Raw genomic sequence first — 46,115 nt, 5'->3', positions numbered from 1 at the left:
ATTGATAAAAGGTCCAGGCCCCGGTCGAGAACCACGAGTTCTCCCGGGGCCTGGACCCTTTTTCATACCCGAAACCCGTCACACCCGTGCCTGAAGCCGTGACACGCGTGCCTGAACCCGGAACACACGAGTTCCGGGTTCAGGCACGCGAGATACGGATTCAGGCACGCGAGATACGGGTTCACGCACGTGAGATACGGATTCAGGCATGTGAAGGACTGGGTTGGGCACGTGAGGGAGGGGGCAGGGCGCGTGAGAAGCGGGGCGGGCCGGACGCATTTAGAGGACTAAATGCGGGAGGGGGCGAGGGCCGGGAGGGTTTCGCTGAGTGGGCCGCGGACGACGGCAGTGGCCATGGAGTCGTAGGGCGTTTCGGAGCCGTTGCAGATCACGACGGCGGATCCGGACCGTGAAGCGACACTCACCAGCGAGGCGGCCGGCTGTACCCGTAGCGAGGACCCGGCCACCAGCAGGAGGTCGCTGTCGGAGACGGCGGTCCGCGCGGCCCGGAGCAGGTCCTGCTCCAGGTGCTGGCCGAACGAGACGGTGGCCGACTTGAGGATGCCGCCGCACACCAGACAGGTCGGATCGGTCTCGCCCGCTCGGACCCGCTCCAGTGTCGAGCGCATGTCCCGGTGGTCGTCACAGGACAGGCAGACGGACTCGAACATCGTCCCGTGAAGTTCCAGCACCCGCTCGGGCGGCGAGCCCGCCTTCTGATGGAGCCGGTCGATGTTCTGGGTGATGATCCGCGTCGGCGACAGGCGCTCGAGCGCGTAGTGCGCGGCATTCGGTGTCGCGTCCCAGCCGGGGTGCACCAGCCGCGCCTGCCAGGTCCGCTCACGGACCTCACGGCTGCCTTGGTACGCCTTGAGGTTCGACATCTTCTCCGCGGCCGGGTCGCGGGTCCACAGGCCCTGCGGGCCGCGGAAGTCGGGAATCCCCGAATCCGTGGAGATCCCGGCGCCGGTCAGTACGACGACCCGGCCGGCGCCGGCCACGAGTGAGCGGGCGGTGCTCAGGGTGCTGGCCACCGGCCCATCATGCCTCTACTTGAGCGCGCTGCCCGCCTGCCAGTCCGCCCACGACTTGGACCAGTCGCCGTAGAGGTCCCATACCGGCAGCTGCGGGCCGCCGGAGTTGGTCACCTCGACGACGTCGCCGAGCCCCATGTTCTGGTAGAACCACTGGGCGTTGGCGGCGTTGAGGTTGATGCAGCCGTGCGACACGTTGGAGCTGCCCTGCGCGCCGACACTGTTCGGGTTCTCGTGGACGAACTCGCCGTCGTTGGAGATCCGCAGCGACCACTTCTCGTTCGCCTTGTAGTACCCCGGCTGGCCCTGGCAGACGCCGTAGGTGCACGAGTCCATCACGTAATTCTCGTGTTTGTCCGAAATGACGTGTGCACCCAAATGCGTGGGTGTGGCGTCCTTGCCCATGGAAATGGGCATCGATTTCGCCAGTTGACCGTTATGGAAGACCTGCATCTGTTCGGTGTTGCCGTCGGCTTTCGCGACCCACGAATCGTGCACTTTGTACGTTTCGGTGCGATCGGTCGCACCGTAGACGCCATTGCCGAAATCGACGCCGTAGATCATCGCCGAAACCTTGAGCGTCGTCCCCGGCTGCCAGTACTCCTTGGGGCGGTAGTGGACGTTCTTGTCGTCGATCCAGTACCAGGAGCCCTCCTGCTTCGGCGTGGACTCCACGGACAGCTTCTTCTCGACCTCGGCCTTGTTCTTCACCGGCTGGCCGAAGGCGAACACGATCGGCTGCCCGACGCCGACGCCGGCGGACGCCACCGCCGAGGGGGCCGGGATGAGGTTCGGGTTCGCCTGCTGCTTCGGACTCAGCGTGGAGACCCTGCTCTGCTGCTCGACGGGCTTCCCGTCGGCGCCCTGGGCATGCGCCACGATCTTGTAGGTGCTGCCGTAGCCGAGCGGTTCGGTGGTCTTCCAGCTGAGCCCGTCGCTCGCCAGCTCGCCCTTCACCTGCTTGCCCTTGTCGGCGTTGGTGACGGTGACGTCGATCAGCTTGCCGTGCTCGGCCTTGACCGCCACCGGGGTCGCCGGATTGACGTTCGCCCCGCCTGCCGGATCGATGGTCACCGAAACCGGGCTCGTGGCCGGCTCGGCGCCGGTGCCGGGCGAATTGGTGCCGCCCGAGGGCGAGCAGGACGAGATCAGCACTACCGCGGCGAGTATTCCGGCCGTCGAAAGTAATGTCTTCTTGGGAAACATAGGGTTCTCTCTTTAAATGTAACCAGTTACGTCGCTCGATCCGCGGAATGTTCTCTCTTTCAAAACTACGCGACGAAGAAGACGTGATCGATGCCGGTCGGTTGCTCGTCACGCCACGACGAGACCAGGGGCACCATAAAGACCGGGGCCATCGACACTCAATTCGCCCAAATAGGTCTTCGCGGCCTCATAAGCCTCGGCGGTGAGTGTCGTGGTGTGGCTGAAGTCCAGCGGGCTGACCCGCACCGGCTTCGGCCCGGGCACGTACACCACGGGCACTTCGGCCGCGGCGATCGGCGCCTCCAGGACCGCCTGGTTCCGCATGCTGATCATCGCGGTGAACATCAGCACCTCGGCGAAGGTCTGCGGAGTGCCGGGCATCTTGCCGGGGAAGGCGCAGTCGAGGACGACGAGCGATTTCGCGCCCATGGCGAGCGCCTGGCGCATCGGCACGTTCGCGACCAGTCCGCCGTCGTAGAGCATGCGCTCCCCGAGCGGCACCGGCGGATAGATTCCCGGAATCGCGCAGCTGGCCAGCAGGGGTGCCAGAACGGGTCCTGTGCGGATGAGCAGCGGCTCGGCGGTGTCGACGTCCGTCGCGACGACACCCAACGGCAGCGCGAGATCCTCGAACCGGGCGCCCTCGCCGATGTGCTCGTCGACGATCGCGGCGAGACCGGTGTTGGGGAACAGGTTGGTCTTGCTGTGCCGGAGCGTCCGCACCTGGCTGAGCACGCCACCGGGGAACGCCTCGTGCCGTGTCATCCGGGACCAGATCCGGTCCAGCCGGTCACCCGATTCATCCCCGAGTGCGAGCACGGCGGCGTTCAGCGAACCCACCGAGGTGCCGACGACGAGGTCCGGGGTGATCCCGGCTTCGGTCAGGGCACGCAGCATCCCGACCTGCATGGCACCGAGACTGCCGCCGCCACCGAGGACGAAACCGATGGGCTGGGGCAGGTTCAGGGCGGCCATGCCCGGAATCTAGTCCTCCGCGCCGACCTTCGCCGGGGTGGCTTCCTCGGCTGTGACGCCGAGCGCCTTCTTCTTTTTGTAGCGCAGCAGGAAGAACACCGCGACGCCGACGAGGACGCCGACGATCACCAGGCCGCCGGTGTTGAGCGCGCCTTCGACCTTCTTGGCGGCCTCGCCGAGAGCGGCGCCGATGCCGATGTGGATGGCCGACCAGCAGGCCGCGCCCGCCGCGGCGGCGGGCAGGAACTTGCGGAAGGGCAGGCCCGACGTGCCCGACGCCGCCGGAGTCAGCGTGCGGATCACCGGGAGGAACCGCGCGAAGAACACCGCCCACGCGCCTCGCCGTTCGAGCACCCCCGTCGCCTTGTCCCAGGCGTCGAGGCCGTACTTGCGGATCAGTTTCGTCTCGCGCAGACGCGGACCGAAGCGTTTGCCGATCGCGTAGCCGAGCGAGTCGCCGAGTGCGGCGCAGACCGTCACGACGGCCCACAGGGTCAGGAAGCGGGAGACCGACGTCGCCGTCGTGGCCGCGACCAGCAGCCCCGATTCACCGGGGGCGATGAAGCCGAGCCCGATGGTGCACTCGGCGAACACCAATCCGCCGGTCGCCGCGACCAACCCCGGTTCCGGGAGACTCTGCAGCCAGTTCAGAAGATCAGTTACCAACGCCACCAGGTCACTTTACTGATTCGTGACCTGGTGGGTGGCGATGTCGCGAAGAGGGTGACCGGAGTCACCTGGCCAGCAGCGAGCTGGCTTCCTGCGCGGCCGGCCCTTCGGCGGCGAGATGGGCCAAGTTCTCCGACAGCGGCTCTCCACGGTGGGCCTTCGTCTGGGCGAACAGCCGCCCGGCGCGGTACGAGGAACGGACGAGCGGCCCGGCCATCACGCCGGCGAAGCCCATCGCCTCGGCGGCGTTCGAGTGCTCGACGAACTCTTCGGGCTTGACCCACCGGTCCACCGGGTGGTGCCGGGGCGAGGGGCGCAGGTACTGGGTGATCGTCAGGATCTCGCAGCCGGCGTCGACCAGGTCCTTCATCGCGGGCGCGACCTCTTCCGGGGTCTCGCCCATGCCGAGGATCAGGTTCGACTTCGTCACCAGACCGGCCTCACGAGCACGCGTGATCACTTCGAGCGACCGCGCGTAGCGGAAGCCCGGCCGGATCCGCTTGAAGATGCGCGGCACCGTCTCGACGTTGTGCGCGAGCACCTCGGGGCGGGAGCCGAAGACTTCGGCGAGCTGGTCCGGGTCGGCGTTGAAATCCGGGATCAGCAGCTCGACGCCCGTGCCCGGGTTCAACGCGTGGATCTGGCGAACGGTCTCCGCGTACAGCCACGCGCCGCCGTCTTCGAGATCGTCACGCGCGACGCCGGTGACAGTCGAGTACCGCAGGCCCATCGCCTGGACGCTCTCGGCGACCTTGCGCGGCTCGGTGCGGTCCAGCTCGGCGGGCTTGCCGGTGTCGATCTGGCAGAAGTCGCAACGCCGGGTGCACTGGTCCCCGCCGATCAGGAACGTGGCCTCACGGTCTTCCCAGCATTCGTAGATGTTGGGACAGCCTGCTTCTTCGCAGACGGTGTGGAGGCCTTCACGGCGCACCAGGCCTTTGAGTTCGGTGAACTCCGGACCCATCCGGGCGCGCGTCTTGATCCAAGACGGCTTCTTTTCGATGGGAGTCTGGGAATTCCGGACCTCGAGCCGCAACAGCTTGCGGCCATCTGGGGCAGCACTCACACCGCCACCCTACGCCCGCCGGAGTAGTGGCCGCCGCTCACGCGGGGTCGGGGGTGACGCCCGTCAACTTGGTGGTCACGTCCCACAACGCGGCGCCCAGCGACTCGCTCCTCGCGGCGGCCAAAGGACGCACCTTGACCGGCGCGCCGCGAAGCCCGCCGAGCCCGCGCGGGCCGATGTAATCGCCGCCTTCGGCCTCGGGGGAAGTCGCCGCGAACAGCTGCGGGAGCGTGCCCTGGCGGGCGTTCTGCGCGATGAAGATCTCGCCGATCCGGTTGCCGCCGGCGACGAGCGCGCGCACCACGGGGTTGCGGTAAGAGCGGGCCATCCCCGAACCGAGCCCGGTCCACGTGTAGCCAGGATGCGCCGCCACGCTGATGACGTCGTCGCCCGCGGCGCGCAGCCTGCGGTCCAGTTCGAGCGCGAACACCTGATTGGAGAGTTTCGACTGGCCGTAGGCCGAGCCGGGGTTGTACATCCGGCGCTCGAAGTTCGGGTCGGCGATGTCGATGCGTGCGCCCGTCGCCGCGACACTCGACAAGGTGACGACACGCGCTCCGGAGCCGTTCCGCAGGGACGGCATCAGCAGCCAGGTCAGCACCGCGTGCCCGAGATGGTTAGTGCCGAACTGGGTCTCGAAGCCGTCCTTGGTGTGGCCTCGCGGGGTCGCCATGACTCCCGCGTTGTTGACCAGGACGTCGAGCTTGCCGCCCGTGAGTTCCTGGACCTTCTTCGCGGCTTCGCGGACCGAGTCGATGTCGGCGAGGTCCAGCCGGACGAGTTCGGGCGCTTCCCCGGTCGCGGCCGTGCGCACCTGGTCCAGTGCCTTGGCGCCGCGCTCCGGTGATCGGCAGCCGAGCAGCACGCGGGCCCCCTTGCCCGCGAGCACCTCGGACATACGCAGCCCGAGCCCCGAGTTCGCCCCCGTGACGAACACGGTCCGGCCGGTCTGATCCGGGATGTCGGCCTCGGTCCAGCGCGCGTGAGCAGCCATGCCGGTCACCTAACTACATCGTCGCCTGTGCCGCTACGCCAGGTCAGGCGCTCGGCGCGAGCAACCGGAGCAGGTGACCCATGGGGCTGCGGCGGCGGGCGGGCTTCGCGTGCCGTCCGTGCCGGAGCAGGGTGGCGAACGCGCTGCCGACCTTGGTGATCTCTTCGGCCGGTTCGTTGCCGTCGGCCAGCCCCGCCGTCAGCGCGAGGGTGCGCAGTTCGGCTTCGTGCGACGGGATCAGCGCGGGGCACCGTTCGAGGGCCGCGTCGAGAACGGCGCGGAGGGTCTCGTGCTCGGCCGTGGCGCTGTTCCAGGCGCGGGTGACGGCTTCGACCCGGTCGAGCGCGAGATCCTGGTCGGCGTAGTCCGGATCGGTCATCTCGGCGCGGAGACGACCTGCGAGCACCTGGTTCCACTTGTACCGAAGCGCGACCAGAAGCTCTTCCTCGGTCGCGAAGTACTGGGTGGCGCCAGGGATTTCTTCGAGTGAGATCGCGTCGGACGGGTGGTGACCCGCCTGGCGCAGTGCGGCTTCGAGGATGTCGCGCCGCCGGTAGAAGTCGTTCCAGCTCATGATGTGGGCTCCCCTCCGTGACCCGGTTCATACCGCAGGTTTGCGGCATACTCCCGGTACGGACCTGACAGCAGTCAACATACCATGGGTATGGAGTGGGACCGGCGGCGTAAAGTTGTGAAGGTGGCGACAATGAGGTCAAGGCGGCTGGACTATTCCGAGTCCACCCGGTCGGCACTCGTCGAGAGTGCCGTGGAGCTGTTCACCAAACGCGGGTACGCCGGCACGTCTCTCGACGAGATCGCCAAACGGGCCAGGGTGACGAAGGGTGCGCTCTACCACCATTTCAGCGGGAAGCAGGCGCTGTTCGAGGCCGCCTTCGACACGGTCGAGAGCCAGGTCTTCGACCGGCTCGAGAAGATCATGAACGGCCCGGCCTCGCCGTGGGAGCGGGCGCTCGCCGGGCTGCGCGGTTTCCTGCAGAGCTGCCTCGACCCGGCATACCAGCGCATCGCGATCCACGAGGCGCCGGTGGTGATGGGCTGGGAACGCTGGCGCGAGGCCGAGGAGCGGTGCAGCTTCGGCCTGGTCCGCACCGGGATCCAGTCGCTCATCGAGGTCGGCGAGGTCGACGACGTCCCGGTGGACGTCACCGCGCGGCTGCTGTTCGGCGCGCTGTCGAGCGCCGCCATCGAGATCGCGAGCTCGCCGGAGCCGAAGAAGGTCAGCGCCCAGGTCGAGGAGGTCCTGGTGCGGCTGCTCGTCGGATTCCGCCGTGTCCCGCCCGCCGAGCACGGGAAAGCGAGCTGACCGCGCCCTGGCTAGGGTGGCGGCGTGGACCTCAGGATCTTTACCGAGCCCCAGCAGGGGGCCAGTTACGAAGACCTGCTCCGGGTGGCCAAGGCCACCGAGGACGCGGGCTACGACGCCTTCTTCCGCAGCGATCACTACCTGAAGATGGGCTCGGCGACCGGGCTGCCGGGGCCGACCGACGCGTGGATCACCCTCGCGGGTCTCGCCCGTGAGACCCGCCGCGTGCGGCTGGGAACCCTCGTCACCGCCGCCACCTTCCGGCATCCGTCGGTGCTCGCGATCTCGGTCGCGCAGGTGGACCAGATGTCGGGCGGCCGCGTCGAGCTCGGCCTCGGTTCCGGCTGGTACGACGACGAGCACACCGCGTACGGCCTCGACCTGCCGCCGATGAAGGTGCGCTTCGACCGCTACGCCGAGCAGCTCGCCGTCGTCACCGGGCTGTGGGAGACGCCGGAGGGGGAGACGTTCTCCTTCGACGGCGAGCACTACAAGCTCGTCGACTCGCCGGGCCTGCCGAAGCCGGCGCAGCGGCCCCGGCCGCCGGTGATCATCGGCGGTGGCGGCAAGAAGCGCACCCCGGCGCTCGCAGCGCGTTACGCGGACGAGTTCAACCTGCCGTTCGTGGGCCCGGACGTCGCCGCGGCGCAGTTCGGCCGCGTCGACGACGCCGCCCGCGAGATCGGCCGCGACCCCAAGGAGATCATCCGCTCGGCCGCGCTCGTCGTCGCCGTGGGCCGTGACGACGCCGAGGTCGCCAAGCGCGCCGGCGTGCTGGGCCGCGAAGTCTCCGAGCTGCGGGAGAACGGGCTCGCGGGGACGCCGTCGGAGGTCGTCGAGAAGGTCGGGCAGTGGCGGGAGAAGACCGGGATCACCCGGCTCTACCTGCAGTTGCTGGACCTCTCGGATCTGGACCAGATCGAGCTGATCGCTTCCGAGGTCGCACCTCAGCTGGACTGAAGTACATGAAGGCCCCCTTCCTTGCGCCAGGCGCAAGGAAGGGGGCCTTCATGTACTGGCGGGTCACTGAATGTCGACGCCGATGTCCAGGATCTTCGCCGGCCAGGTGATGGTGAGGCGGGACTCCGCCCCGTGGACCGCCCATTCGCCCACCGCGTTGCCGCAGACCGGGCTGCAGTTGTACGCGGTGACCCGGTACATGCGGTCGCCATACGCGGTACAGCTGGCCCAGGCGTACTTCGCCCCGTCGTGCCCGCCGGTGCAGCCGGGCGGCGGCGTGGCCGACGCCGCACCCGGCAGGCTCACCGAAGCGGCGACCGCGATACCGGCCGTCACGAGAACGCGCGAAAACTTGCGCATGACTTCCTCCAGTACGACCACCGGCGTTTCCGGCGGTCGTACCGGTGATCTTCGCAGAGGTCAGTTCTGCAGAGCGAAAGTGACGCCAGGGGCCGCGGGTGCCTCGGGGCGCGGCAGCCAGCGCTCGTCGCTCACCGGCAGGTCGCCTTCCAGTGCCGCGAGCACGGCTTCGCGCGCCATCGGCAGCACCGACGCCACGGTGACCTCGCGGTCGAGCTCGTAGGAAAGCGACGTCACGCCCGCGTCCCGGATGCCGCACGGGACGATCTTGTCGAAGGCGCCCAGGTCGGCGTTGCAGTTCAGCTCGAAACCGTGCATGGTCACGCCGCGCTGGACGCGGATGCCGATCGCGGCGATCTTCCGCTCCGGGCCGCGGTCATCGGCGGGGATCCAGACGCCGCTGCGGCCCTCGACCCGGCCGGTGTGCACGCCGAGCTGATCGCAGACGGTGATCAGTGCCTCTTCGAGACGCCGCACGTAGTGCACGACGTCGATCGGGTCGGCGAGTTTGATGATCGGGTAGCCGACCAGCTGGCCCGGCCCGTGCCAGGTGATCTTGCCGCCGCGATCGACGTCGATCACCGGGGTGCCGTCGGTCGGCCTGTCCTCGGCTTCCGTGCGCTTGCCCGCGGTGTACACCGACGGGTGCTCCAGCAGCAGCATGGTGTCCGGGCCATCACCGTCGGCACGGGCTGTCACGTGCTTTCGCTGGAGTTCCCAGGCTTCGGTGTAGTCGATCGTCCCGATCTCGCGGACGTCGACGGGCTCGGCGGAGGCGCGGCATGACGTGGTCGAAGAGCTCACGTCAGCGACACTACGCCGGGTCTTTCGGCAGGGGGAGCAGGCCCAGCCCGGCCGCCGCGATCAGGCCGACGCCACCCACCGCGAGCACGGATCCCGCGGTGTCGGTCAGCCAGTGCACGCCCAGGACGATGCGGCAGAGTGCGCCGGCCACCGTCGCCGCGGCGGCGACCGTGATCGCCAGGCGCGCGAGGTGCGGACGGGTCCAAGCGCACAGCAGTACCGCGACGAACCCGGTGCACGCGACGGCGACCACGTGCCCGCTCGGATAGCTCAGATCGGGGAATTCGCGCGGCCGCTCGCGGTAGAAGGCCGGTTTCCCGATCAGGCTGGTCATCCGGCACAGCAGCAGGACGACGGCGAGTTTGACGCACAACGCGGTCAGGTCCCGGCGGCGCCAGGCGAGTACCACCAGCACCGCGCCCAGCACGAACGGCAGGACCGGGCCGAGGACGTTCGTGACCAGGCCCGCCACCTGACCGGCGGGCCGGGTGTGCTGACCGCGGAACGCGTCGGCGAGCGCGACGTCCACCGGCGGCGGACGCTCGTCGACGGACAGCCCGAGGAGGACGAAACCGATCAGCAGGACGGACCCGGCGAGGGTGTACAGACCGCGCCGCACGGTCATGTCGCGGCGGCCAGCGCGTCCTCGAGGGTCGGATGGCGGAACGCGTAGCCCGCCTCCTCCAGTACACGCGGCAGGGCGCGCTGCCCGAACAGCGCCATCTCCTCGGCCGCCTGCCCGAGGGCGAACTTCATGGCGAAACCGGGTACCTGCCAGATCGCCGGCCGGTGCACGGCGCGGCCCAAGGCCTTCGTGAAGGCGGCGTTCGTGGCGGGCTGCGGTCCGGAGAGGTTGACCGGGCCGGACAGCGATTCGTTCTCCAGCGCGAAAACGATCGCGCCGACCTCGTCGTCGAGCGAGATCCACGGCATGTATTGCTTGCCGTCACCGAGTTTTCCGCCGAGCCCCAGGCGGAAAAGCGGTCGCAGGACATCCAGGAGCCCGCCTTCGCGCGCGAGCACCAGCCCGGTGCGGATACGCACGACCCGGGCACCGGCGGTGGCCGCGGTCTCGGTGGCGTCTTCCCACGCGGTGCAGAGCCCGGCGAGGAAACCGCGTCCGACCGGGCTCGTTTCGTCCACAAGGGACGGACCGGCGTCGCCGTAGTAGCCGACGGCGGAAGCGTTGACCAGCACGGGGATCCCGTGTTCGGCGACGGCTTCCGCGAGGACCTCCGTCGGTTCGACCCGGCTGTCGAGGAGGACCTGTTTGCGGGCCGCGCTCCAGCGCCCCGGGAGCAAGGGCGCTCCCGCGAGGTTCACGACGGCGTCGACCCCGTCGAGCGCGCCGTCCGCGATCTCGCCGGCGGGGGGATCCCAGCGGCGTTCGTCGGCCGCCCGCTCCTCCCGGCGGACGAGACGGACCACTTCGTGCCCGGAACGGCGTAACCGTGTCGTGAGGGAGGCGCCGATCAGCCCGCTCGCGCCCGCGATCAGAACTCGCATGATCCGATCGTGTCCTATCCGCGATCCGGGCGCACGCTCAGGTTCTTCAGTTGCCCGGCGACGTCGGACGCGGCGGTGAGCAGCACCAGCACCGGGATCGTCGCGGCGGGCCGGAGCCGGTAACTGCCGCGTTTGTCCTGCTCGACGATTCCGGCGCCGGTCAGCGCTTTGAGGTGGTGGTACAGCTGGCCCGGCGATCCGAGTTCGGCGGCCTCCTGAAGGGTGGGCGCGGTCTGCGCGCCCTTTTCGGCCAGCGTCCGCACCAGTGCCACCCGTGCGGTGCTGGACAGGGCCGCGAGCACTTCGACCCGCGGCCCGTCCGCGAGCGCCAGCATCGGGCCGGGCGTGACGTTGATCGCCCAGCTCAGTTCGAACGGCTCGGTCAGCTCGCCCTGATAGCCGACCAGCCCGCCAGGGCCTGTCACCGGTTCGGCCTGCTGCTCGCCTTCAAGCGCGGCGACCCGTGCTTCGAGTGCGGCGATCCGGTCGGCGAGCTCAGCGTCCATACCGGTTATCTATACCGTCGATCAGCGGAGCGCTCGTTCCAGGGCGGTGAACCGGGCCGGGTCGGACAGCGCCGCGAGTACGAGTTCGATGAGCGGCAGGGCGTTCTGCATGTCCTGGTCGCTCACGCCGGTGAGCAGGACGGCCGCCGTGCCCGAACGCCCGCCCGGCCAGCGGACGGAAAGCCCGAGGGTCAGTGAACGCGGCAGGCTTCCGCCCTTGAAGAGCACTTCGTTCGCTCCGGGCGGTACGCGGTCCGCGAGCGGCTTCGCGAGGATCTCGCGCGCGGGTGCGTACATGCCCTTCGCGATGCTGCGGTGAAGCGTGAACAGATCCGACGCCGAGCCCTGGCCGTGCCCCTTGATCCACGGCCATTGAGCGTCGGAGGTGCCCGGCATGTCGGGCCAGCGTATGAAAGCTTCGGCGCGGAACCCCGGATCGCGCACGAACCGGCGCGCGACCGCGTCACCCATCGCCCGCCGGACGGCGACCGGGCTGCCGGGTGGGGGCCCGTACTCCGGCATCATCAGCATCAGGACCTCGCCGCCGAGAGATCGGGTGTCCGGCCGGAACCAGCCGCCCCGCGCCGCCGCCCGCTGGAGGGCGGGGTCGCCGAGGCGGACACGGAGATAGTCCGTGGCGGCGTTGTCGCTGAAAAGGATCATCGCTTCGGCGAGCCTCGCCAGGGGGACACGCTGCTCGGGATCCTTGGCGATGCCGTACTCGTCGCAAGGGACGCCCAGCCAGTTGAGCGCCTGGAAATGCGCGCGGCCGTCGGCGACGAAGGGATGGTGGGCGTCCCAGTCGCCCACCCGGATCTGTTCCTTCGGGTCGAGCCTGCCCTCGGCGACCGCGACGGCGTACGCGCTGAGATGCACGACCTTGACCGACGAGGCCAGAACGCGCCGGACGTCGGCGTCGCGCGCGGCGCGGCGGCCCGCGCCGTCGTCGATCAGGACGGAGACATCGCTTCGATGGGTGGCGATCCAGTCGAGCCAACCCTGTTCGGTCTTCGTGTCCGGCTGGGCCGCGGTCGCGGTTCCCGGTAGCAGCAACGCGGCCGATCCCGCGGCGGCACCGGCCAGCAGATGGCGTCTGGTCAGCATGGGCGGCTCCCTCCTCTTGTTTTCCGTAATTCCGGAATACTAGAGTTCCGGCTGCCTGTCAAACCCTCGCGTTCAGTCCTCTGAATGCGGTGGTTCGCGATGCCAACTACCGCATCGAGAGGACTAAATGCGGGAGAAAAGAGGAAGGCCCCCGCCCCGCCGAAGCGGAGCGAGGGCCTTTCACGGACTACCGGAGGATCAGAGACCGAGCTCGTCCTCGAAGTTGCCCTCTTCCAGACGCTGCTTGATCGTGGTGACGAAGCGGCCCGCGTCGGCCCCGTCCACCAGGCGGTGGTCGTAGGTCAGCGGCAGGAACGCCATCGACCGGACGGCGATCGTGTCGTTGCCGTCGGCGTCCGCGATCACGACCGGGCGCTTCACGACCGCGCCGGTCCCGAGCATGCCGGACTGCGGCTGCACGATGATCGGCGTGTCGAACAGGGCGCCGTTGGAGCCGATGTTCGTGATCGTGAAGGTGCCGCCCGACAGCTCGTCCGGCTTGATCTGGCCCGAACGCGCGCGGCCCGCCAGGTCTGCGATGCGGTGCGCGAGACCGGCGAGGCTGAGCTCACCCGCGTCGTGGATGACCACCGACAGCAGACCCTTTTCGGTGTCCACCGCGATCCCCAGGTGCACCGCACCGTGGTAAGTGATCTCCTTCGTGTCCTCGTTGTAGGACGCGTTGACGTTCGGGTGCTGCTTGAGCGCCTCGACGGTGGCCTTCGCGAAGAACGGCAGGAACGTCAGGTTGACGCCCTCGCGCTCCTTGAAGGCCGCCTTCGCCCGCTGGCGGAGCTTGGCGATCTTCGTGACGTCCACCTCGTGGACCTGCGTGAGCTGCGCGGAAACCTGCAGCGACTCGCGGGTCTTCGTGGCGGTGATCTGGCGGATCCGGCTGGCCTTCTGGACGGTGCCGCGCAGGGCCGCGAGCTCCGGCGAAACCGCGGCCTTGCGCGGAGCCGACGGGGCGGCGGCGGGAGCCGGGGCGGCGGCAGCGGGCTGCGCGGCGGGAGCCGGGGCGGCCTTCTGCTTGGCCTCGGCGGCCGCGAGCACGTCCTGCTTGCGGATGCGGCCACCGACACCGCTGCCGGTCAGCGACGACAGATCGATGCCGTGCTCCGAAGCGAGCTTGCGGACCAGCGGCGTCACGTACGGCGCGTTGTCCGAGCCGTTGTCGCTGCTCGCCGCCGGCTTCGGGGCCTCGGCCTTGGGAGCCGGGGCGGCCTGAGGAGCCGGGGCGGGCTTCGGCGCGGGAGCCGCTTCGGCCTTGGGCTCGGGCTTCGGTTCCGGCTTCGGCTCGGGCTTGGGTTCCGGCTTGGGCTCGGGCTTGGGTTCCGGCTTGGGCTCGGCCTTCGGGGCCGGGGCGGAACCGGCGGCCCCGATCACCGCGAGCACACCGCCGACCTCGACGGTCTCGTCCTCACCGGCGCGGATCTCCAGCACGGTGCCGGCGACCGGGGACGGGACCTCGGTGTCGACCTTGTCCGTGGAGATCTCGAGCAACGGCTCGTCGACCTCGACGCTCTCGCCGACCTGCTTGAGCCACCGGGTGACCGTGCCCTCGGTGACGCTCTCGCCCAGCTCGGGCAGCTTCACCTCGGTGCCTTCGCCGCCCGAAGCCGGCGCGGTGTCCGGCTGGGACGGCGCGGAGGCCTCCTCCTTCGCGGGCTCCGGCTCCGGCTCGGGCTGCGCCTCTTCGGCGGCCGGCTCGGCGGAACCGGAGGACTCCGGCACCCCGCCGGTCCCGTCGTCGATGACGGCGAGCACACCGCCGACCTCGACGGTCTCGTCCTCCTGAGCGCTGATCTTCACGACCTTGCCGGCGACCGGGGACGGGACCTCGGTGTCGACCTTGTCCGTGGAGATCTCGAGCAACGGCTCGTCGACCTCGACGGTGTCGCCCTCCTGCTTCAACCACCGGGTGACGGTGCCCTCGGTGACGCTCTCACCGAGCTCCGGCAACGTGACGGAGTAGGCCATCGTTCGCTGACTCCCTTGATATGTCTTGCTTGGTCTGGTTCTTCGACGGTGAGACGTCAGCTGTGGACGTGCAGCGGCTTGCCCGCGAGGGCGAGGAACGCTTCACCGAGGGCCTCGGTCTGGGTGGGGTGCGCGTGGATGAGGGGAGCCACGTCCTCGGGGAACGCCTCCCAGCTGTAGATCAGCTGCGCTTCGCCGATCAGCTCGCCGACGCGGTCGCCCACCATGTGCACGCCCACGACCGGTCCTTCCGGAGCCTTGATCAGCTTGACCCCACCGGAGGTCTTGAGGATCTGGCTCTTTCCGTTGCCACCGAGGTCGTAGGTGAAGGTGGTGACGCCGGAGCCGTACTTCTCCTTCGCCTGCGACTCGGTGAGGCCGACCGAAGCGACCTCGGGGTGCGAGTAGGTGACGCGCGGGATGCCGCTCTCGTCGATCACGCGCGGCTCCTGGCCGGCGATCTCCTCCGCGACGAAGATGCCCTGCTGGAACCCGCGGTGCGCGAGCTGCAGGCCGGGGACGATGTCACCGACGGCGTAGACGTTCGGCAGGTTGGTGCGCAGGCGGTCGTCGGTGAGGACGAAGCCGCGCTCCATCTTGACGCCCGCCTCCTCGTAGCCGTGCCCGGCCGAGTTCGGGCCACGGCCCACGGCGACCAGCAGCAGGTCGGCTTCGAGCGTCTCGCCGGACTCCAGCGACACGCTGACGCCGTTGTCGTCCTGCTTGGCGCCGGTGAACCGGACGCCGGTCTTGAAGGCGATCTTGCGGCGGCGGAAAGCGCGCTCGAGCTGCTTGGACGCGTACTCGTCCTCGTTCGGAACCAGGCGGGGCAGCGCCTCCACGATGGTGACGTCGACGCCGAAGGACGCCCAGACGGACGCGAATTCGACACCGATGACACCACCGCCGAGGACGATGGCCTTCTTCGGGATGTAGTCCAGCGAAAGCGCCTGCTCGCTCGCGATGATGCGGCCGCCCAGCTCCAGGCCGGGCAGCGTCTTCGAGTACGAGCCGGTGGCGAGGATGACGTTCTTGCCGGTGTAGCGGGTGCCTTCGACCTCGACGGTCGTGCCGCCGACGAACGTCCCGGTGCCCTCGACGAGGTTCACCTTGTGCGCCTTGGCCAGACCCTGGAGGCCCTTGTACAGGCGCGAGATGATCCCGTCCTTGTACTTGTTGACGCCGGCGATGTCGATGCCTTCCAGCACGGCCTTGACACCGAAGGTCTCGGCGTCGCGGGTCTCGTCGGCGACCTCCGCCGCGTGCAGGAGGGCCTTGGTCGGGATGCAGCCTCGGTGGAGGCACGTCCCGCCAAGCTTGTCCTTTTCGATCAGGGTGACGGAAAGGCCCAGCTCGGCCGCGCGGAACGCGGCGGCGTAGCCGCCCGATCCGCCACCCAGGATCACAAGGTCGGCGGAGGTGTCGGTCACTTCAGTAACTCCTCGGCAAGCGGTAGGGGTGGTGCTCTGGCGCCGCTTCGCGCGGTATACGCGCGCGCGGACACTCGCCATCTTGTCACTACGTGCGGAGAGGCTGCGACCTAGGCCGCGTCCTGTGACCCACGGGACACGACCCGCCAGGGTCGCCACGGTGAGCACACACCCGAGTCGGGATAATGGACACTGGACGCGACTGGGAAGTGAGGTGGTCGGAGTGGGTCTGTTCGACTCGCTGCGCCGGCGCTCTAAAGGCGGGCAAAAGCCCGGCACGCTGCGGAAAGCCTCTTCAAACGACTTCAAGCATCTAGAGGAGTGGGCCTCTTCACGGACCGGCGTCGAGGCCTATGTCGAGCCGAAGACCAACGTCACGGAGACCACCGTCGTCCTCATCGCCCACGATGGTGAGTGGACCCGGCGCCGGATCGAGAGCCTGGACGCGGCGCAGCAGTTCGGTCACAAACGGTCGATCCCGGTGTACGAGGTGGCGCGGGTCGGCTACCCGAAGAGGATGCGGGAGTACACCGAGCGGAAGAAGCGCGGCGAAGCCTGAGGCGGGCCCGGCGGAGTTCACGCGGATTGCGCCAGAAGGAGTAGGTGCCGCTCCAGCAGCGCCCGGAACGTCGGATGCACCGTCGTGCCCAGCGCCGGGTCGATTTCGACCGTCCGCCACTCTTCGCCGGCGGCCGTCAGCAGCACGACGGCCGGCTCCGCGATCACGACGACACCGCCTTCGGCGCGGAGTTCCGCGGTCCCGAGCAGCCGCGGGAAGACGACGTCGGCGGGCAGGCCGTCGCAGGTCTGGAGGAACTCGCGGTAGTCGCCGGGCAGCCGGAGGCCGAGCCGCGCCTCGGCGGCGCCGATGGCGCGAAGGGAAGCGGCAGGGGGAGCGGTGCCTCCGCCGCGCAGCCGCAGGATGCCCGCGATCATCTCGCGCCAGGAGCCGGTGTCCGGCGGGTAGCGTTCGTACAGCGCCGCGACCAGTGCCCCGGCGCAGACTTCCGGCCACTCGCCGAGCCCGAGCGGGTCGGCTCCCGCGACCAGACGTGGTGCGAGCCGTCGTGTCGCGGCCGCCATGGCGACGTCCGGGCGGCCCTGGCGCGACGCGATCTCCGCCCAGGCGTCCAGATCGCCTCGCGCGACGGCTTCGCGCAACCGGTCCGGGCGCGACGGCCCGAGACGCGTGACGGCCTCGCCGATCGGAGAGCCGCCGAACAGACCGTCGAAATCGGACGCCCGCCGGGCGAGGTGCTCGTCGTGCGCGCGTTCCTCGGCGTCGAGATCGAGCGGAGTCAGCGCCTCGGCCCACTCCGGCCGCGTCCCTTGTGCCTCGAAGAGCATCGCCCACGCGCGGGCCTGCAGCCCGCCGGGCACGAGTGCGGTGACGGGCCGTTCGGTGAGCGCGTGCCAATGCGTGATCAGCCTGTCGGCCTCCGCCATCGTCCCGGACGCGGCGAACAGCAGGGCCGCGTGCGCGATCCGATCGTCGAGCGCCGCGTCGTCACCGCTCAGCACGTCCCTGATCGCGCCTTCGAGGTACGCGTCCCTGTCCACGGAAACGACCTTGCCACACCACCGGACCACGGTGGCCGTGAAGCGCGTGAAGGCCCCCTTCCCTCGGCTCAGCCGAGGGAAGGGGGCCTTCACGCGCGAAAGGGTCAGCCGTTCGCGGCGATGTCCGCGAGGACCGCGGCGATGGTGCGGACCGGGACGCCGGTGCCGCCCTTGCCGGTGTAACCCCACGGCCCGGAGGTGTTGAACGACGGGCCCGCGATGTCGATATGCGCCCAGGGCAGGCCCTCGGTGACGAACTCGCGCAGGAAGATGCCCGCGGCGAGCATGCCGCCCCAGCGGTGCCCGGTGACGTTGGCCAGGTCGGCGAGGCGCGAGTCGAGGTCGGCGCGCAGCTCCTCCGGCAGCGGCATGGCCCAGCCGCCCTCGCCGGTGGCCTGCGCGATCGAGGCGACGCGGTCGCGGAACTCGTCCGAACCCATGACGCCCGCGGTCCGGTTGCCCAGCGCGACGACCTGCGCGCCGGTCAGGGTCGAGGTCTCGATCAGGTAGTCGGGGTTCTCCTCGCCCGCGCGCACGATGGCGTCGGCCAGCACGAGACGGCCTTCGGCGTCGGTGTTGAGCACCTCGACGGTCTTGCCGCCGTACATGCTGAGCACGTCGCCCGGCCGGTACGAGGTGGCCGAGGGCAGGTTCTCCGCCAGCGGGATGTGCGCGACGACCTCGAGCGGGTACTTCAGCTTCGCGGCCAGCACCACGGAAGCGAGCACGGCGGCCGCGCCCGACATGTCCGAGGTCATGTGGTCCATGTTCGCGGCGGGCTTGATCGAGATGCCGCCCGAGTCGAAGGTGATGCCCTTGCCGACCAGCGCGACCTTCTTCGAGGCCTTCGCGGGCTTGTAGGCGATGCGCAGCAGGCGCGGCTGCCGCGACGAACCGCCGCCGACGCCGAGGATGCCGCCGAAGCCCTTGCGCTTGAGGGCCTTCTCGTCGAGGACCTCGAAGTCGAGGTTGTGCGCCTCGGCCAGCGTCTTCGCGCGGTCGGCGAAGGAGGCCGGGAACAGGTCGTTCGGCGGGGTGTTGATCAGGTCGCGGGCGATGATGACCGATTCGGCGATCAGGCCGGCGGCCTTCAGCGTCGCCTTGTGGTCCTTGGCGGTGCCCTCTTCGGGGCTCACGAAGTCGACCTTGGCGACCGGGGCGTCACCCTTCTCGGAGCGGTACTCGGTGAAGGAGTACGCGCCGAGCACGGTGCCCTCGACGGCGGCCTGGAGGTCGATCGCCGACAGCGTGACGAACGCGCGGTCGGTCCCGCTCAGCGCCCGCGCGGCGGCCCCGGCGCCCCGGCGGACCTGCTCGGCGGTGACGCCGTCCGTGCCCGCCTTGCCGAGGCCGACGGCCAGCACGACACCGGCGGTCAGCTTGCCCAGCGTCGGTACCTTGACGATCTCGTCGGCCTTGCCGGACGCGCCGAGGGTGCCGAGGACGTCGGCGAGCTTGCCGTCGAAGGCGGCGTCGGCGACGGAGGAGCCGGCGGCGAGCGCCAGGCCGTCCTCGCCCTGCAGGGTTCCGATGACGACGACGTCGGCGCGCGTCTTGGCAAGCGCCGCTTCTGCGTTCTCGGTCAGGGCAAGCTTCGGCACGGTCACTTCTGGCTCCTCGCGCGTTCGCGGTGGTACCGGGCGGCCGCCCGGTTGGATCGTGAGCCATGCTAATGACAGCGGGACCTGGGGTAACAGCGGGGCCGATCGGGTCACTCGGTGTACAGGAAGGGAGACGGCGTGCGGCTGGCGGGCGGTCTGCTCATCGCACTGGCGGCGGGCACCTCCGGAGCGGATTACTGGGTGCTCGCCGCCGCCGTGGTCGCGGCCGTGCTCGCCGTCGCGGCGGAGGCGCTGCTGCCGCCGGTGGGCGACACCCGGCCCGATCGGATCGCGGGCTCCGTTTCGCGGCTGGGCCTGGTCCTGGTCTTCGCGACGACGTTCGGCCAGTACCTCTTCCCGTCCGCGCCGGGAGCCGCCGCCGCGGTGTTCGCCGCCGTGGTGACCGTCGCCGACCTGGCCGGGGTCCGCCTCGGCGACTACGCCGCCCGCTGGGTCACCGGCCTGCTGCTGGCCGCGGCCGTGTCCCTGATCGCGATCTGCGTAGGGATCCCGCCGCTGGCGCAGTTCATCGCGCCGGACCCGCCGTCCGTGCCCGGGCTCGGCCTCGCCGTGCTGGTGCTGCTGCCGTTCCTGCTGCCCCGCCGTCCCGGCGCGGGCCGCGCCGCCGCGGTGGGCGCCGTGGCCGTCGCGATCACCGCCGTCGCCCTCTACCAGCTGGGCCCGATCCGGCTGGGGCTTTCGGCGACGTCGTTCCGTGAGCTCCTCGCCGCGGCCGACGCGGTTTCGCTGCTGCCGGTGCTGACCGTCGTGGCCGCCGTGGCGACCGTCCCCGTCGCGGTGGACGCCTTCACCGACGGCCGCGAGCGGCTTTCCCCGGAACGTCCGAAGGCGACACTCGCTTGTGGACTGATCGTGGCCGTCGCCGCGGCCTTCGCTGGGCCGGTCGTGGCCCTCGGGCTCGCGGGAGTGGGAACGCTCGCCGAACTGGTTCTGCGGGTCCGCGCCCGTCGGTACCGTTCAAGGCGTGCGTGATCCTCACTGGACCCCGGGCGACACGGTCGTCGAACGCTTCCTGCGACCGGACGGCTCGATCGGCCAGCATCACCCGCTTCGCGTCATCTCCGACGACGGCACCGTGCTGCTCGGCTGGCTGCCCGCGGACACCCCGATCGTCGGCAGCAGGCTCGCCGACGGGCGCCTCTTCCGCGAGGCGCCGCTGGAGGAGCGGTTCCGGGTGCCGAGGGTGCGCGTGGCGGACCTCTGGCGCGACACCTCGACGCTGCGCCGCATCGCCGACGACGAATGGTCGTCGGTCTGGTGGTTCTTCGACGCCGGCGGCCGCTTCCTGAACTGGTACGTCAACCTCGAGGTCCCGCTGGGGCGCACGGCGTCGGGACCCGACCGCATCGACGGCATCCTCGACGTCGCCGTCGAGCCCGGCGGGCGATGGCAGTGGAAGGACGAGGACGAGGCCGAGGAGGCCGTCCTCGCCGGCCGCATCACCGCGGGGCAGCTCGAACGCCTGCGCGCCGAGGGCGAGCGGATCGGGGCACTCGCGGACGCCGGGCGGTTCCCCTTCGACGGGACGTGGACCGACTTCCGGCCCGACCCGGACTGGCCCGCGCCCGGCCTTCCCGACGGGTTGCTCTAGCTCACCTGCAGCAGCAGGAGCAGCACCAGCACCACGTTGATCACCGTCAGGATGACCACCGATTTGGTGGACAGCTCGCGCGGGAACACCTTGCCGTGGATGCTCTTCCACCAGAAGATGCCGAAACCGCCGGCGACCAGGCCGAGGAACGCACCGAAGCCGCTGTCGAGCAGGGCCCAGCCGTCCATCATCAGCACGCCGGTGCCGAAGGTGAGCAGCACGGCCGTCGCGAAGGTCTTGACGTCTGCCCCCGCGCCGGGGGCGGCGGGCTGGGCCGGTTGGGCGGGCTGCATCTGGTTGTACGTCACGCCGCCATCCTAGGGCGAAGGCCCTCCCGTGTTCGTCGTGACGGACAGATCGCGGGAGGTAAAGATATGCGGACGTCCGACTAACGTGGGTCCGACCAAGCGTTATCGTCTTAGCCATGACGACCTCGACGCAGTTCACCCACCTCCCGCACCCGAGCCCCGCGAGCCCGGAACGCGTCGCGGACGTATTGGCCGCACCCGGCTTCGGCCTGCACTTCACCGACCACATGGTGACCGTGAAATGGAGTGCCGAGCAGGGCTGGCACGACGCCACCGTCGGGCCGTACGCGCCACTCACGCTCGACCCGGCGACCTCCGTGCTGCACTACGGCCAGGCGATCTTCGAAGGCCTCAAAGCGTACCGCCAGCCGGACGGCACGATCGCGGCGTTCCGTCCCGACGCGAACGCGATCCGGTTCCGCAACTCGGCCGAGCGCCTCGCCATGCCGCAGCTGCCGGTGGAGACCTTCCTCGACTCGATCCGCGAGCTCATCGCGGTCGACGCCCGCTGGGTCCCGACGAAGCCGGGCGAGTCGCTGTACCTGCGGCCGTTCATGATCTCCACCGAAGCCGGGCTCGGCGTCAACCGGCCCGCGAACGAGTACCTCTACGCGCTGATCGGCTCGCCCGCCGGCTCGTACTTCGCCGGCGGCGTGAAGCCGGTGAGCGTGTGGCTCTCGACCGAGTACGTGCGCGCCGTCCCCGGCGGCACCGGCGAGGCGAAGTGCGCGGGCAACTACGCGGCGTCCTTCGTCGCGCAGGCGCAGGCCGTCGAGAAGGGCTGCGACCAGGTCGTGTGGCTCGACGCGGTCGAGCGGCGCTGGGTCGAGGAAATGGGCGGGATGAACCTGTTCTTCGTCTTCGGCTCCGGTGACGAGGCCCGCGTCGTGACCCCGGAACTGACCGGCTCGCTCCTGCCGGGCGTGACCCGCAAGTCGCTGCTGGAGCTGGCGAAGTCGTTCGGGCACCAGGTCGAGGAGCGGCGCGTCTCCACCGACGAGTGGGAGAAGGCGGCGGCCTCGGGCGAGCTGACCGAGGTGTTCGCCTGCGGGACCGCGGCGGTCATCACGCCGGTCGGGCACGTGAAGCACGCGGGCGGCGAGTTCTCCGTCGCGGGCGGGCAGCCCGGCGAGCTGACGATGAAGCTGCGCGGCGCGCTGACCGGGATCCAGGAGGGCACCCGGCCCGCCCCGGAAGGCTGGATGTACCCGCTGGGCTGAGGTTTCGGCGCCGGCAAGTCCGTGAAGGCCTCCTTCCCTACCTTGAGCGTAGGGAAGGAGGCCTTCACCACTTCGGTGGCCGGAGGTGCTCGGGATGCGATGAAAGGCTCCTTCCTTGCAAAATTTGCAAGGAAGGAGCCTTTCATCGCATCCCTGAGGCGGAGCGAACAGCGCGTCAGGAAGCGGGGGCCTCGATCAGCGGCCCGCTCACCCCGGCCTGCTCGTGCGTGGCCATCTCCGCGAGCACCCGCGTCGCCATGAACACCAGCGGCAGCGCCGCGACCGCGCCCGTCCCCTCGCCGAGGCGCACGTCCAGGTCCAGGATCGGGTCCAGGTCGAGGTGCTCCAGCGCCAGCGCGTGCGCGGGTTCGCCGCCACGCTGGCCCGCGGCCCACCACTGCCGCGCGCCGGGAACGAGTTCCTCGGCGACCAGCGCGGCCGCGGAGGCGACCAGGCCGTCCAGGATCACCGGCGTCTTCCGGAGCGAGGCCTGCGCGAGGAAACCCGCCATCGCGGCGATGTCCGCGCCCGCGGCGGTGCGCAGCAGCGCGACCGGGTCGGCCAGTACGGTCCGCGCGCGCCGCAGCGCGTCCCGGACCGCCGCGGCCTTGCGCATCCAGGCGTTGTCGTCGATCCCGGAACCGCGGCCGACGACGGCCACCGGTTCGCTGCCGGTCAGCGCCGCGACCAGCACCGAGGCCGGGGTGCTGTTCCCGATCCCGAGGTCGCCCGCGATGAGCAGGTCGGCCCCGCCGTCGACCTCGGCGTCGGCGATCGCCCGGCCCGCGCGGACGGCGGCACGCGCCTCCTCGTCGGTCAGCGCGTCCTCGACGTCGATCGAGCCGGAGCCGCGCCGCACCTTGAACTCGCCGATCGACCGCGTCGCGGGAGCGTCGCTGTCGACGGCCATGTCGACGACCCGGACGCTCGCGCCCGCCGAGGCCGCCAGGACGTTGATGGCCGCGCCGCCGGTCAGCATGCTGCCGACGAGTTGCGCGGTGACCTCACCCGGATAGGCCGAGACGCCCTTCGCGGCGATGCCGTGGTCCCCGGCGAACACCACGACCCGGGGCCGCGTGAACGGCCGTGGCGGCGACTGGCCCTGGCAGGCCGCGACCCACACGCCCAGTTCTTCGAGCCTGCCCAGCGAACCCGCCGGTTTGATCAGTTTCGAGTGCAGGGCGATCGCCGCCGAGCGCGCGTGTTCATCAGGCTGCTCGACTTCGGCGAACTCGAGGTTTTCGTCGTCCAACGCCCTGCCCCTTCGGATCGCTTCGGTGGCCGGGCCCAACCTACCCACCCGCCTGTGCCAGAGTTGCCTGTGGCTCAGACGAAGGCCGCCGGGGTGGTGCTCGCGAGCGGAGCGGGCACCCGGGTCGGCGCCAAACTCAACAAGGTCTACCTGCCGGTGGCGGGCAAACGGGTCGTCGCGTGGTCGCTCGGTGCCTTCGCCCGCGTGCCAGGGATCGACGTGCTCGTGCTGGTCATCCGGCCGCAGGACACCGAACTCGCGCACGAGGTGCTCGCCGCGCATCCGGGCGAGGTCGAACTCGTCCACGGCGGCGCGACGCGCCAGGGCTCGGAGCTGAACGCCTTGCGCCACTTGGCTTCCCGTATCGAGAGCGGAGAGATCGACGCCGTACTGCTGCACGACGCGGCCCGTCCGCTCGTCACCCCGGAACTGATCGCGGACGTCCTCGCCGGCACGCGGCGCCACGGGGGAGCGGTGCCCGGCGTCGCGGCCGACGACATCGTGCGCGTCGACGGCGACACCGTTTCCGGCGCGCTGCCCGGGGCGATCAGGGTGCAGACGCCACAAGGCTTCCGCGCCGCCCCGTTGCTCGAAGCCTACGAAACGGCCGAGCGAGAGGGTTTCGTCGGCACGGACACGTCTTCGTGCATGGAAAGGTTCTCCGCGCTGCCGGTGCGGTGGGTTCCGGGCAGCGCGGAGAACCTCAAGATCACCTACCCGCACGACCTCGTTGTCGCCGAGCAGGTGATCGGCCGAGGTTAGGGATCTCCCTGGTCGGCCTTGGCCGGTATGGCGGGCAGGATGGTGACCGGCCGGCGCGCTTCCATCGGGATCACGCAGTCCGGATGTGGTTGCAGCAGCTGGATCGGCGCGGCGGACTCGCCGGGAGCCGGGATGGTGAGCACGGCGCGCAGGGTCCAGTCGGCCGTGGAGTGGTACTGCCATGAGACGAGTGCCGGCCGGAAGACATCCGTGTCGGCGACCGTGGTGACGCGGAAGGCGCTCGCCCGTTCCTCACCGCGGAGGATGAGGACGTCGGCGCAGGTGTCCCACTGGAACACGGCGGCCCAGACCTCCGGTTCCTCCCGGGGGCCGAAGATGTAGACGACCCACCGGCGTCTTCGAAGCTCTTCGAGCAGTTCGTCGATGCTCAGGTGGTTCATCGAGCCCCCTAACGGGTTTCGGGAACTTCTCGGAGAGTAACAGGTGTGCTAGAGCACCGTCCAGAATGTGTACTAGTACGTAATAATGGGGTGTGAGCAGGATCCTTGGTGCTCGCCCATTGGTGTGCTAGAACGCTTGTGCGCACCGCGCGACCTTGTGAGGAGTCACCTTGCCCGCCGTCGATCGACCCGAACCGCCGTATCTCCAGATCGCGGGAAGCATTCGCGACGACATCGTTTCGGGCAGGCTCAAGGAAGGCGACACGGTCCCGTCCGCGCGGGAGATCGCCAGGAACTGGAACGTCGCGATGGCGACGGCGATGAAGGTGCTCTCGACGCTCCGCGCCGAAGGTCTGGTCCGCGCGGTACGCGGGGTCGGGACAGTGGTGCAGACCAAGGCACTGCACCGCTCCGCGCACGATCGGACGATCTCGATCGCGCGAACCGGCAAGGTCTATCCACCGGGCCACTACGCGAAAATCCGCGAAGCAGGCCTCCTGTCCGCACCGGACCGGGTGGCGGGCGCGCTCGGAATCGATGAAGGTACTCCGGTGATCCGTCGGCGACGGACCACGTATGCGGGCGAAGGCCGGCCGGTGTCGACGTCGGTCTCGTGGTTCGACGGCGCTGTCGCGTCGAAGGCCCCGTTGCTCTTCGAGCCGGTGCGGATCGTCGAAGGCACGGTCAAATACGTGGCGGACCGGACAGGCCGTGTTCTGGCGTCGACTCATTCTCAGCACGCCGCGGGGCTGGCGAGTGCCGAGGAGGCGGCGGAACTCGGAGTGGCCGAAGGTTCGGCGATTCTGTTGAGTCGCAACAGGTTTCTGTCCGCCGAGGGTGACGTACTCGAGTACGGCGAATCGGCGGCCTTGCCGGACCACTGGATTTTTTACGAATACAACATCGAGGACGGGGCATGAAGCACATTCACGCGGGTAAGGTCCGGGACCTTTACGAAATCGACGGCGACATTCTGCTCGTCGCCTCGGATCGCGTTTCGGTCTACGACGTCTCGCTGCCGACCCCGATTCCGGACAAGGGCGCGCTGCTGAACCAGCTTTCCGCCTGGTGGTTCGAAAAGATGGCCGACGTGGTGCCGAACCACGTCATCTCCACGACCGACGTCCCCGCCGAATTCGCCGGCCGCGCCATGCGGTGCAAGCCGCTGAAGATGATCCAGGTCGAGTGCATCGCGCGCGGCTACCTCACCGGTCTCGGAATGCGTGAATACCGGCGCGACGGCAAGGTTTCCGGCGTCGAACTGCCCGCCGGTCTCGTCGAGGCGGACAAGCTGCCCGAGCCGATCTTCACGCCCACCACGAAGATCTCCGACACCGGCCACGACGAGTTCATGACCTTCGCCGACGTCGTGAACGAGATCGGCCAGGAGACCGCGGACCGCATCCGTGACCTGACGCTCGAGGTCTATACCAAGGGTGCGGAGCACGCGGCGAAGAACGGCATCATCATCGCCGACACCAAGATCGAATTCGGTTTCGACGCCGACGGTGTGCTGACACTCGGGGACGAGGTGCTCACGTCGGACTCGTCGCGTTTCTGGCCCGCCGACGAGTACGAGCCGGGCCGCACGCAGCACGCGTTCGACAAGCAGTTCGTCCGCGACTGGTCCACGACCACCGGTTGGGACAAGACGCCGCCCGGCCCGGCCATCCCGGACGAGATCGTCGAGGCGACCCGCAAGCGCTACACCGAGGTCTACGAGCGGATCACCGGGAAGACCTGGGCTCCCGGTGGTGCTCATGCCTGAGCAGCAGGTCTACGACCCGTACCGGTTGATCGACGACGTCGAGGGCCTGCTGATCCAGCGGGGTCACCGGCCGGAGCGGCTCGACGGCCGGACCGGCGACCGGGTCGCCGGCGCGAGCAGGTTGCTGCGGGGCTTGGGCATCGATCCCTTGCGCGCTCCCGGTGACGCCCTCGACCTCGACGGTCAGGTCGCGTATCACTCGCGCGTGCACGGCGACTGACGCACGGCGACCGTCGCCGTTAGCCGGCTGAATGCGGGAAAAGCGTCCGCATTCAGCCGGCTAACCGCGTTGCGGGGATCAGGGGGAGCGGGTCAGCGTCGGGTCGGTCTCGGCGACGCCGTCGAGGGCCTCGTCGATCGCGGCGAGCAGATCCGCGTCCAGCTTCACGCCTGCCGCCTTCACGTTCTCGTGCACCTGCTCCGGTCGCGAAGCGCCGATGATCGCCGAGGCGACGTTCTGGTTCTGCAGCACCCACGCCACGGACAGCTGGGCCATCGTCAGTCCCGCCTTGTCCGCGATCGGCTGAAGCCGCTGGACGCGCTCGAGGACGTCGTCGTTGAGGAAGCGGGCGACCATGTTGGCGCCGCCCTTCTCGTCGGTCGCACGGGAGCCCTCGGGCAGCGGCTGACCGGGCTTGTACTTCCCGGTGAGCACGCCCTGCGCGATCGGCGACCAGACGATCTGGCTGAGCCCTTCGCGTTCGGAGGCCGGGATGACCTGCGCCTCGATGACCCGCCACAGGGCGTTGTACTGCGGCTGGTTCGAGATGAGGGGCACCTTCAGTTCGCGTGCGATCGCCGCGCCCTGGGTGATCTGCTCGGCGGTCCACTCGGAGACGCCGACGTAGAGCACCTTGCCTTGGCGCACGAGGTCGGCGAAGGCGAGGAACGTCTCTTCGAGCGGGACGGTCCGGTCGAACCGGTGCGCCTGGTAGAGGTCGACGTAGTCGGTGCCGAGCCGCTTCAGCGAAGCGTTCGCCGACTCCATGATGTGCTTGCGGCCGAGACCCTGGTCGTTCGGGCCCTTGGGGCCGGTCGGCCAGTAGACCTTGGTGAAGATCTCCAGGCTTTCGCGGCGCAGGCCCTTCAGGCCGCGGCCGAGTACCGATTCGGCGGCCGTGTTGGCGTAGACGTCAGCGGTGTCGAACGTGGTGATGCCGACGTCGAGCGCCGCCTTGATGCAGGCCTGGGCCTGGTCCTCTTCCACCTGGGACCCGTGGGTGAGCCAGTTGCCGTACGAGATCTCACTGACATTGAGGCCGCTGCGGCCCAGTCGTCGAAACTCCATGAGCGCGACTCTACCCCAGGCCGTTAGGCTGGCTAACGACCTGGGTTTCGCCTGCTCAGACCTTGTCGCCGGGCTTGACTCGCGGCTTCGGAACCCGCAGCTTGCGGATCTGGCTCGCGCGGATGAAGGAGTACCAGCCGACGGAGGTGCCCTTGATCGTCTCGTTCGGGAACTTCAGGCGGACCATCTTCGCGATCCGGCGCCCGCTGAGGAAACCCTCGACGATCATGCCGAGCAGCATCACGGTGCACAGGAGCGTCGCGTACCGCTGGACCTCGGGGTACGGCAGGATCAGCGCGACGAACACCAGGATCGCAAGCGGCATGAACAGGCCGAGCAGGTTGCGCCGCGAGTCGACCAGGTCACGGATGTACGCCTTGACCGGGCCGCGGTCACGGGGGAGCAGGTACTTGTCCTCGCCCGCCATCATCCGCTCACGGCGTTCCTTGGCGGCGTTGCGCTGCTTGAGCTTGTACTCCGGGTCGGCCTTCGCGGACTTCCGGAGCTCCTTGTTGCGCTTCATCGCCTCCCGCATGGTGGTCGGCGGGGGCGCCACCGGGCCGCGGCGCTTGGCCTCGGCCTCACGCCGCTTGGGTGTGGCCTTGCCCTTTCCGGGCGTGTACGACTTGGCCTGGACCTCGACGGCCTCGTCGCCGGGGGTCTCGGTGTCCGTCGTGGCGGAGTCTGTGGTGCTACGGCGCAGGAACCTCACCCCACCAGGGTAGTCGCGGGCGTCACGGTGCCACGCACCAGGCCGAGCGATATGTCACCATGGAGGGGAACAGATCGGGACTCCGACGTGTTGGACCATGTGCAAGACGAGTACCCGCAGCGAGTTCGACCAGAGGGAGAACCATGACGACCGCTGAGCAGGCAGCCGCAGCTCAGGCCGAAACCGCCGAGGAGACCCACGGCGTCACGTTGACCGACGCCGCCGCCAGCAAGGCGAAGGCCCTGCTCGAGCAGGAGGGCCGCGACGACATGCACCTGCGCATCGCCGTCCAGCCCGGTGGGTGCGCGGGCCTGCGCTACCAGCTGTTCTTCGACGAGCGCACGCTCGACGGTGACCTGTTCCGTGACTTCGACGGCCTTCGCGTCGCCGTCGACCGGATGAGCGCGCCGTACGTGTCGAGCGCCGTGATCGACTTCGTCGACTCGATCGAGAAGCAGGGCTTCACGATCGACAACCCCAACGCGACCGGCAGCTGCGCCTGCGGCGACAGCTTCCACTGATCCGCGTCGAGGCATGAAGAAGGGCCGCGAACCTCACCCAGGTCGCGGCCCTTCTTCATGCCCGGAACGGGATCAGACGTAGGCGTCCAGATCGGCGACCTGGGCGAGGCACCGCTCGTCCACGGTCCAGGGCGGAGCGATCTGCCGGGGCAGTGGCAGGTTCTCGGCCTGGAGGGAGGACGGGATGCCGGCACAGTCGGCGATGAGTTCGCCGATCGATTCCGGTTCGAGGTGATACGCGGAAGTGGTCACGAACGACAAGCTAATGACTCGTGTTCGAGTAGGACACCACTACCAACCGGTAGTGTCGATGGCCGTGCCCGAAGCAACCCGTATGGGGCATGACCTGCGGGTAACTTAGCCGTCCTCGCCTCGGCGGGGCCGACCGACCAAGGAGAACCGGTGGCAGACAACGCCAGGATCGCGGTATCCGGCAGTATCGCAACCGACCACCTCATGCACTTCCCAGGCAGGTTCGCCGAGCAGCTCATCGCCGAGCAGCTGCACCGGGTGTCCCTGAGCTTCCTGGCCGATGACCTCGTCGTCCGGCGGGGCGGGATCGGCGCGAACATCGCCTTCGGCCTCGGGGTGCTGGGCAAGCGTCCGATCCTGGTCGGCGCGGTGGGCTCCGACTTCGCCGACTACCGGTCCTGGCTCGAGCGGCACGGCGTCGACACCGCCGGAGTGCTGGTCTCCGAGGTCGCGCACACCGCCCGGTTCGTCTGCACCACCGACGAGGACCTCTGCCAGATCGCCACCTTCTACGCCGGCGCGATGGCGGAATCCCGCAACATCGAGCTGGAGCCGGTCGCCGCGCACGCCGGCGAGCTGTCGCTCGTGCTGATCAGCCCGGACGACCCCGAAGGCATGGTCCGGCACGCCGAGGAGTGCCGCCAGCGCGGCTACACCTTCGCCGTCGACCCCTCGCAGCAGCTGGCCAGGATGGACGGCGAGCAGGTGCGCACCTTCATCGAGGGCGCGAAGTACCTGTTCAGCAACGACTACGAATGGGAACTGCTGCTGCAGAAGACCGGCTGGTCCGAGACCGACGTCCTCGACCGGGTCGGCATGCGGATCACCACGCTCGGGGAGAAGGGCGTCGAGATCGTCGGCAAGGACGGCCTCGCGCTGCAGATCGGCGCCGTCCCGGAACGCGGCAAGGTCGACCCGACCGGCGTCGGCGACGGCTTCCGCGCCGGGTTCATCGCCGGTATCGACGGCGGGCTCGGCCTGGAGCGTTCGGCGCAGCTGGGCTCGCTGATCGCCGTGCTGGTGCTGGAGACCGTGGGCACGCAGGAATGGTCCTTCGACCGGGCCGACGTCCTGGGCCGCCTCAAGGAGGCCTTCGGACCGGAGTCCGCCGAGGAGATCGCGGCGATCCTGCCCGCTTGAGCTGAGACCTAGCGCGTGAAGGCCCCCTTCCCCCGGCTCAGCCGAGGGAAGGGGGCCTTCACGCGCGGCGGGTCAGGATGGCGGCGACCTCGGCCGGCCGGGACATGTGCGGGCAGTGCCCGGCGTCGATCTCGATCGCGGTGACGCCGAGCCGCTCCCGCGCGGCCCGGCGCATCCACTCCGGCCGGAGCGTGCGGTCGCGGGTGGGGACGATCACCGTCGACGGGATCTCCGGCGCGGCTCCTGCCGGATGCGATGCAAGCACCGCGGGGTTGAACAGCCGCAGACTGTCCACCGCCAACCGTTCGGTCTCGGGATCGCAGTCGTGGAAGAGGAATTCCGACGCTTTCGCGGGATCCGCCGTCGGGTCCACGCCGATCCAGTCGGGTTCGAGCACGGCCGGTGCCTCGTCGCGCGGGCTCCGGCCGCCGGCGAAGTCGGGGATGTAGGCGGCGACCCACACCATGGCCCGCGCGTCGAGCGCTTCGGCGATCGCGGGAAGCAGCACCCCGGATCCGGAATGGGCCACGACGACCGGCCGTCCGCCGTCGTACTGGTCCCGCGCGTGCTGCGCGTAGCCCTCGATCGGCAGGTCCACCGGGGTCAGCAGGTCCACGGCGATCGCGCGGTGCCCGGCGGCGGTGAGCAGCTTGGCCACGCGGTCCCAGCCCGCCGGGCTCTGCGTCGTGCCGTGCACGAGGACGAAGTCCATCCCTCCATGCTGGCCTTCACCAGGTGACCGGTGAAGGCCAGCACGGAGTCGTGACTAGAGCTTCACCGGGTAGACGGGTTCCGGCACCTCGGGCTTGATGCGGTTCTCGACGAAGATGCCGTGCCACAGCATGAACACCAGCAGCGCCCACAGCTGACGGCTGCGGTCGAGCTGCCCGGCCTTGTGCTCTTCGAGCAGCGCCAGGACGGCCTTCTTGTCGAGCAGCGCGTCGGTCCGCGAGTCCGAGATGATGCCCTTCGCCCAGTCGTACATCTCGTTGCGCAGCCACAGCCGGATCGGCACCGGGAAGCCCAGCTTGCGCCGGTTCAGCACGTGTCCCGGGATGATCTTCGCCAGCGCCTGGCGCAGCGCGTACTTCGTGGTGCCGTGCGCGAGCTTCTGGTCGAGCGGGATGGTCGAGGCGACCTTGAACACCTCGGCGTCGAGGAACGGCACGCGCAGTTCCAGCGAGTTCGCCATGGTCACCTTGTCGGCCTTGACCAGAATGTCGCCGCGCAGCCAGGTGTAGAGGTCGACGTGCTGCATCCGCGCGACCGGGTCCCAGTTCTCGGAGATCTTGTACCAAGGCGCGGTGACGTCCTTGAAGCCGATCCCGTCCTCGTACGTGCGCAGTACCTTGCGGAGCTGGTCGTCGCGGAAGTTGCGCGCGTTGCCGTAGTAGCGGTCTTCCAGCGGCAGCGCCCCGCGCCGCAGCAGGTCCTTGCCGCGGGTGCCTTCCGGGATCTTCGTGGAGACCTTGCCGATGATCTTCCGCATCCCGCCCGGGATCTTCTCGAACGGAGCCAGCGAAATCGGCTCGTTGTAGATCGTGTAGCCGCAGAAGAGCTCGTCGGCGCCTTCGCCGGACAGCACCGCCTTGACGTGCTTACGTGCTTCGCGGGCGATGAACCACAGCGGCACGAGCGCCGGGTCTGCCACCGGGTCGTCGAGGTACCAGACGATGAGCGGCAGCGCCTCCATCATCTCGTCCGCCGACACCGTGCGGACCACGTGCTTCACGCCGATCGCGGCGGCCGATTCGGCGGCGACGTCGACCTCGGAGTAGCCCTCGCGTTCGAAACCGGTGGTGAACGCGATCAGGTTCGGGTTGTGCTCCTTGGCCAGCGTCGCGGTCGCGGTGGAGTCGATGCCGCCGGACAGGAACGCGCCGACCGTGACGTCCGGGTCGGAGATCATGTGCTTGCCGACCGAGTCGCGCATCACATCGGCGATGCGCTCGTACAGCTCGTCGGCCTCGGCCTGGTTGTTGACCGGCTTCGCGTTGAACTGCGGGTGGAAGTAGCGGGTGAACTCGACCTCACCACCGGGAACCACCCGGAACGACGTGCCGGACTCGACGCGGCGGATCCCGGTGTGCATCGATTCGGGCTCCGGCACGTACTGCAGCACCAGGTAGTGCTGCAGGGCCGTCTTGTCCAGCTTGTCCTCGACCCCGAGCACGCCCGAGAGCTCCAGCAGGCTCTTCTTCTCGCTGGAGAAGGCGACCTTGCCGGGGCCGGCGGAGTAGAACAGCGGTTTGATGCCGAACGGGTCACGCGCGCCGAAGACGACCTTCTCCTGGGAGTCCCAGATCATGAAGGCGAACATCCCGCGCAGCTTCTTCACCGCGTCGTCGCCGAGGTAGTGATACGCCGCGACGATCGCCTCGCCGTCACCCTCTGTGGCGAATTTCGCACCGTGCTCGGCGGCCAGCTCGTCGCGCAGCTCTTTGTAGTTGTAGATCTCGCCGTTGAAGTTCAGCGTGTAGCGCTCGGGTGCCTCCGGCGGACCCCAGATCAGCGGCTGGTGGGCGTGGTCGACGTCGATGAAGGCCAGCCGGTTGAAGCCGTAGACGACCTCGGCGTCGGCCCAGGTGTCGTGCTCGTCGGGGCCCCGGTGCCGCTGGCAGCGCATGGCCGCGTCGACGGCGTCACGGGCGCTCGCCGCGTCGGCTTCGGTCGAACAGATCAGTCCAAGCAGGCCGCACACGTCTAGTTCACACACCTCTTGTTGGCCGAGCGGGGGAGAAGGGCCCAGTATGCCGGTGGGTGTGTACACCCGGATGTGGTGGGGGATACGCGTGTTGGGGTCACCCCTTAGTCAGCGCGGCGCCGCAACTCGGCTAGGCTCCGCCTGTCACGAAGATCGGTCGAGGAGGCTCTGGGTGAAAGGGCAAGGCGCAGTGGGAAATCCAGAGCGCATCCCAGTTAAGCGGGCTGGTCGCGTCGCAGCGCTCGCCGCGCTGGTGATGCTGACGGCGACGGGCTGTTCCGGGGACGAGATCCTCCGCTTCGGCTGGCCGGTCGGGGTGACCCCGCAGGCGCACGACATGCGCACCCTGTGGACGTGGACCGTCATCGCCGCGCTGGTCGTCGGTGTGATCGTCTGGGCGCTGATCTTCTGGACCGCGATCTTCCACCGCAAGAAGAAGACCGCCGACGGCGCGGAGGAGGAACTGCCCCGTCAGTTCCAGTACAACATCCCGCTGGAGATCTTCACGGTCGTCGTCCCGACGATCATGGTCTGCGTGCTGTTCTTCTTCACCGCGACCACCGAGAACCGCGTGCTCGCCGAAACGGAGAACCCGGACGTCACGGTCGACATCGTCGCGTTCCAGTGGAACTGGGAGTTCAAGTACAAGAGCGACTCCAAGAACCACGACGACCCCGAGATCACCACGGTCGGCAGCTCGACCGAGATCCCGCTGCTGGTCCTGCCGACGAACAAGACGATCCAGTACAACCTGCGGTCGGCCGACGTCATCCACTCGTTCTGGGTGCCGGAGTTCCACTTCAAGCGGGACGTCATGCCGGACCCGGAGAAGAACAACCAGGACTTCACCTTCCAGAACTCGATCGACAAGGAAGGTTCGTTCGTCGGCCGCTGCGCCGAACTGTGCGGCACCTACCACTCGGGGATGAACTTCGAGGTCAGGGCGCTCTCGCCGGACAAGTACGCGCAGTACATCCAGCTCCGCGGCACGGTGAACCCGAAGAGCGGCAAGCCGAACACGGCCTCCGAGGCGCTGACGGCGATGAACTGCGGCGAACTGTGCTCGCCCTACGCCGTCACCACCACCCCGTTCAACACCGACCGCACCGCGCGGGTCGCGTCCAACTGACCCGGCTGTTCGAGCCCGAAACAGGAGTGAGGCAACGTCCATGAAGGTCGAAGGACGGATTTTCTTCCTCGTCGCGGTCTTCTCCGTCGTCGTGGCGGGTATCTACGCGTACATGACCGGAACGATGACCCGGGACGGCGTCGAGCCGGTCGGTGTGGTGGCCCTGATCCTGACCGGTGGCCTGGCCTTCCTGGCCGGGAGCTACCTGCAGTTCGTGGCGCGGCGCATCGAGCCGCGCCCGGAGGACCGGGAAGACGCCGAGATCAGCGACGGCGCCGGTGAGCTGGGCTTCTTCAGCCCTGGCAGCTACTGGCCGGTCGGTCTCGCGGCGGCCGCCGCGCTGACCGGTGTCGCGCTCGCGTTCTTCCACATCTGGCTGCTGATCATCGCGCTGGGCCTGGTCATCGTCGCCATCGGCGGGCTGGTGTTCGAGTACCACACGGGCCCGAACCACGAGTGACGTCTTGACGCCGAAACGGCGCCCCGCTCCCCTGTGGAGCTGGGCGCCGTTTTCGCATTCAGAGGACTAAACGCGGGCAGGCCGGGGCTCGGGTTCAGGAGCCGGCGTGCGTTTCGGGGCCAGCGCCGCGGCCAGGACGGCCAGCATCCCGACGACCTCCGGCCACGTCGGCCGGTGCCCGTAGGCGAGGACGTCCACCACCACCGCGACCACCGGATAGACGTAGGACAGCAGCGCCACCGTCGTGGTCGGCAGTTTCCCGATGCTCGCGTACATCAGGACGTACATCAGCGCGGTGTGCACGGTCCCGAGCAGGACCAGCCACAGCAGGCCCGAGGTGTCCGTGGGCAGCGGCGTGACGAGCAGGGCGGGTGCGAGCACGATCGTGCCGGTCACCAGCTGGACGGCCGCCAGGACGTGCGGGCGAACGTGTTTGAGCTGCTTCGCGACGAAGGAAGCGCCGGCGTACAGCGCGGCCGCGCCGAGGGCGAGCGCGATCCCCTCCAGCCGCACGGGTTTCCCGTCGATGCCGTGCGCGGACAGCGAGATGAGCGTCACTCCGCCGAACGCGATCAGTGCCCGGACCAGCTGGCTCTTCGCCATTTTCTCGCCGAGGAACGCCGCCGCGAGACCGACCAGCATCAGCGGCTGGGTGTGGTACACGACGGTGCTGACCCCGATCGACGACAGCGTGTACGAGGCGAACAGCAGGACCCAGTTCCCGACCAGGAACAGCCCGCCGAGGATGGCGAGCAGCAGGTCGCGGCGGCTGAGTGTCCACGGGTGGAGCCAGCCTCGGGCGGCGCTCCACACCAGGAGCAGCAGGCCGCCGACAAGGCTCCTCGCGAACGCCACGGCGGGGGCGTCGGCGCCGCTTTCGAGAACGACGGCACCGATCGTGCCGGAGAGTGCCATCGCGGCGGTCCACTGCAACACGGGGTTGTTCTTGTTCATGGCGACCACTTTCGCCCTCGCGTCCGCGTTCAACCAGTGTCAGAGATGACATCGACCGCAAAACTTGTGACACACTGCCTCGATGGATGTGAAGAAGGTCGCGGTCGTGCTCGCCGACCAGGTGTCGCCGTTCGAACTCGGCGTCGCGTGCGAGGTCTTCGGCACCGATCGCAGCGCCGACGGCATCGAAGGCTGGGATTTCGCGGTGTGCTCGCCCGGCGGCGCGAACGTCCTGAGCTGGTCCGGCTTCGGGCTCGATGGCCTGGAGAGCCTGGACTTCGCGGCGTCGGCGGACCTGCTGATCGTCCCGACCTGCGCGCCGCGCAGCGCGAGCCCGCCGGAGCCGGTGCTCGAAGTCCTGCGTGACGCGGCGAGCCGGGGTGCCTGGGTCGCGGGCTTCTGCGCGGGTGTCTTCTCGCTCGGGTACGCGGGGCTGCTCGACGGGCGCAACTGCACCGTGCACTGGGTGTACGAGCAGGAGTTCCGGTCGCGCTTCCCGACGGCGAAGGTCGATCCGAAGGCGTTGTACGTCGACGACGGCGGCGTCCTCACCAGCGCGGGAACCGTCGCCGCCGTCGACCTCTGCCTGCATCTGGTGCGCGAACTGCGCGGCGTCGCCGCGGCCACCACGCTGGCCAGGCGGATGGTCGCGGCGCCGCACCGGGCCGGCGGGCAGGCGCAGTTCGTGCAGGCGCCGGTGCCCGAGACCGCCGCGCCGGACGACACCGTGCTCGCCGAAGCGCTCGAATGGATCGAGCGGCGCTTGGACCGGCCGTTCACCGTCGCGGAACTCGCCCGGCGCAGTGGATTGGGGGAGCGCACGTTCCTGCGCCGGTTCTCGGCGGCCACCGGGACGACGCCGCACCGGTGGCTCACCGAACGCCGCCTCGACCGCGCACAGTCCCTGCTCGAAGAAGGCCGTCTGTCCATTGAGGACATAGCGGTCGCCTGTGGATACGCCTCCGCCGCGGCGCTGCGGCATCAGTTCGGCAAGCTTCGCGGGACCAGCCCGAGTGCTTATCGCAGGACGTTTTCCGCCGGCTAGAAGGAGATTTCCTGCCCCACGGTGACGTGGACATGGTCGGGGACCTCGTCGTGCCGGTCGCCGACGGACAGCGTCCCGGTCGGCTCGAACAGCATCAGCGACGCACCGTCCACTGAGGACGGTTTGTGGAAAGTGCCGCGCGGGACGACGAACACGGAGCCGCGGGGGAGCGTGACGACCCGTTCGCCGCCCTCCTCGCGCAACGCGATGTCCACGGTGCCGTCGAGGACGAGGAAGAACTCGTCGGTGTTCTCGTGGACGTGCCAGACGTGCTCGCCCGCGACCTTGGCGAGGCGGACGTCGTAGTCGTTGACGTGGGCGACGATGCGCGGACTCCAGATCTCGTCGAAGCCGGCCAGCGCGGTGCCCAGATCGATCGGTTGCTTGCTCATGTCCCGATCCTCGTCACTGGACCGCCGGAGGAGTGAGTGCTAGGAATCGCATATGTCGCATGATTCCTCGCACGAGGTCGCCGTCCTGGTCGACGAAGGGTCCAATCCCTTCGAAATGGGCGTCGCGACCGAGCTGTTCGGCCTTCGGCGGCCGGAACTGGGCAGGCCCTGGTACGGCTTCACCCTGTGCGCCGCCGAGCCGTCCGTGCGCATGCACCTGGGCATGTTCACGCTCACCGGGGTCGCCGGGCTCGACGCCGTCGAGACCGCGGACACGGTGATCGTGCCCAACCGGCCCGATCCGGAGAGCCCGGCCAGGGAGCCGGTACTGAGCGCCATCCGCGCCGCGGCCGGGCGGGGTGCCCGGCTGGTGAGCTTCTGCACCGGCGCCTTCACCCTCGCGCAGGCGGGCGTCCTGGACGGGCGCCGCGCGACGACCCACTGGAAGTGGGCGGGACTCTTCCGCGAGCTGTATCCCGAAGTACTGCTGGAGCCGGACGTCCTCTTCGTCGACGACGGCGACGTCCTGACCGCGGCGGGCAGCGCGGCCGCGCTCGATCTGGGGCTGCACCTGATCAGCCGGGACCACGGCGCCGAGATCGCCAACGCGGTGAGCAGACGGCTGGTGTTCGCCGGACACCGCGACGGCGGCCAACGGCAGTTCGTCGAGCGTCCACTGCCGCCGGTGCCGGACACCTCGCTGGCGCCGGTGCTCGCCTGGGCGCGTGAACGGCTGGACCGCCCGCTCACCGTCGCCGACCTCGCCTCGCGAGCGGCGGCCAGCCAGGCGACGCTGCACCGGCGGTTCCGCGCCGAACTGGGGACGACGCCGCTCGCGTGGCTCACCACGGAACGGATCGCGCTGGCGTGCCGGCTGATCGAGCGCGGGGAGCAACGGCTGGACAGGGTGGCGCGGGCTTCGGGGTTCGGTACCGCCGCGAACCTGCGTACGCAGCTTCGGCGGGCTACGGGACTGACGCCTACGGCTTACCGGGCGCGGTTCAGCACCGCTTCGTAGCCGCTCGCCCGTGCAATGAAAGGTCCCTTCCTAGCAAAATTTGCTAGGAAGGGACCTTTCATTGCACGTCGTGAGTGGTACGCGCGAAGGAATTCTTCGTTGACCACGGGCTCCTGGAGCAAGAGAGCGCCGATGCTATGAAAGGTCCTTTCCTTGCAAAATTTGCAAGGAAAGGACCTTTCATAGCATCGCCAGGAGAGCGGACACTTGCGAGACCCAGGGGTCAGGCGAAGGCGATCCACCGGTTCAGCAGGTCGGCCGCCGCACCCGAGTCGATGGCCGAGGCCGCCCGCGCGAGCCCGGCGGCCAGGTCGTCTTCCAGCGATCCCGAGAACCCGGTGAAAGCCGCCAGCGCGGCCGCCGAGTTGAGCAGTACCGCGTCCCGTACCGGCCCGGTCTTCCCGGCCATCACCTGACGGAACACCTCGGCGTTGTGCGCCGCGTCGCCGCCACGCAGGTCCTCCGCGGTCACCCGGGGGATGTCCAGCGACGCGGGATCGAAGCTGCGCTCGGTGATCTCGCCGCCGGAGACCACCCACACCGAACTCGTGGTCGTGGTCGTGATCTCGTCCAGCCCGTCGTCGCCGCGCACGAGCAGCACGGTCATGCCGCGCCGCGCGAACACCTCGGCCAGCACGCGGGTCTTGTCCTCGTAGGCGCAGCCGATCAGCGAACTGCGCGGCTGCGCCGGGTTGGTCAGCGGGCCGAGCAGGTTGAACGTCGTCGGCACGCCGAGTTCGCCGCGGGTCGGGCCGGCGTGACGCAGGGCGGGGTGGAACTTCGGCGCGAAGCAGAAGCCGATGCCCAGTTCGTTCACGCTGCGCTGGACCGTCTCGGGCGGCAGGTCGATGGTGACGCCCAGCTCCTCCAGCACGTCGGCCGCGCCGGACTTCGACGACGCGCTCCGGTTGCCGTGCTTGGCCACCGGGGCACCTGCCGCGGCCGTCACCACCGTGGCCATGGTGGAGATGTTGACCGAATTGGACCGGTCGCCGCCGGTGCCGACGATGTCCACCGACGGCCTGTCGATCGTCACCCGCCTGGCGTGCGCCAGCATGGCGTCGGCCATGCCGGAGATCTCCGCCGGTGTCTCACCCTTCGCGCGCAGCGCGACGGCGAACCCGGCGATCTGGGAGGGTGTCGCCGCCCCGCTCATGATCTGGTCCATCGCCCACGCGGTGTCCTCCTCGGACAGGTCCGCGCGCGCGATGAGCTGGTTGAGCAGGGACGGCCAGGTCTTGGCGGCCGAGCTCATCGGCTCAGCCGTGCACGGCCGGCACCCGCCGGGCGCGCAGCACGTCGGCGACGGTTTCGGCGGCGGTCAGCGGGTCGAGCGGGTGGACCAGCACCGCGTCGGCCTGCGACCAGGTCGCGAGCCAGCGGTCGTCCTTGCGCCGGACCGAGACCACGATCGGCGGGCAGTCCTCGATCTCGTTCTTCAGCTGACGGGTCAGCCCGATGCCCCCGGTCGGCTGCGCCTCGCCGTCGAGGATGGCCAGGTCCACGTTGCCCGCGTCCATCTCGACGAGGACCTCGGAGATGCCGGACGCCTCGGTGTAGTCCACCCGGCCGAGGTCGGCGGCGGGCCTGCGGCCGACGGCGTTGATGATCGCCTCGCGCACCTCCGCCTTGTGGCTGAACACCAGGATCCGCATCGCCTGCTCGCCCATGAGCGCGCCTCCGCCTCGTCTAGTCATGTCGACCCCGCGATGTTATCCGCCATGACCGACATCACGTGGACGCACCCGACGGCTGGAGCGCGTCCCAGCCCAGCGAGTCGCCGCCGAGCCGCTGCGCGAGGCCCGCCATCCGTGACCGTTCCTGCGCGCAGTGCAGCGCGTCGAGGGACTGGACCCGCACCGCGTGCGCCAGGGCGAAATCGCCGTCGGGACCCTGTTCTCGCAGCTCCCAGCCGTCCTGGGCGAGGATCGAGGCCGCCTCTTCCACCTTTTCGGGCGGCAGTTTCAAGTGATGGCGCAGGATCGCGGGCGCTTCGGCGACCCAAGCGGGTGATCTCGCCAACGCCGAAGAATCCGCCTCGGCGGGATCGAAGGCCTCCACGACGATCTCCACGCCGGGCGTGTCGACCGTCAGGCCTGGGAGCTTCGGCTTCTTGACCAGGTCACGAAGCCGATCTAGTAAACCCATGAGTAGCCCTGTTCCCACTTTCGTTCAGATGTGACCCGACACGCACGCGACTTGCCGTGGACCCACCCGGCGGGCCCCGTGCGTGAGAGGACATAATGCGACGCGTGACAACGGCAGCTCCCACCATCAGCCAGCGGGTCCACTCGCTGAACCGGCCGAACATGGTCAGTGTCGGCACCATCGTGTGGCTGTCCAGCGAACTGATGTTCTTCGCCGGACTGTTCGCCATGTTCTTCACCGTGAAGGCGCAGAACGCGTCCGGCCAATGGCCGCCGCCGCTGCACGGTGAGCCCTTCCACCTGAACATCGCGCTGGCGATCCCGTTCACCGTGATCCTCGTGGCGTCGTCGTTCACCTGCCAGTTCGGCGTGTTCGCCGCCGAAAAGGGTGACGTGTTCGGCCTCCGCCGCTGGTACATCATCACGTTGATCATGGGCACGATCTTCGTGGGTGGCCAGGCTTACGAGTACCTGAACCTGATCCACGAGGGGCTGACCATCCCGTCCGGCGCGTACGGCACGGTCTTCTACCTCGCGACCGGGTTCCACGGCCTGCACGTCATCGGCGGGCTCATCGCGTTCGTGTACTTGCTCATCCGCACCAAGCTGAGCAAGTTCACCCCGGCTCAGGCCACCTCGGCGATCGTCGTGTCGTACTACTGGCACTTCGTCGACATCGTGTGGGTGGGCCTGTTCGCGGTGATCTACATCCTTCCGTGAACGAAGCCGCCACCACGACCTATCGGCCTGAACTGACAGCAAGGGTTGCCGCAAGATGACCTCCAGCAAGAACAACACGGAGCGCCGCTTCCGCAAGCGGTCGAAGGCTCGCAGGCGGTTCGCCGGCGCGCTGGCGCTCGGGATCGCGCTGCTGAGCGTGGGCGGGTTGTACGCCGTTTTCGCCCCGGAGCCGCAGACCGCGCAGGCGCAGGGCGAGTCCGCCCTCCTGCGTGAGGGCGAGAAGCTCTACAACAACACGTGTATCGAATGTCACGGGCCGAAGCTCGAAGGTGTCACCGACCGTGGCCCGAGCCTCATCGGCATCGGCGACGCGGCCGTGTACTTCCAGACCTCCACCGGCCGCATGCCCGCGGTGCGGCAGGAAGCCCAGGCGCAGCGGAAGCCGCCGAAGCTGACCGAGGCCGAGATCAACGCGCTGGGTGCCTACATCCAGGCCAACGGCGGTGGCGCACAGCGTCCCGCCGAGAAGGGTGACGCGCTGCGCGGCGAGGACGTCGCGCGCGGCAGCGAGCTCTTCCGTCTCAACTGCGCCTCCTGCCATGGCTTCACCGGCCGCGGCGGCGCGCTGTCCTCGGGCAAGTTCGCCCCGAACCTGGACCCGGCCACGGAAGAGCAGATCTACACCGCGATGCTCACCGGGCCGCAGAACATGCCCAAGTTCTCCGACCGGCAGCTGTCGCCGGAGGAGAAGAAGGACATCATCGCGTTCGTGAAGTCCGTGAGCAACGGGAACAACTCACCCGGCGGTAACTCGCTCGGCGGTCTTGGCCCGGCCTCGGAGGGCGCGATCGCGTGGATCGTCGGGATCGCCGCGCTGATCGGCGTGACGTTGTGGATTGGATCGAAGGCATGAGCGCCGAAGGGCCGAAGCCGCCGACAGAGGCGGAGTTGGCGGACATGGATCGCGACCAGCTGGTCAAGCTGGGTACCGCGCTCGACGGGGTCGAGATCGTCGAATACCCGACGCCCTGGCCGGTCGAGGGGACGAAGGCGGAGAAGCGCGCCGAGCGCGCCGTCGCCCTTTGGTTCGTGCTGGCCGCGCTGTCCGGCCTCGCGTTCGTGGTCCTCATCGCGTGGCCGCACTGGTTCGAGTACAAGGAGCCGGGCACGCACGGCTACACCCAGTACACGCTGTACACGCCGCTGCTCGGGATCACCCTCGGGCTGGCCGTGCTCAGCCTCGGTATCGGTGTGATCCTCTACACCAAGAAGTTCATCCCGGCCGAGGTCTCGGTCCAGGAGCGCGGGGACGGCGGTTCCAAGGAGGTCGACAAGGCCACCATCATCGCCCAGCTCGCCGACTCGGGCAGCCGCAGCACCATCGCGCGCCGTTCGATGATCAAACGGTCCGCGGGCGCCGGTGCCGGGGTGCTCGGCCTCGCCGTCGCGGCGCTGCCGGTCGCTTCCTTCATCAAGGACCCGTGGAAGGACACCGAGAACCGCGACTCGCTGTGGCACTCGGGCTGGAAGAAGAACTTCCCGGAAGAGAAGGTCTACCTGCGCCGCAACACCGGTCGTCCGCACGAGATCTCCCTGGTCAAGGCCGAGGACCTCGACGCGGGCGCGATGGAGACGGTGTTCCCGTACCGCGAGTCCGAGAAGGACGACGAGCACGCGCTGTCGGCCGCCTTCAAACGCGTCGACAACCCGGTCATGCTGATCCGTCTCCGCCCGACCGACGCCGCCAAGGTCGTCAAGCGTCAGGGCCAGGAGGACTACAACTTCGGCGACTACTACGCGTACACGAAGATCTGCAGCCACGTGGGCTGCCCGACCTCCCTGTACGAGCAGCGGACCAACCGCATCCTCTGCCCCTGTCACCAGTCCCAGTTCGACGCGCTCCACTACGCCAAGCCGATTTTCGGGCCGGCGACCCGGCCCTTGGCCCAGCTTCCGATTACAGTGGACTCTGAGGGCTACCTGATCGCGCGCGGAGACTTCAACGAGGCCGTCGGACCGGCCTTTTGGGAGCGTAAGTCATGAGTTCACTCACCACCCCGACGAAGGGGACAAACCCGGTCGAGAAGGCCGCGGGCGCTGGTGCGAAGTGGGCCGACGACCGGTATCACCTGGCCAAGGGCATGCGGCACCAGCTCAACAAGGTGTTCCCGACGCACTGGTCGTTCCTGCTCGGCGAGATCGCGCTCTACAGCTTCATCATCCTGTTGCTGTCGGGTGTCTATCTCACGCTGTTCTTCGACCCCTCCATGGAGGAGGTCGTCTACAACGGCAGCTACACCGGCCTGCAGGGCGTCGAGATGTCGCGGGCCTTCGCGACCACGCTGGACATCTCGTTCGACGTCCGCGGCGGTCTGTTCGTCCGCCAGCTGCACCACTGGGCCGCGCTGATCTTCGTGGCCTCGATGATGGTGCACATGTTCCGGATCTTCTTCACCGGCGCTTTCCGGCGCCCGCGTGAGGCGAACTGGGTCATCGGCGCGCTGCTGCTGGTCCTGGGCATGTTCGAGGGCTTCTTCGGCTACTCGCTCCCGGACGACCTGCTCTCCGGTACCGGTATCCGCGCGACCCTCTCTGGCATCGTGCTCTCCGTGCCGGTCATGGGCACGTGGATCCACTGGGCGCTGTTCGGCGGGGAGTTCCCCGGCAACGAGATCATCCCGCGCCTGTACACGATCCACATCCTGCTGCTGCCGGGCATCATGCTCGGCCTGGTGGCCGCGCACCTCGCGCTCGTCTGGTACCAGAAGCACACGCAGTTCCCGGGCGTGCGCCGCAAGGAGACCAACGTCGTCGGCGTCCGCATCATGCCGGTCTTCGCGCTCAAGGGCGGTGCGTTCTTCGCGCTGGTCACCGGCATCATCGCGCTGATGTCGGGCCTCTTCCAGATCAACCCGATCTGGAACATCGGCCCGTACAACGCGGCGCAGGTCTCGGCGGGTTCGCAGCCGGACTGGTACATGGCCTGGGCCGACGGCATGCTGCGGATCTGGCCCGCGTGGGAGCTCTACCTCGGGAACTACACGGTCCCGGCCGTGTTCTTCCCCGGCGCGGTCGGGATGCCGCTGCTGATCGGGTTGCTGGTGATGTACCCCTGGATCGAGCGAAAGCTGTCCAAGGACACCGCGCACCACAACCTGCTGCAGCGTCCGCGCGACGTCCCGGTGCGGACCTCGCTGGGCATCATGGCCCTGACGTTCTTCGCGGTCATCATGCTCTCGGGCTTCAACGACATCATCGCGTTCGCCTTCGACATCTCGCTGAACGCGACGACGTGGGCGGGCCGGATCGGTGTCCTGCTGCTGCCGCCGATCGCGTACTACATCACCTACCGGATCTGCCTCGGTCTCCAGCGGGCCGACCGCGAGGTGCTGGAGCACGGTGTCGAGACCGGCATCATCAAGCGCCTGCCGCACGGTGAGTTCATCGAGATCCACCAGCCGCTCGGCCCGGTGGACGACCACGGCCACCCGATCCCGCTCGAGTACCAGGGCGCGTCGGTGCCGAAGAAGATGAACAAGCTCGGCTCGGCCGGACACGCCGTCGCCGGTTCGACCTGGTCCCCGGACCCGGTCGAGGAGACGATCGCGCTGGAGCGCGCCCGGTCCAACGGGCACGGCAACGGCAAGGTCGACGACATCGGTGGCGAGCCATCCGCGGAGCGCAAGGAGATCACCTCCGGGCGCTAGCCTCGGTCACACGAAAAGGCCCCCGCTCCCCGGCACTGCCGGGGAGCGGGGGCCTTTTCCGTTCCGTCACGCGACCGTCAGCCGAGGACGTGCAGCTCCAGCGGTCGCATACTGTCCTCGCTCGGCACCACGGTGAGGCCCGCGGCGGTGAGGACCGCGGTGAGCGCCGCCCTCACCGCCGCGTGTGCCGCGTTCAGTTGCCGCACCCTTGGGTGCTCGGTCTCCCCGGCCGTCAGGTGCCGGTAGACCTCCTCCTGCCAGGCGACGTTCATCAGCCAGTTCACGTAGACGCCGCCGGCTCCTTCGAAGAGGTCCACGTCGATCGCCGCGCCGCCCTCGTCGCTGAGGCCGGACAGGTCCGGTTCGGCGATCACCCGGAAGCCCGCCTCCCGCAGCACGGCCGCGGTCCGGCCGCCCAATGCGAGCAGCCGTTCCTGTTCGGCGGGGGAGACCCGTCGCGGCGACGTCATCCGGCACTCACGAGCACGCGTTCCTCCTTGGTCTCGGCGATCAGCGCGCCGGGGAAGTTGATGCCACGGTTCTTGTACGCCTTTCGCATGTAGCCCTGCAACATCTGCTTGTACGCCGAATTGAGCAGTTTGTCGTCGGTCCAGGCCACCGAGAAGGAAACCTTGAGATCGTCCCCCATTTCGGGCAACCAATCCCGGTCACAGTTCGGGCACGGCTCTCGTTCGGAGTACAGGGCCTTGATGTCCTTCGGGTTCTTCCCTTTGGCCCGCACCTTCTGGACGATGTCCCGCTCGGAGTGCCGGTCGTCGCCGTCGCTGTAACCGATCACGTAGTTCGGGTACTTGCCGTCGGGGTTGGTCCAGCCTTCCAGATAGGCGACCGCGATGTTGTGCCCGAGCCCGAAGCCGGACCCGACCCGCGCGTCCATCGCGATGGACGACATCCCGCCGCTGTCGTAGTCGACGAGTCCGCAGGTGAAGTCCGGCAAGTCCGCGGTTCTCGCCGCGGCCACCGGGACTTCGGAGAGCCGCTTGCACCATTTGCGGATGGTCTTGAAGACCGGCGTGACCTTCTCCACGACCTTGCGGAAGAGCGCGGATTTGCTCACGAACTTCTTGATGTTCTCGACGATCTTCACGACCGCCGAAGCCACCTTCGGCAGCTTCAGGAACACCGCGACCACCGACGCGACGTTGAGCACTGTCCAGATGCAGGCCTCGATGTTGCCGTCGCCGAAGCACCGTTCCGCGTCGCGCCAGCCGATGACCTCCAGCAGCACTTCGGCGCCGATCTCGACGAGGAATTCGAGGACCCCGCCGCCGTTCTGGGCCTTGTCCCTAGCCTGCCGGTATTCGTCCAGGAGCAGACGCCCGAAGTCGGACGTCGAAAGCATCGCGGCCTCTTCCGGCGTCAGGTCCGGGAGCTGCCCGGACGCCTCGGCCGCCTTGCGCCTTTCCTCCTCCTCTTCCTGACGTTGCCGTTCTTCGGCGCGGTCCGCGGCCTGCTGGGCCTCGGTCGCGCTCTGCCTGGCCCTCTCGGCCGCGGCGGCGGCGTTACGGGCGTGTTCTTCCGCGCGGTCGGCGGCGTCCCTGG

Annotated in this window: 52 protein-coding genes (1 of these 52 only partly in view); 20 read left to right on the top strand and 32 right to left on the bottom strand. The window is 69.0% G+C overall.

Features of this window, described 5'->3' with window-relative positions:
• Positions 1-287 precede the first annotated feature (287 nt).
• The 7 genes from AC069H_RS31515 to AC069H_RS31485 form a co-directional block, all read right to left on the bottom strand.
• Complete coding sequence (locus tag AC069H_RS31515; RefSeq protein WP_478234731.1) at positions 288-1,034, bottom strand: SIR2 family NAD-dependent protein deacylase; 747 nt, start codon at positions 1,032-1,034, stop codon at positions 288-290.
• A gap of 15 nt (positions 1,035-1,049) precedes the next feature.
• The gene (locus AC069H_RS31510; RefSeq protein ID WP_478234730.1) at positions 1,050-2,240 is read right to left on the bottom strand and encodes a L,D-transpeptidase; all 1,191 of its coding nucleotides are present in this window, start codon (positions 2,238-2,240) and stop codon (positions 1,050-1,052) included.
• A 108-nt stretch (positions 2,241-2,348) separates the two neighbouring features.
• Positions 2,349-3,215: a patatin-like phospholipase family protein gene (locus tag AC069H_RS31505; RefSeq protein ID WP_478234729.1), complete on the bottom strand. Its 867-nt coding sequence runs from the start codon at positions 3,213-3,215 to the stop codon at positions 2,349-2,351.
• Positions 3,216-3,224: 9 nt separating this feature from the next.
• Positions 3,225-3,887 (bottom strand): DedA family protein, encoded by a 663-nt coding sequence (locus AC069H_RS31500; protein WP_478227278.1) that lies wholly within the window; start codon positions 3,885-3,887, stop codon positions 3,225-3,227.
• A 61-nt stretch (positions 3,888-3,948) separates the two neighbouring features.
• Positions 3,949-4,950, bottom strand: coding sequence for a lipoyl synthase (lipA, locus tag AC069H_RS31495; RefSeq protein ID WP_400562947.1), 1,002 nt, complete (start codon positions 4,948-4,950; stop codon positions 3,949-3,951).
• 37 nt (positions 4,951-4,987) lie between these two features.
• A complete protein-coding gene (locus tag AC069H_RS31490) occupies positions 4,988-5,944 on the bottom strand; it encodes an oxidoreductase (protein ID WP_478227277.1) in 957 nt (318 codons plus the stop codon).
• Between the two features lie 43 nt (positions 5,945-5,987).
• Entirely contained in the window at positions 5,988-6,518 is a 531-nt protein-coding gene (locus AC069H_RS31485) for a hypothetical protein (protein WP_340687468.1), read from the bottom strand.
• Between the two features lie 132 nt (positions 6,519-6,650).
• Between AC069H_RS31485 and AC069H_RS31480 the strand changes: the two genes are divergently transcribed.
• Both AC069H_RS31480 and AC069H_RS31475 read left to right on the top strand, forming a co-directional pair.
• Entirely contained in the window at positions 6,651-7,268 is a 618-nt protein-coding gene (locus tag AC069H_RS31480; RefSeq protein WP_016336085.1) for a TetR/AcrR family transcriptional regulator, read from the top strand.
• 24 nt (positions 7,269-7,292) lie between these two features.
• On the top strand, positions 7,293-8,228 hold the full coding sequence (locus AC069H_RS31475) for an LLM class F420-dependent oxidoreductase (RefSeq protein WP_478234728.1): 936 nt from the start codon (positions 7,293-7,295) through the stop codon (positions 8,226-8,228).
• Between the two features lie 63 nt (positions 8,229-8,291).
• Here AC069H_RS31475 and AC069H_RS31470 read toward each other — a convergent pair whose 3' ends face one another.
• The 8 genes from AC069H_RS31470 to lpdA form a co-directional block, all read right to left on the bottom strand.
• Positions 8,292-8,588, bottom strand: a complete 297-nt coding sequence (locus AC069H_RS31470) for a hypothetical protein (RefSeq protein ID WP_478234727.1) — start codon at positions 8,586-8,588, stop codon at positions 8,292-8,294.
• 60 nt (positions 8,589-8,648) lie between these two features.
• Positions 8,649-9,392 (bottom strand): lipoyl(octanoyl) transferase LipB, encoded by a 744-nt coding sequence (gene lipB, locus AC069H_RS31465; protein ID WP_478234726.1) that lies wholly within the window; start codon positions 9,390-9,392, stop codon positions 8,649-8,651.
• Positions 9,393-9,402: 10 nt separating this feature from the next.
• Positions 9,403-10,017 carry a phosphatase PAP2 family protein gene (locus AC069H_RS31460; RefSeq protein WP_478234725.1) on the bottom strand — a complete coding sequence of 205 codons (615 nt, stop codon included), beginning with the start codon at positions 10,015-10,017 and terminating at the stop codon, positions 9,403-9,405.
• A complete protein-coding gene (locus tag AC069H_RS31455) occupies positions 10,014-10,898 on the bottom strand; it encodes a TIGR01777 family oxidoreductase (protein ID WP_478234724.1) in 885 nt (294 codons plus the stop codon). Before AC069H_RS31455 ends, AC069H_RS31460 begins: the two co-directional genes overlap by 4 nt.
• A 14-nt stretch (positions 10,899-10,912) precedes the next feature.
• Positions 10,913-11,404, bottom strand: coding sequence for an ArsR/SmtB family transcription factor (locus AC069H_RS31450; RefSeq protein ID WP_478234723.1), 492 nt, complete (start codon positions 11,402-11,404; stop codon positions 10,913-10,915).
• 21 nt (positions 11,405-11,425) lie between these two features.
• Positions 11,426-12,508 (bottom strand): serine hydrolase, encoded by a 1,083-nt coding sequence (locus AC069H_RS31445; protein ID WP_478234722.1) that lies wholly within the window; start codon positions 12,506-12,508, stop codon positions 11,426-11,428.
• Between the two features lie 198 nt (positions 12,509-12,706).
• Entirely contained in the window at positions 12,707-14,488 is a 1,782-nt protein-coding gene (sucB, locus tag AC069H_RS31440) for a 2-oxoglutarate dehydrogenase, E2 component, dihydrolipoamide succinyltransferase (protein WP_478234721.1), read from the bottom strand.
• Positions 14,489-14,544: 56 nt separating this feature from the next.
• Positions 14,545-15,918 carry a dihydrolipoyl dehydrogenase gene (gene lpdA, locus AC069H_RS31435; protein ID WP_340687465.1) on the bottom strand — a complete coding sequence of 458 codons (1,374 nt, stop codon included), beginning with the start codon at positions 15,916-15,918 and terminating at the stop codon, positions 14,545-14,547.
• A 214-nt stretch (positions 15,919-16,132) separates the two neighbouring features.
• On the opposite strand from lpdA, the gene AC069H_RS31430 reads away from it, so the two are divergent.
• Entirely contained in the window at positions 16,133-16,477 is a 345-nt protein-coding gene (locus AC069H_RS31430; protein WP_020630431.1) for a hypothetical protein, read from the top strand.
• Between the two features lie 17 nt (positions 16,478-16,494).
• Here the strand turns inward: AC069H_RS31430 and AC069H_RS31425 are convergent, their stop codons facing one another.
• Together AC069H_RS31425 and AC069H_RS31420 are read right to left on the bottom strand one after the other, a co-directional pair.
• Positions 16,495-17,478 carry an SMI1/KNR4 family protein gene (locus tag AC069H_RS31425; protein WP_478234720.1) on the bottom strand — a complete coding sequence of 328 codons (984 nt, stop codon included), beginning with the start codon at positions 17,476-17,478 and terminating at the stop codon, positions 16,495-16,497.
• 104 nt (positions 17,479-17,582) lie between these two features.
• Complete coding sequence (locus AC069H_RS31420) at positions 17,583-19,085, bottom strand: leucyl aminopeptidase (protein WP_478234719.1); 1,503 nt, start codon at positions 19,083-19,085, stop codon at positions 17,583-17,585.
• Between the two features lie 111 nt (positions 19,086-19,196).
• Here AC069H_RS31420 and AC069H_RS31415 point away from each other — a divergent pair, with 111 nt between their 5' ends.
• Positions 19,197-20,072: a hypothetical protein gene (locus AC069H_RS31415; protein ID WP_478227265.1), complete on the top strand. Its 876-nt coding sequence runs from the start codon at positions 19,197-19,199 to the stop codon at positions 20,070-20,072.
• On the top strand, positions 20,065-20,691 hold the full coding sequence (locus AC069H_RS31410) for a DUF402 domain-containing protein (protein WP_478234718.1): 627 nt from the start codon (positions 20,065-20,067) through the stop codon (positions 20,689-20,691). The genes AC069H_RS31415 and AC069H_RS31410 overlap by 8 nt, the downstream gene beginning before the upstream one ends.
• On the opposite strand, the gene AC069H_RS31405 is transcribed toward AC069H_RS31410, so the two are convergent.
• Positions 20,688-20,999 carry a hypothetical protein gene (locus tag AC069H_RS31405; protein ID WP_478227263.1) on the bottom strand — a complete coding sequence of 104 codons (312 nt, stop codon included), beginning with the start codon at positions 20,997-20,999 and terminating at the stop codon, positions 20,688-20,690. The two genes, AC069H_RS31410 and AC069H_RS31405, sit on opposite strands and share 4 nt — an antisense overlap.
• Before the next feature lie 116 nt (positions 21,000-21,115).
• Between AC069H_RS31405 and AC069H_RS31400 the strand changes: the two genes are divergently transcribed.
• Positions 21,116-22,219 carry a branched-chain amino acid aminotransferase gene (locus tag AC069H_RS31400; protein ID WP_378443085.1) on the top strand — a complete coding sequence of 368 codons (1,104 nt, stop codon included), beginning with the start codon at positions 21,116-21,118 and terminating at the stop codon, positions 22,217-22,219.
• 175 nt (positions 22,220-22,394) lie between these two features.
• Here AC069H_RS31400 and cobT read toward each other — a convergent pair whose 3' ends face one another.
• Positions 22,395-23,471 (bottom strand): nicotinate-nucleotide--dimethylbenzimidazole phosphoribosyltransferase, encoded by a 1,077-nt coding sequence (gene cobT / locus AC069H_RS31395; protein WP_478234717.1) that lies wholly within the window; start codon positions 23,469-23,471, stop codon positions 22,395-22,397.
• 93 nt (positions 23,472-23,564) lie between these two features.
• Between cobT and AC069H_RS31390 the strand changes: the two genes are divergently transcribed.
• Positions 23,565-24,233, top strand: coding sequence for an IspD/TarI family cytidylyltransferase (locus AC069H_RS31390; protein ID WP_478227292.1), 669 nt, complete (start codon positions 23,565-23,567; stop codon positions 24,231-24,233).
• Here the strand turns inward: AC069H_RS31390 and AC069H_RS31385 are convergent.
• A complete protein-coding gene (locus tag AC069H_RS31385; RefSeq protein WP_478227262.1) occupies positions 24,230-24,634 on the bottom strand; it encodes a hypothetical protein in 405 nt (134 codons plus the stop codon). The two genes, AC069H_RS31390 and AC069H_RS31385, sit on opposite strands and share 4 nt — an antisense overlap.
• 170 nt (positions 24,635-24,804) lie before the next feature.
• On the opposite strand from AC069H_RS31385, the gene AC069H_RS31380 reads away from it, so the two are divergent.
• Genes AC069H_RS31380 through AC069H_RS31370 form a run of 3 tightly spaced genes read left to right on the top strand, consistent with a single transcriptional unit; the run spans position 24,805 to position 26,622 of the window.
• Positions 24,805-25,554 (top strand): GntR family transcriptional regulator, encoded by a 750-nt coding sequence (locus AC069H_RS31380; RefSeq protein WP_478234716.1) that lies wholly within the window; start codon positions 24,805-24,807, stop codon positions 25,552-25,554.
• Complete coding sequence (locus AC069H_RS31375) at positions 25,551-26,402, top strand: phosphoribosylaminoimidazolesuccinocarboxamide synthase (RefSeq protein WP_340687485.1); 852 nt, start codon at positions 25,551-25,553, stop codon at positions 26,400-26,402. Before AC069H_RS31380 ends, AC069H_RS31375 begins: the two co-directional genes overlap by 4 nt.
• Positions 26,395-26,622: a hypothetical protein gene (locus tag AC069H_RS31370; RefSeq protein ID WP_219150104.1), complete on the top strand. Its 228-nt coding sequence runs from the start codon at positions 26,395-26,397 to the stop codon at positions 26,620-26,622. The genes AC069H_RS31375 and AC069H_RS31370 overlap by 8 nt, the downstream gene beginning before the upstream one ends.
• A gap of 78 nt (positions 26,623-26,700) precedes the next feature.
• On the opposite strand, the gene AC069H_RS31365 is transcribed toward AC069H_RS31370, so the two are convergent.
• Together AC069H_RS31365 and AC069H_RS31360 are read right to left on the bottom strand one after the other, a co-directional pair.
• Positions 26,701-27,690 carry an aldo/keto reductase family protein gene (locus AC069H_RS31365; RefSeq protein WP_478234715.1) on the bottom strand — a complete coding sequence of 330 codons (990 nt, stop codon included), beginning with the start codon at positions 27,688-27,690 and terminating at the stop codon, positions 26,701-26,703.
• Positions 27,691-27,745: 55 nt separating this feature from the next.
• Positions 27,746-28,402 carry a DUF3043 domain-containing protein gene (locus AC069H_RS31360; protein ID WP_126733787.1) on the bottom strand — a complete coding sequence of 219 codons (657 nt, stop codon included), beginning with the start codon at positions 28,400-28,402 and terminating at the stop codon, positions 27,746-27,748.
• 143 nt (positions 28,403-28,545) lie between these two features.
• Here AC069H_RS31360 and AC069H_RS31355 point away from each other — a divergent pair, with 143 nt between their 5' ends.
• Positions 28,546-28,923 carry a HesB/IscA family protein gene (locus AC069H_RS31355; RefSeq protein WP_016336060.1) on the top strand — a complete coding sequence of 126 codons (378 nt, stop codon included), beginning with the start codon at positions 28,546-28,548 and terminating at the stop codon, positions 28,921-28,923.
• A 72-nt stretch (positions 28,924-28,995) separates the two neighbouring features.
• On the opposite strand, the gene AC069H_RS31350 is transcribed toward AC069H_RS31355, so the two are convergent.
• Entirely contained in the window at positions 28,996-29,184 is a 189-nt protein-coding gene (locus AC069H_RS31350) for a hypothetical protein (protein WP_101609500.1), read from the bottom strand.
• A gap of 141 nt (positions 29,185-29,325) precedes the next feature.
• Here AC069H_RS31350 and AC069H_RS31345 point away from each other — a divergent pair, with 141 nt between their 5' ends.
• Entirely contained in the window at positions 29,326-30,315 is a 990-nt protein-coding gene (locus AC069H_RS31345) for a carbohydrate kinase family protein (RefSeq protein WP_478234714.1), read from the top strand.
• Between the two features lie 58 nt (positions 30,316-30,373).
• On the opposite strand, the gene AC069H_RS31340 is transcribed toward AC069H_RS31345, so the two are convergent.
• Together AC069H_RS31340 and asnB are read right to left on the bottom strand one after the other, a co-directional pair.
• Positions 30,374-31,027, bottom strand: a complete 654-nt coding sequence (locus AC069H_RS31340; RefSeq protein WP_478227259.1) for an alpha/beta fold hydrolase — start codon at positions 31,025-31,027, stop codon at positions 30,374-30,376.
• A 54-nt stretch (positions 31,028-31,081) separates the two neighbouring features.
• Positions 31,082-33,016, bottom strand: a complete 1,935-nt coding sequence (asnB, locus tag AC069H_RS31335) for an asparagine synthase (glutamine-hydrolyzing) (RefSeq protein WP_340687490.1) — start codon at positions 33,014-33,016, stop codon at positions 31,082-31,084.
• Between the two features lie 193 nt (positions 33,017-33,209).
• Here asnB and ctaC point away from each other — a divergent pair, with 193 nt between their 5' ends.
• Complete coding sequence (ctaC, locus tag AC069H_RS31330) at positions 33,210-34,148, top strand: aa3-type cytochrome oxidase subunit II (protein WP_478227257.1); 939 nt, start codon at positions 33,210-33,212, stop codon at positions 34,146-34,148.
• Positions 34,149-34,188: 40 nt separating this feature from the next.
• Complete coding sequence (locus AC069H_RS31325) at positions 34,189-34,608, top strand: cytochrome c oxidase subunit 4 (protein WP_034321396.1); 420 nt, start codon at positions 34,189-34,191, stop codon at positions 34,606-34,608.
• A 66-nt stretch (positions 34,609-34,674) separates the two neighbouring features.
• Here the strand turns inward: AC069H_RS31325 and AC069H_RS31320 are convergent, their stop codons facing one another.
• Complete coding sequence (locus tag AC069H_RS31320; protein ID WP_478234713.1) at positions 34,675-35,562, bottom strand: DMT family transporter; 888 nt, start codon at positions 35,560-35,562, stop codon at positions 34,675-34,677.
• An 82-nt stretch (positions 35,563-35,644) separates the two neighbouring features.
• Between AC069H_RS31320 and AC069H_RS31315 the strand changes: the two genes are divergently transcribed.
• Positions 35,645-36,607 carry a GlxA family transcriptional regulator gene (locus tag AC069H_RS31315; RefSeq protein WP_478227255.1) on the top strand — a complete coding sequence of 321 codons (963 nt, stop codon included), beginning with the start codon at positions 35,645-35,647 and terminating at the stop codon, positions 36,605-36,607.
• On the opposite strand, the gene AC069H_RS31310 is transcribed toward AC069H_RS31315, so the two are convergent.
• Positions 36,604-36,999, bottom strand: a complete 396-nt coding sequence (locus tag AC069H_RS31310) for a cupin domain-containing protein (protein ID WP_478227254.1) — start codon at positions 36,997-36,999, stop codon at positions 36,604-36,606. The genes AC069H_RS31315 and AC069H_RS31310 overlap by 4 nt on opposite strands.
• A 52-nt stretch (positions 37,000-37,051) precedes the next feature.
• Here AC069H_RS31310 and AC069H_RS31305 point away from each other — a divergent pair, with 52 nt between their 5' ends.
• On the top strand, positions 37,052-38,017 hold the full coding sequence (locus AC069H_RS31305) for a helix-turn-helix domain-containing protein (protein WP_478227253.1): 966 nt from the start codon (positions 37,052-37,054) through the stop codon (positions 38,015-38,017).
• A 223-nt stretch (positions 38,018-38,240) separates the two neighbouring features.
• Here the strand turns inward: AC069H_RS31305 and trpD are convergent, their stop codons facing one another.
• The 3 genes from trpD to AC069H_RS31290 all read right to left on the bottom strand — a co-directional run bounded on the left by trpD (position 38,241) and on the right by AC069H_RS31290 (position 40,165).
• A complete protein-coding gene (trpD, locus tag AC069H_RS31300; protein ID WP_478234712.1) occupies positions 38,241-39,272 on the bottom strand; it encodes an anthranilate phosphoribosyltransferase in 1,032 nt (343 codons plus the stop codon).
• Positions 39,273-39,276: 4 nt separating this feature from the next.
• On the bottom strand, positions 39,277-39,687 hold the full coding sequence (locus AC069H_RS31295; protein ID WP_016336048.1) for a hypothetical protein: 411 nt from the start codon (positions 39,685-39,687) through the stop codon (positions 39,277-39,279).
• 61 nt (positions 39,688-39,748) lie between these two features.
• Entirely contained in the window at positions 39,749-40,165 is a 417-nt protein-coding gene (locus AC069H_RS31290; protein ID WP_478234711.1) for a hypothetical protein, read from the bottom strand.
• Between the two features lie 95 nt (positions 40,166-40,260).
• Here AC069H_RS31290 and ctaE point away from each other — a divergent pair, with 95 nt between their 5' ends.
• From ctaE to qcrB, 4 genes are read left to right on the top strand one after another with little or no spacing between them, the layout of a single operon-like run.
• Positions 40,261-40,884, top strand: a complete 624-nt coding sequence (gene ctaE, locus AC069H_RS31285) for an aa3-type cytochrome oxidase subunit III (protein WP_478227250.1) — start codon at positions 40,261-40,263, stop codon at positions 40,882-40,884.
• A gap of 55 nt (positions 40,885-40,939) precedes the next feature.
• Entirely contained in the window at positions 40,940-41,758 is an 819-nt protein-coding gene (gene qcrC, locus AC069H_RS31280; protein ID WP_192741101.1) for a cytochrome bc1 complex diheme cytochrome c subunit, read from the top strand.
• On the top strand, positions 41,755-42,888 hold the full coding sequence (qcrA, locus tag AC069H_RS31275) for a cytochrome bc1 complex Rieske iron-sulfur subunit (RefSeq protein ID WP_340687497.1): 1,134 nt from the start codon (positions 41,755-41,757) through the stop codon (positions 42,886-42,888). The genes qcrC and qcrA overlap by 4 nt, the downstream gene beginning before the upstream one ends.
• Positions 42,885-44,552: a cytochrome bc1 complex cytochrome b subunit gene (gene qcrB, locus AC069H_RS31270; protein ID WP_478234710.1), complete on the top strand. Its 1,668-nt coding sequence runs from the start codon at positions 42,885-42,887 to the stop codon at positions 44,550-44,552. The genes qcrA and qcrB overlap by 4 nt, the downstream gene beginning before the upstream one ends.
• A 77-nt stretch (positions 44,553-44,629) precedes the next feature.
• Here qcrB and AC069H_RS31265 read toward each other — a convergent pair whose 3' ends face one another.
• Together AC069H_RS31265 and AC069H_RS31260 are read right to left on the bottom strand one after the other, a co-directional pair.
• Positions 44,630-45,022 carry a hypothetical protein gene (locus AC069H_RS31265; protein ID WP_478227249.1) on the bottom strand — a complete coding sequence of 131 codons (393 nt, stop codon included), beginning with the start codon at positions 45,020-45,022 and terminating at the stop codon, positions 44,630-44,632.
• Positions 45,019-46,115, bottom strand: the end of a protein-coding gene (locus AC069H_RS31260) for a nucleic acid/nucleotide deaminase domain-containing protein (protein WP_478234709.1). It continues 2,800 nt past the right edge of the window; only the last 1,097 of its 3,897 coding nucleotides appear in the window; its start codon lies beyond the right edge, outside the window — the gene reads right to left on this strand; its stop codon occupies positions 45,019-45,021. The genes AC069H_RS31265 and AC069H_RS31260 overlap by 4 nt, the downstream gene beginning before the upstream one ends.

The sequence above is a fragment of the Amycolatopsis sp. NPDC043887 genome (assembly GCF_056435665.1).
This window is presented reverse-complemented; position numbering and strand designations above follow the sequence as displayed.

Bases quoted from the DNA above. Each gene is read 5' to 3' on its own strand.
- AC069H_RS31385 (WP_478227262.1), bottom strand. From the start codon at position 24,634: ATGAACCACCTGAGCATCGACGAACTGCTCGAAGAGCTTCGAAGACGC.
- AC069H_RS31315 (WP_478227255.1), top strand. From the start codon at position 35,645: ATGGATGTGAAGAAGGTCGCGGTCGTGCTCGCCGACCAGGTGTCGCCG.
- AC069H_RS31290 (WP_478234711.1), bottom strand. From the start codon at position 40,165: ATGGGTTTACTAGATCGGCTTCGTGACCTGGTCAAGAAGCCGAAGCTC.
- AC069H_RS31295 (WP_016336048.1), bottom strand. From the start codon at position 39,687: ATGGGCGAGCAGGCGATGCGGATCCTGGTGTTCAGCCACAAGGCGGAG.
- AC069H_RS31375 (WP_340687485.1), top strand. From the start codon at position 25,551: ATGAAGCACATTCACGCGGGTAAGGTCCGGGACCTTTACGAAATCGAC.
- AC069H_RS31265 (WP_478227249.1), bottom strand. From the start codon at position 45,022: ATGACGTCGCCGCGACGGGTCTCCCCCGCCGAACAGGAACGGCTGCTC.
- AC069H_RS31400 (WP_378443085.1), top strand. From the start codon at position 21,116: ATGACGACCTCGACGCAGTTCACCCACCTCCCGCACCCGAGCCCCGCG.
- AC069H_RS31325 (WP_034321396.1), top strand. From the start codon at position 34,189: ATGAAGGTCGAAGGACGGATTTTCTTCCTCGTCGCGGTCTTCTCCGTC.
- trpD (WP_478234712.1), bottom strand. From the start codon at position 39,272: ATGAGCTCGGCCGCCAAGACCTGGCCGTCCCTGCTCAACCAGCTCATC.
- AC069H_RS31455 (WP_478234724.1), bottom strand. From the start codon at position 10,898: ATGCGAGTTCTGATCGCGGGCGCGAGCGGGCTGATCGGCGCCTCCCTC.
- AC069H_RS31450 (WP_478234723.1), bottom strand. From the start codon at position 11,404: ATGGACGCTGAGCTCGCCGACCGGATCGCCGCACTCGAAGCACGGGTC.
- AC069H_RS31320 (WP_478234713.1), bottom strand. From the start codon at position 35,562: ATGAACAAGAACAACCCCGTGTTGCAGTGGACCGCCGCGATGGCACTC.
- AC069H_RS31510 (WP_478234730.1), bottom strand. From the start codon at position 2,240: ATGTTTCCCAAGAAGACATTACTTTCGACGGCCGGAATACTCGCCGCG.
- qcrC (WP_192741101.1), top strand. From the start codon at position 40,940: ATGACCTCCAGCAAGAACAACACGGAGCGCCGCTTCCGCAAGCGGTCG.
- AC069H_RS31460 (WP_478234725.1), bottom strand. From the start codon at position 10,017: ATGACCGTGCGGCGCGGTCTGTACACCCTCGCCGGGTCCGTCCTGCTG.
- AC069H_RS31490 (WP_478227277.1), bottom strand. From the start codon at position 5,944: ATGGCTGCTCACGCGCGCTGGACCGAGGCCGACATCCCGGATCAGACC.
- AC069H_RS31305 (WP_478227253.1), top strand. From the start codon at position 37,052: ATGTCGCATGATTCCTCGCACGAGGTCGCCGTCCTGGTCGACGAAGGG.
- sucB (WP_478234721.1), bottom strand. From the start codon at position 14,488: ATGGCCTACTCCGTCACGTTGCCGGAGCTCGGTGAGAGCGTCACCGAG.
- AC069H_RS31365 (WP_478234715.1), bottom strand. From the start codon at position 27,690: ATGGAGTTTCGACGACTGGGCCGCAGCGGCCTCAATGTCAGTGAGATC.
- AC069H_RS31470 (WP_478234727.1), bottom strand. From the start codon at position 8,588: ATGCGCAAGTTTTCGCGCGTTCTCGTGACGGCCGGTATCGCGGTCGCC.
- AC069H_RS31445 (WP_478234722.1), bottom strand. From the start codon at position 12,508: ATGCTGACCAGACGCCATCTGCTGGCCGGTGCCGCCGCGGGATCGGCC.
- AC069H_RS31370 (WP_219150104.1), top strand. From the start codon at position 26,395: ATGCCTGAGCAGCAGGTCTACGACCCGTACCGGTTGATCGACGACGTC.
- AC069H_RS31480 (WP_016336085.1), top strand. From the start codon at position 6,651: ATGAGGTCAAGGCGGCTGGACTATTCCGAGTCCACCCGGTCGGCACTC.
- AC069H_RS31340 (WP_478227259.1), bottom strand. From the start codon at position 31,027: ATGGACTTCGTCCTCGTGCACGGCACGACGCAGAGCCCGGCGGGCTGG.
- AC069H_RS31505 (WP_478234729.1), bottom strand. From the start codon at position 3,215: ATGGCCGCCCTGAACCTGCCCCAGCCCATCGGTTTCGTCCTCGGTGGC.
- qcrB (WP_478234710.1), top strand. From the start codon at position 42,885: ATGAGTTCACTCACCACCCCGACGAAGGGGACAAACCCGGTCGAGAAG.
- AC069H_RS31310 (WP_478227254.1), bottom strand. From the start codon at position 36,999: ATGAGCAAGCAACCGATCGATCTGGGCACCGCGCTGGCCGGCTTCGAC.
- AC069H_RS31355 (WP_016336060.1), top strand. From the start codon at position 28,546: ATGACGACCGCTGAGCAGGCAGCCGCAGCTCAGGCCGAAACCGCCGAG.
- qcrA (WP_340687497.1), top strand. From the start codon at position 41,755: ATGAGCGCCGAAGGGCCGAAGCCGCCGACAGAGGCGGAGTTGGCGGAC.
- AC069H_RS31485 (WP_340687468.1), bottom strand. From the start codon at position 6,518: ATGAGCTGGAACGACTTCTACCGGCGGCGCGACATCCTCGAAGCCGCA.
- ctaE (WP_478227250.1), top strand. From the start codon at position 40,261: ATGCGACGCGTGACAACGGCAGCTCCCACCATCAGCCAGCGGGTCCAC.